Annotated in this window: 51 protein-coding genes and 1 tRNA gene; 37 read left to right on the forward strand and 15 right to left on the reverse strand. The window is 68.5% G+C overall.

The features are described from left to right. Nucleotides 1–66: 66 nt before the first annotated feature. Entirely contained in the window at nt 67–1,272 is a 1,206-nt protein-coding gene (locus Q7J39_RS08645) for a saccharopine dehydrogenase family protein (protein WP_304822945.1), read from the reverse strand. Nucleotides 1,273–1,447: 175 nt separating this feature from the next. Here Q7J39_RS08645 and Q7J39_RS08650 point away from each other — a divergent pair, with 175 nt between their 5' ends. The 5 genes from Q7J39_RS08650 (at nt 1,448) to Q7J39_RS08670 (ending at nt 7,855) form a co-directional block, all read left to right on the forward strand. Then, nucleotides 1,448–2,113, forward strand: a complete 666-nt coding sequence (locus tag Q7J39_RS08650; RefSeq protein WP_304822947.1) for a dihydrofolate reductase family protein — start codon at nt 1,448–1,450, stop codon at nt 2,111–2,113. 172 nt (nt 2,114–2,285) lie between these two features. Beyond that, nucleotides 2,286–4,742, forward strand: coding sequence for a hypothetical protein (locus Q7J39_RS08655; protein WP_304822949.1), 2,457 nt, complete (start codon nt 2,286–2,288; stop codon nt 4,740–4,742). Nucleotides 4,743–4,847: 105 nt separating this feature from the next. Continuing rightward, on the forward strand, nt 4,848–5,678 hold the full coding sequence (locus tag Q7J39_RS08660) for an enoyl-CoA hydratase/isomerase family protein (RefSeq protein WP_304822952.1): 831 nt from the start codon (nt 4,848–4,850) through the stop codon (nt 5,676–5,678). 179 nt (nt 5,679–5,857) lie between these two features. Further along, nucleotides 5,858–7,456, forward strand: a complete 1,599-nt coding sequence (locus Q7J39_RS08665; protein WP_304822954.1) for a flavin monoamine oxidase family protein — start codon at nt 5,858–5,860, stop codon at nt 7,454–7,456. A 15-nt stretch (nt 7,457–7,471) separates the two neighbouring features. Then, a complete protein-coding gene (locus Q7J39_RS08670) occupies nt 7,472–7,855 on the forward strand; it encodes a cytochrome c (RefSeq protein WP_304822959.1) in 384 nt (127 codons plus the stop codon). A 22-nt stretch (nt 7,856–7,877) separates the two neighbouring features. Here the strand turns inward: Q7J39_RS08670 and Q7J39_RS08675 are convergent. Next, a tRNA-Cys gene (locus Q7J39_RS08675) sits at nt 7,878–7,951 on the reverse strand. Nucleotides 7,952–8,103: 152 nt separating this feature from the next. Between Q7J39_RS08675 and Q7J39_RS08680 the strand changes: the two genes are divergently transcribed. The 6 genes from Q7J39_RS08680 to Q7J39_RS08705 all read left to right on the forward strand — a co-directional run bounded on the left by Q7J39_RS08680 (nt 8,104) and on the right by Q7J39_RS08705 (nt 16,698). After that, nucleotides 8,104–8,673 carry a protein-L-isoaspartate O-methyltransferase gene (locus tag Q7J39_RS08680; RefSeq protein WP_370690023.1) on the forward strand — a complete coding sequence of 190 codons (570 nt, stop codon included), beginning with the start codon at nt 8,104–8,106 and terminating at the stop codon, nt 8,671–8,673. A gap of 120 nt (nt 8,674–8,793) precedes the next feature. Continuing rightward, on the forward strand, nt 8,794–10,305 hold the full coding sequence (locus tag Q7J39_RS08685; RefSeq protein WP_304822962.1) for a TolC family outer membrane protein: 1,512 nt from the start codon (nt 8,794–8,796) through the stop codon (nt 10,303–10,305). 143 nt (nt 10,306–10,448) lie between these two features. Beyond that, nucleotides 10,449–10,991 (forward strand): DUF2497 domain-containing protein, encoded by a 543-nt coding sequence (locus Q7J39_RS08690; RefSeq protein WP_304822965.1) that lies wholly within the window; start codon nt 10,449–10,451, stop codon nt 10,989–10,991. Nucleotides 10,992–11,124: 133 nt separating this feature from the next. Then, nucleotides 11,125–13,788, forward strand: a complete 2,664-nt coding sequence (locus Q7J39_RS08695; protein ID WP_304822968.1) for a valine--tRNA ligase — start codon at nt 11,125–11,127, stop codon at nt 13,786–13,788. 108 nt (nt 13,789–13,896) lie between these two features. Further along, nucleotides 13,897–15,657 (forward strand): class I adenylate-forming enzyme family protein, encoded by a 1,761-nt coding sequence (locus tag Q7J39_RS08700; protein WP_304822972.1) that lies wholly within the window; start codon nt 13,897–13,899, stop codon nt 15,655–15,657. 303 nt (nt 15,658–15,960) lie between these two features. Next, nucleotides 15,961–16,698 carry a TlyA family RNA methyltransferase gene (locus Q7J39_RS08705; RefSeq protein WP_304822976.1) on the forward strand — a complete coding sequence of 246 codons (738 nt, stop codon included), beginning with the start codon at nt 15,961–15,963 and terminating at the stop codon, nt 16,696–16,698. A 32-nt stretch (nt 16,699–16,730) separates the two neighbouring features. On the opposite strand, the gene Q7J39_RS08710 is transcribed toward Q7J39_RS08705, so the two are convergent. Both Q7J39_RS08710 and Q7J39_RS08715 read right to left on the reverse strand, forming a co-directional pair. Further along, nucleotides 16,731–17,369, reverse strand: coding sequence for a glycine zipper 2TM domain-containing protein (locus Q7J39_RS08710; protein WP_304822979.1), 639 nt, complete (start codon nt 17,367–17,369; stop codon nt 16,731–16,733). A gap of 45 nt (nt 17,370–17,414) precedes the next feature. Then, complete coding sequence (locus tag Q7J39_RS08715; RefSeq protein WP_304822982.1) at nt 17,415–17,843, reverse strand: glycine zipper 2TM domain-containing protein; 429 nt, start codon at nt 17,841–17,843, stop codon at nt 17,415–17,417. 169 nt (nt 17,844–18,012) lie between these two features. Here Q7J39_RS08715 and Q7J39_RS08720 point away from each other — a divergent pair, with 169 nt between their 5' ends. Beyond that, nucleotides 18,013–19,293, forward strand: a complete 1,281-nt coding sequence (locus Q7J39_RS08720) for a class I SAM-dependent RNA methyltransferase (RefSeq protein WP_304822985.1) — start codon at nt 18,013–18,015, stop codon at nt 19,291–19,293. Here the strand turns inward: Q7J39_RS08720 and Q7J39_RS08725 are convergent. Together Q7J39_RS08725 and Q7J39_RS08730 are read right to left on the reverse strand one after the other, a co-directional pair. Beyond that, a complete protein-coding gene (locus Q7J39_RS08725; protein WP_304822988.1) occupies nt 19,290–21,137 on the reverse strand; it encodes an ATP-binding protein in 1,848 nt (615 codons plus the stop codon). The two genes, Q7J39_RS08720 and Q7J39_RS08725, sit on opposite strands and share 4 nt — an antisense overlap. A 115-nt stretch (nt 21,138–21,252) precedes the next feature. Further along, nucleotides 21,253–22,347 (reverse strand): PA0069 family radical SAM protein, encoded by a 1,095-nt coding sequence (locus Q7J39_RS08730; RefSeq protein WP_304822990.1) that lies wholly within the window; start codon nt 22,345–22,347, stop codon nt 21,253–21,255. A gap of 143 nt (nt 22,348–22,490) precedes the next feature. On the opposite strand from Q7J39_RS08730, the gene Q7J39_RS08735 reads away from it, so the two are divergent. Beyond that, a complete protein-coding gene (locus tag Q7J39_RS08735; RefSeq protein ID WP_304822993.1) occupies nt 22,491–22,940 on the forward strand; it encodes a hypothetical protein in 450 nt (149 codons plus the stop codon). 80 nt (nt 22,941–23,020) lie between these two features. Further along, nucleotides 23,021–23,350, forward strand: coding sequence for a hypothetical protein (locus Q7J39_RS08740; RefSeq protein WP_304823129.1), 330 nt, complete (start codon nt 23,021–23,023; stop codon nt 23,348–23,350). A 49-nt stretch (nt 23,351–23,399) separates the two neighbouring features. On the opposite strand, the gene Q7J39_RS08745 is transcribed toward Q7J39_RS08740, so the two are convergent. The 3 genes from Q7J39_RS08745 to Q7J39_RS08755 form a co-directional block, all read right to left on the reverse strand. Then, nucleotides 23,400–24,002, reverse strand: a complete 603-nt coding sequence (locus Q7J39_RS08745; RefSeq protein WP_304822996.1) for a hypothetical protein — start codon at nt 24,000–24,002, stop codon at nt 23,400–23,402. A gap of 81 nt (nt 24,003–24,083) precedes the next feature. Then, on the reverse strand, nt 24,084–25,772 hold the full coding sequence (locus tag Q7J39_RS08750; protein ID WP_304822999.1) for a lytic transglycosylase domain-containing protein: 1,689 nt from the start codon (nt 25,770–25,772) through the stop codon (nt 24,084–24,086). A 118-nt stretch (nt 25,773–25,890) separates the two neighbouring features. Next, complete coding sequence (locus Q7J39_RS08755) at nt 25,891–26,706, reverse strand: uracil-DNA glycosylase family protein (protein ID WP_304823002.1); 816 nt, start codon at nt 26,704–26,706, stop codon at nt 25,891–25,893. Between the two features lie 143 nt (nt 26,707–26,849). Between Q7J39_RS08755 and Q7J39_RS08760 the strand changes: the two genes are divergently transcribed. The 4 genes from Q7J39_RS08760 (at nt 26,850) to Q7J39_RS08775 (ending at nt 31,669) form a co-directional block, all read left to right on the forward strand. Next, nucleotides 26,850–28,523 carry an electron transfer flavoprotein-ubiquinone oxidoreductase gene (locus tag Q7J39_RS08760; protein WP_304823005.1) on the forward strand — a complete coding sequence of 558 codons (1,674 nt, stop codon included), beginning with the start codon at nt 26,850–26,852 and terminating at the stop codon, nt 28,521–28,523. Between the two features lie 66 nt (nt 28,524–28,589). Further along, nucleotides 28,590–30,281: a tetratricopeptide repeat protein gene (locus Q7J39_RS08765; RefSeq protein WP_304823008.1), complete on the forward strand. Its 1,692-nt coding sequence runs from the start codon at nt 28,590–28,592 to the stop codon at nt 30,279–30,281. 4 nt (nt 30,282–30,285) lie between these two features. Further along, nucleotides 30,286–31,167 carry a 4-(cytidine 5'-diphospho)-2-C-methyl-D-erythritol kinase gene (locus tag Q7J39_RS08770; RefSeq protein WP_304823011.1) on the forward strand — a complete coding sequence of 294 codons (882 nt, stop codon included), beginning with the start codon at nt 30,286–30,288 and terminating at the stop codon, nt 31,165–31,167. Nucleotides 31,168–31,171: 4 nt separating this feature from the next. Beyond that, complete coding sequence (locus Q7J39_RS08775) at nt 31,172–31,669, forward strand: GNAT family N-acetyltransferase (RefSeq protein WP_304823015.1); 498 nt, start codon at nt 31,172–31,174, stop codon at nt 31,667–31,669. Between the two features lie 60 nt (nt 31,670–31,729). Here Q7J39_RS08775 and Q7J39_RS08780 read toward each other — a convergent pair whose 3' ends face one another. Then, nucleotides 31,730–33,172, reverse strand: a complete 1,443-nt coding sequence (locus tag Q7J39_RS08780) for an ammonium transporter (RefSeq protein ID WP_304823018.1) — start codon at nt 33,170–33,172, stop codon at nt 31,730–31,732. Between the two features lie 37 nt (nt 33,173–33,209). Then, complete coding sequence (locus Q7J39_RS08785) at nt 33,210–33,548, reverse strand: P-II family nitrogen regulator (protein WP_215339866.1); 339 nt, start codon at nt 33,546–33,548, stop codon at nt 33,210–33,212. A 393-nt stretch (nt 33,549–33,941) separates the two neighbouring features. Between Q7J39_RS08785 and Q7J39_RS08790 the strand changes: the two genes are divergently transcribed. The 9 genes from Q7J39_RS08790 to Q7J39_RS08830 all read left to right on the forward strand — a co-directional run bounded on the left by Q7J39_RS08790 (nt 33,942) and on the right by Q7J39_RS08830 (nt 43,508). Then, nucleotides 33,942–34,598 (forward strand): fasciclin domain-containing protein, encoded by a 657-nt coding sequence (locus Q7J39_RS08790; protein WP_304823021.1) that lies wholly within the window; start codon nt 33,942–33,944, stop codon nt 34,596–34,598. Between the two features lie 64 nt (nt 34,599–34,662). Then, nucleotides 34,663–35,016 (forward strand): hypothetical protein, encoded by a 354-nt coding sequence (locus Q7J39_RS08795; protein WP_304823024.1) that lies wholly within the window; start codon nt 34,663–34,665, stop codon nt 35,014–35,016. A gap of 82 nt (nt 35,017–35,098) precedes the next feature. After that, on the forward strand, nt 35,099–36,028 hold the full coding sequence (locus Q7J39_RS08800; protein ID WP_304823027.1) for a glycine--tRNA ligase subunit alpha: 930 nt from the start codon (nt 35,099–35,101) through the stop codon (nt 36,026–36,028). A 4-nt stretch (nt 36,029–36,032) separates the two neighbouring features. Further along, nucleotides 36,033–38,309, forward strand: coding sequence for a glycine--tRNA ligase subunit beta (gene glyS / locus Q7J39_RS08805; protein ID WP_304823030.1), 2,277 nt, complete (start codon nt 36,033–36,035; stop codon nt 38,307–38,309). Between the two features lie 12 nt (nt 38,310–38,321). Next, nucleotides 38,322–41,018, forward strand: coding sequence for a pyruvate, phosphate dikinase (ppdK, locus tag Q7J39_RS08810; RefSeq protein ID WP_304823032.1), 2,697 nt, complete (start codon nt 38,322–38,324; stop codon nt 41,016–41,018). Next, entirely contained in the window at nt 41,015–41,254 is a 240-nt protein-coding gene (locus Q7J39_RS08815; RefSeq protein WP_304823034.1) for a hypothetical protein, read from the forward strand. Before ppdK ends, Q7J39_RS08815 begins: the two co-directional genes overlap by 4 nt. 9 nt (nt 41,255–41,263) lie before the next feature. Further along, complete coding sequence (locus Q7J39_RS08820; protein WP_304823037.1) at nt 41,264–41,488, forward strand: hypothetical protein; 225 nt, start codon at nt 41,264–41,266, stop codon at nt 41,486–41,488. Then, a complete protein-coding gene (locus Q7J39_RS08825; protein WP_304823038.1) occupies nt 41,485–41,919 on the forward strand; it encodes an ester cyclase in 435 nt (144 codons plus the stop codon). The genes Q7J39_RS08820 and Q7J39_RS08825 overlap by 4 nt, the downstream gene beginning before the upstream one ends. Before the next feature lie 173 nt (nt 41,920–42,092). After that, nucleotides 42,093–43,508, forward strand: a complete 1,416-nt coding sequence (locus Q7J39_RS08830) for a serine hydrolase (RefSeq protein WP_304823041.1) — start codon at nt 42,093–42,095, stop codon at nt 43,506–43,508. A gap of 727 nt (nt 43,509–44,235) precedes the next feature. Here Q7J39_RS08830 and Q7J39_RS08835 read toward each other — a convergent pair. Both Q7J39_RS08835 and Q7J39_RS08840 read right to left on the reverse strand, forming a co-directional pair. Next, the gene (locus Q7J39_RS08835; protein WP_304823044.1) at nt 44,236–44,883 is read right to left on the reverse strand and encodes a YceI family protein; all 648 of its coding nucleotides are present in this window, start codon (nt 44,881–44,883) and stop codon (nt 44,236–44,238) included. 358 nt (nt 44,884–45,241) lie between these two features. Continuing rightward, nucleotides 45,242–46,000, reverse strand: a complete 759-nt coding sequence (locus Q7J39_RS08840; protein WP_304823047.1) for a PIG-L deacetylase family protein — start codon at nt 45,998–46,000, stop codon at nt 45,242–45,244. Nucleotides 46,001–46,107: 107 nt separating this feature from the next. Here Q7J39_RS08840 and Q7J39_RS08845 point away from each other — a divergent pair, with 107 nt between their 5' ends. Next, nucleotides 46,108–47,301, forward strand: coding sequence for a M48 family metallopeptidase (locus Q7J39_RS08845; protein ID WP_304823050.1), 1,194 nt, complete (start codon nt 46,108–46,110; stop codon nt 47,299–47,301). 65 nt (nt 47,302–47,366) lie between these two features. Next, nucleotides 47,367–48,464: a 2OG-Fe(II) oxygenase gene (locus tag Q7J39_RS08850; RefSeq protein ID WP_304823052.1), complete on the forward strand. Its 1,098-nt coding sequence runs from the start codon at nt 47,367–47,369 to the stop codon at nt 48,462–48,464. Here Q7J39_RS08850 and Q7J39_RS08855 read toward each other — a convergent pair. Continuing rightward, a complete protein-coding gene (locus Q7J39_RS08855; protein WP_304823055.1) occupies nt 48,451–49,572 on the reverse strand; it encodes a beta-ketoacyl-ACP synthase III in 1,122 nt (373 codons plus the stop codon). The genes Q7J39_RS08850 and Q7J39_RS08855 overlap by 14 nt on opposite strands. A gap of 333 nt (nt 49,573–49,905) precedes the next feature. Here Q7J39_RS08855 and Q7J39_RS08860 point away from each other — a divergent pair, with 333 nt between their 5' ends. The 8 genes from Q7J39_RS08860 to Q7J39_RS08895 all read left to right on the forward strand — a co-directional run bounded on the left by Q7J39_RS08860 (nt 49,906) and on the right by Q7J39_RS08895 (nt 54,344). After that, nucleotides 49,906–50,445, forward strand: a complete 540-nt coding sequence (locus Q7J39_RS08860) for a porin family protein (RefSeq protein WP_304823058.1) — start codon at nt 49,906–49,908, stop codon at nt 50,443–50,445. Between the two features lie 227 nt (nt 50,446–50,672). Then, entirely contained in the window at nt 50,673–51,209 is a 537-nt protein-coding gene (locus tag Q7J39_RS08865) for a porin family protein (protein WP_304823061.1), read from the forward strand. Between the two features lie 87 nt (nt 51,210–51,296). Next, complete coding sequence (locus tag Q7J39_RS08870) at nt 51,297–51,713, forward strand: hypothetical protein (protein ID WP_304823064.1); 417 nt, start codon at nt 51,297–51,299, stop codon at nt 51,711–51,713. A gap of 178 nt (nt 51,714–51,891) precedes the next feature. Next, a complete protein-coding gene (locus Q7J39_RS08875; protein ID WP_215339882.1) occupies nt 51,892–52,188 on the forward strand; it encodes an HU family DNA-binding protein in 297 nt (98 codons plus the stop codon). Between the two features lie 203 nt (nt 52,189–52,391). After that, on the forward strand, nt 52,392–52,565 hold the full coding sequence (locus Q7J39_RS08880) for a hypothetical protein (RefSeq protein ID WP_304823068.1): 174 nt from the start codon (nt 52,392–52,394) through the stop codon (nt 52,563–52,565). A 42-nt stretch (nt 52,566–52,607) separates the two neighbouring features. Further along, entirely contained in the window at nt 52,608–52,964 is a 357-nt protein-coding gene (locus Q7J39_RS08885; protein ID WP_304823071.1) for a response regulator, read from the forward strand. Between the two features lie 67 nt (nt 52,965–53,031). Next, nucleotides 53,032–53,418, forward strand: a complete 387-nt coding sequence (locus Q7J39_RS08890) for a hypothetical protein (RefSeq protein WP_304823074.1) — start codon at nt 53,032–53,034, stop codon at nt 53,416–53,418. 5 nt (nt 53,419–53,423) lie between these two features. Beyond that, nucleotides 53,424–54,344 carry a sterol desaturase family protein gene (locus Q7J39_RS08895; RefSeq protein ID WP_304823131.1) on the forward strand — a complete coding sequence of 307 codons (921 nt, stop codon included), beginning with the start codon at nt 53,424–53,426 and terminating at the stop codon, nt 54,342–54,344. Between the two features lie 181 nt (nt 54,345–54,525). Here Q7J39_RS08895 and Q7J39_RS08900 read toward each other — a convergent pair whose 3' ends face one another. Next, a complete protein-coding gene (locus Q7J39_RS08900; protein WP_304823078.1) occupies nt 54,526–55,392 on the reverse strand; it encodes a hypothetical protein in 867 nt (288 codons plus the stop codon). Between the last annotated feature and the right edge of the window lie 395 nt (nt 55,393–55,787).

Here is a 55,787-nt window from a genome sequence, read left to right on the forward strand (position 1 = left end):
AGGGGACGCGGGCCAGGTCGAACCGGGCGAAGGCGCCGGGATCGCCGGCCTGGGTTTCCATCGAGGTCAGAAGGCCAGGGGCGCGGCCAGGTCCTTGACCTGCCAGGGCAGGCCATGCCGGTTCAGCATGTCCATGAACGGATCGGGGTCCAGCTGCTCCATGTTGAATACGCCTTGGCCCTTCCATTGGCCGGTCAGCATGAGGGCCGCGCCGATCATGGCCGGCACCCCGGTGGTGTAGCTCACCGCCTGGCTGCCGGTCTCGGCATAGGCCTCCTCGTGGTCGCAGATGTTGAGGACGTAGACTGTCTTAGCTGCGCCGGCCTTCGCGCCCGTGGCGATGACCCCGATATTGGTCTTGCCACGCGTCACGGGACCGAGGGACGACGGCTCGGGCAGCAGCGCCTTGAGGAACTGCAGCGGGATGATCTCGCGGCCCTCGAACATCACCGGATCGATGCGGGTCATGCCGATATTGGTGAGCACTTCCAGGTGCTTGAGATAGGAATCTCCGAAGGTCATCCAGAAGCGGATGCGCTTGATCTCCGGATAGAACCGGGCCAGCGACTCCAGCTCCTCGTGGTACATCAGGTACATACTTCGGGAGCCGACCTGATCGAAGTCGAAGACCTGCTTTTGCGCCAGGGCCGGCCCCTCGATCCACTGCCCGTTCTCCCAGTGCCGCGAGGGGGCGGTCACTTCCCGGATGTTGATTTCGGGATTGAAGTTGGTGGCGAAGGGATGGCCGTGGTCGCCGCCGTTGCAGTCGAGGATGTCGAGGGTCTCGATCCCGTCCAGCAGGTGCTTCTTCACATAGGTGGTGAAGACCGAGGTCACGCCGGGATCAAAGCCGCAGCCGAGCAGGGCCATGAGGCCGGCGGCCTTGAACCGCTCCTGATAGGCCCACTGCCAGCTGTATTCGAACTTGGCCTCATCGCGGGGCTCGTAGTTGGCGGTGTCGAGGTAGTTCACCCCGGCCGCTAGACAGGCCTCCATGATCGCCAGGTCCTGGTAGGGCAGGGCGAGATTGACCACGAGGCCGGGGTTCACCGCCTTGATCAGCGCGGTGGTGGCCGCGATGTCGTCGGCGTCCAGCTCGGCGGTGTCGATGGTGACACCGGTGCGCTGTTTCACCGAGGCCGCGATGGCGTCGCACTTGCTGCGCCGGCGGCTGGCCAGCGTGATGTGCGAGAAGATGTCCTGGCTCATGGCCATCTTGTGGACGGCGACAGACCCTACGCCGCCAGCGCCGATAACAAGCACCCTACTCATCTGTGCCCCTTCTGACGCGGAACAAGTTTCTACAACATGGCCACCCACAGGCGGCGTTGCGGGGGGATTATCACGAGGATGCCCTGTCCGCTAACCCACACAGGACAACGCGCGGGATGTCGGATCGGCCCATACCCGTCCGTCCTTGGGGTGGAAAGCCTAACGGAGACGCCAGATGAGAAAAGTTATCGCCGCCGCCTTCATCAGCCTGGACGGGGTCATGCCGGCCCCCGGCGGGCCCTCCGAGGACCCGACCGGGGGCTTCACCCACGGGGGATGGACGGTGACCTACTGGGACGAGGCCATAGGCCAGTTCATGGACGAGATGTTCGCCACCCCCTTTGACCTGCTGCTGGGCCGCAAAACCTATGAGATCTTCGCCGCCCACTGGCCCCATGCGGAAGAGGACGATCCCGTCCGCGTGGCCTTCGACGCCTGCACCAAGTACGTCGCGACCCGATCGGACCAGGACTTCACCTGGGTGAACACGACGCCCCTGCGCGGCGACGCCCCGGCGCAGATCGCCCGACTGAAGGAGGGAGAAGGCCCCGTCCTGCTGACCCAGGGGTCCAGCGAGCTGTTGCAGACCCTGCTGGCCCACGACCTGATCGACGAGTTCCGGCTGCTGATCTTCCCGGTGGTGCTGGGGTCCGGCAAGAAGCTGTTCGGAGAGGGCGCGCATCCGGGCGGGCTGAAGCTGACCTCGACCTCGGTCGCGACCACCGGCGTGGTGATGAGCATCTACGAGCGCGCGGGCCCGATCGAGGTGGGTTCGTTCCAGCAGGCGCAGCCGTCGGCGGCGGAGGTGGCGCGGCAGGCGCGAATGAAGCGCGAAGGTTAGGGAGCCCGAGCCGGGGTTGAGCGTATTACCTGCGCCGTTTCCGCTACGACATCGTCCAGTCACATGACGGGATGAGGAAGCGACGGACGTCCGGTCATCGCGCGTTCAGGTGAATAGGTCCCCTAGAGAGGGACCAAGCCTCTCCCCCCGCCTCTGTAACAGGTCAAACATCTTGAGCTCCTCCCATGCCTCCGGCCTCCTGCTTCACCTGCTGGCCGGCACGGCCGCGGTCGCCCTGACCGCCGGCGGGGCCCATGCCCAGACCCCCGCGCCGACCGCCGCCGCGCAGGTCGATTCCGATGGGGGCGAGGATACCGAGGTCGAGGAGCTGGTGGTGGTGGCCGGGGTGCGCACCCTGCGCGGCTCGGTGGCCGGCGACATCGCCCCGGAGGTCACCCTCTCGGCCCGGGAGATCCGGGCCTATGGCGCGGCCAGCGTCTCGGAGCTGCTGGAGGCCCTGGCGCCCCAGACCGGCAGCGGCCAGGGCAATGGCGGACGGCCGGTGGTGCTGATCAACGGGGCGCGCGCCTCGGGCTTCGCCGAAATCCGCGACCTGCCCACCGAGGCCATCGCCCGGGTGGAGATCCTGCCCGAGGAGGTGTCGCTGAAGTACGGGTACCCCGCCGAGCAGAAGGTGGTGAACATGGTCCTGCGCCAGCGGTTCCGCGCCACCCTGGCGGAGGGTTCGCTCCAGGTCCCGACCCAGGGGGACGCGGGGGCGACGGTGGCGGGGCATGCCGCGGTGCTGCGCATCCAGCGCGGCCAGCGCCTGACCCTGGACGCCAAGGCCACCCAGGCGGACTCGATCCTGGAGAGCGACCGTGACGTGATCGGCGCCAGCCCGTTCCGCACCCTGCAGCCGGACTCCACCAATGTGGTTTTCAACGCCGTCTACGCCCGCCCCCTGGGCAATGGCGTGTCGGGCACGATCAACGGGACCTACGAATCCACCGACACGGACTCCAAGCTCGGCCTCTCGCCTTTCGCCACCGAGGCCCTGACCCGGCGCTCGACAACCGACAACGCCAGCCTCGCCGGGGCCATGAGCGGCGCCTATGCCGGCTGGCAGTGGTCCTATACCGGCGCCCTCTCGCGCAATGTGGCCAAGTCGTTCACGGACCGGGCACTGGGCCCCATCGCCTATACCGACCGCACCAAGTCGGTGACCACCTCGGCCAACTCCGACATCGTGCTCAACCGCGCCTTCTTCGAGCTGCCGGCCGGGCAGATCGGGGCGACCCTGACGGGCCGGGTCTCGACGACCAACCTGGAGAGCGAGGCCCTGCGCGCCGGGGCCACCACGGCCACCGACCTGACCCGCAATATCGGCCAGCTGCAGGCCAGCTTCGACGTGCCCCTGCTGCGCGCCGGGGAAGGGGTGGGGGAAACCTTCGGCAAGCTGTCGGGCAACATCAACCTCGGCTACCAGCACCTGTCGGACTATGGCGACCTTGAAACGGTGGGCGCGGGCCTGAACTGGACTCCGGTCAAGCCGTTGCGCCTGCTGGCGTCGGTCAACCGCACCGATCAGGCGCCCACCATCAACCAGCTGGGGGACCCCGTGGTGGCGACCCCCGGCGTGCGGGTCTTCGACCTGAGCCGCGGCGAGACCGTGGACGTCACCCGGGTCACCGGCGGGTCGCCCAACCTGACCGGCGGCCAGCGGGAGGTGCTCAAGCTGGGCGCGACCTACAAGCCCTTCGACGAGACCAACCTGACCTTCCAGGCCAACTACGTCTCCAGCCGCACGGAAGACGTGGTGGCCGCCTTCCCGTCGGCCTCGACCCAGGTGGAGGCGGCCTTCCCGGGCCGCTTCGTCCGCGACGCCAGCGGCGCGCTGGTGCAGATCGACGCCCGGCCCGTGAACTTCGCCCGCCAGGCGCGGGACGAGCTGCGCTACGGCTTCACCTATTCGCGCAATGTCGGCCCGCAGCCGACGCCTGAACAGATCGCCGCCATGCGCCAACGTCGCGCCGAGGCCCGGCCGCCAGCGGCCGAGGGCGCGACCGGACCAGGCGCTCCGGCGACCCGTCCTGAGCGCGCCGAGGGCCCTGGCGGCGGTTACGGCGGTGGCGGCTATCGCGGGGGCGGCGGCGGTCGCGGCGGCGGCGGTGGAGGATTCGGCGGCTTCGGCGGCGGTGGCCCGCGCGGCGGGGTCTTCCAGTTCGGCGTCTATCACACCGTGGCGTTCCGCGATGACATCCTGATCCGGCCCGGCCTGCCGGAGCTGGACCTGCTGGACGGCGCGGCCATCGGCGCAGGCGGCGGCTCGCCCCGCCACCAGGTGGACGTGCAGGCCAACTACACCAAGGGCGGCCTGGGGGCGTCCCTGAACGCCAACTGGCAGGCGGCGACCCGCGTCGAGGGCGGCCCCACCGCCGACGACCTGGAGTTCTCCGATCAGACCACGGTGAACCTGCGGCTGTTCGCCGACCTCGGCGCCCAGCCCATCGCCCGGGACTATCGGTGGCTGCGCGGCGCGCGCGCGACCCTGTCGATCGACAACCTGTTCGACAGCCGTCAGCAGGTTCGCGACGGAACCGGGGTCACGCCGGTCAGCTACCAGCCCGACCTGCTGGATCCGGTGGGCCGCTCGGTGAAGCTGACCTTCCGCAAGCTGTTCTTCTGATGACCTATGGCGGGCGAGGTTTCGCCCGCCATAGCGCTTGCATCCGGCCCGCAACGGTCCTTAGCTGGACCCAACGATAAAACTGACAATTGGGAAGGATGGCGGATGAGTGAAACTCTCGCCCAGGCGCGCGCCGATCAGTCGGACGAAGTGCTCTATGACGTCGCCGGCGGCGTCGCCACCATCACCCTGAACCGCCCCGAGCGGTTGAACACCATTTCCGGCCCCATGCTGTCGCTGCTGTCCAAGCTGCTGCTGCAGGCCGACGCCGACCCGGAGGTCCGCTGCGTCATCCTGACGGGGACGGGCAGGGCGTTCTGCGCCGGGCTTGACCTGGTCAGCGCCACCAGCGGTTCGGGGATCGGATCGGAGTCTCAGGTCAGCACCATCTCCGTGGACCTGGACCTGAAGACCGCCCCGCCGACGGTGATCTTCAACATGAACAAGCCCACCATCTGCGCCCTGAACGGCTCGGCGGCGGGCTACGGCCTGGACACCGCGCTGGGCTGCGACATCCGCATGATGGCCCAGGGCGCCAAGCTGGCCGCGGCCTTCGTCAAGCGCGGCATCGTGCCCGAATCGGGCGGCACCTGGTTCCTGCCGCGCCTGATCGGCTGGTCCAAGGCCGCCGAGCTGATCTTCACCGGCCGCACCCTCACCGCCGCCGAGAGCCTGGAGATGGGCCTGGCGACCCATGTGGTTCCGGACGCCGACCTGATGACCGAAGCGCGCAAACTGGCCGACGAGATCGCCGCCAACGCGCCCCTGGCGGTGCAATCGGCCAAGCGGTTGATGCGGATGGGCCTGAACGAGACGTTCAACGACCACGTCCATCACGTCTACCTGCAGTTCCTGCAACTGATCCGGACAGGGGACTTCCGCGAGGGGATGACCTCGTTCCTCGAAAAGCGGCCGGCGGACTTCCACGGCCGCTGAATGGGGCGATCCGCCGCGCAATTATTCGGCCGGCGCCCGAAACCCGTGTCCACCGCCCAGGCATTAGGCACGGTCGGACCCTTTTTCTCGGCTCATATGGGTATTGGCGGAATGGCGATTGTCTCCCCGGCTCCCTGCCGCTCCCTTGCCCGCCGACAAGTTTCGCGTGGGAATGAGTGATGAATCCGAACCTGATGAACAGTGGGGCCGGCGTCTCGCGCCGCAGCTTCCTCGAGAGCCTCGGCGGCATGGGCGGGTCGGCCCTGCTGATGGCCGGCATGAGCGCCTTGGGCTTCGGAATCGCCTCGGCCAACGCCGCCCCGCCCGAGCTCGGGGCGGGCGGCAAGGGCAAGAAGGTCATCGTCCTGGGCGCCGGCGTCGCCGGCATGACCAGCGCCTATGAGCTGTCCAAGGCCGGCTATGACGTCACGATCATCGAGGCCCGCGACTTCGCCGGTGGCCGCTGCCAGACCGCGCGCAAGGGCTTCAAGCTGACCGAGCTGGGGGGCGAGGCCCAGGAGTGCGATTTCGACGACGGGCTCTACATCAACCACGGCCCCTGGCGGATCCCGTACCACCACCATTCGACCCTGCATTACACCAAGCTTTTCAACGTGCCCCTGGAGGTCTTCGTCAACGACAACGACGCCTCCTACGTGGCCTTCGCCAAGGGGACCGGGCCGCTGGCCGGCAAGGCCATCCGCAAGGGTCAGATCGCCGCCGACACGCGGGGCTCGGCCGCCGAGATCCTGGCCAAGCAGGTCAAGCAAGGCGCGCTGGACCAGCAGATGACCGCCGAGGACCGGGAGAAGTTCCTCGCCTACCTGACCCACGAGGGCTACCTGAACGCCGACCTCGCCTACAAGGGCACGGACGGTCGCGGCTTCGATATCGACCCGGGCGCCGGCGTCGATCCCGGCCCGGGCAAGGCCTCCATGCCCTATCCCCTGGCCGACCTGCTGCATTCCAACGCCTGGCGCGTGCTCAGCTCGGTGACCGGCTATGAGCAGCAGCGCACCATGTTCCAGCCGGTGGGCGGCATGGACCAGATCGCCAAGGGCTTCGAACGCCATGTGGGCAAGCTGATCCGCTATTCCACCCTCGTGAAGAAATACCGCCAGAACGACAAGGGCGTGGAGGTCACCGTCGCGGGACCCGGCGGCAAGACCGAGACCCTGAAGGCCGACTACTGCATCTGCACCATCCCGCTGTCAGTGCTGCGCCAGATGGACATGGGCGTGTCGCCGAAATTCAAGGACGCGATCGGCGCGGTCTCCTACGCCCTGGTGGGCAAGATCGGCCTGCAGATGAAGACCCGGTTCTGGGAAGAGAAGCACTCGATCTACGGCGGTCACGTCTACACCGACACCCCGGAGATCAACACGATCACCCTGCCGTCCACGGGCTTCCAGAGCCAGAAGGGCGTCTTGCTGGGCTACTACAACTTCGGCGCCTCGGCGGCCAAGATCAGCGCGCTGAGCCCCAGGGCCCGGCAGGACTTCGCCGCTCAGGGCGGGAAGCTGGCCTTCCCGGAATACGCCGACAACGTGGAGACCTCGTTCAGCGCCGCCTGGCACCGGATCGAGCACAATCTCGGCGGCTGGGCCGAATGGAGTGACGACTCCCGCAAGGACGCCTATCCGATCCTGTGTGAGCCCGACGGCCGCCTCTACCTGGCCGGCGAGCATCTGTCCCATCTGACCGGCTGGCAGGCCGGGGGGATCGAGAGCGCCTGGCAACAGATCGCCAAGCTGCACAAACGCGCCCAAGCGGCCTGACCGGAGCACCTACTGATGCGTCTTACGATCCCCATGCTGGCGGTCGCCCTGGGCCTGTGCGCCACCCCGGCGCTCGCCGCCGACGGCAAGGAACTCTATCTCGACAACTGCGCGGCCTGCCACCAGCCGACGGGCAAGGGCATTCCCGGCGCCTTCCCGGCCCTGGCCGGCAGCAAGCTGGCCCAGGGCGACCCCAAGGAGCCCATCACCCGGGTGCTGAAGGGGCGGGGCGGCATGCCGGCCTTTTCCAGCGAACTGAACGATCTGGAGATCGCCAAGGTGCTGACCTATGCCCGCGTCACCTGGGGCAACAAGGGCAAGCCGGTGCAGCCGGCTCAGGTCACCGCCCTGCGAACCGGCGCCAAGGGGCCGACGACCAAGCCGGCCCTGGCGCACTAGATGTTCAAGGCTTGGGAAAGTTTGGAGGCCTGACCCGGAATCGAACCGGGGTGCACGGATTTGCAGTCCGCTGCGTAACCACTCCGCCATCAGGCCGCCGCCGACGTTTTGAACACGCCGGGCGTTTGGAAGGGCGGATGGCTAACAGAACCACCCGCCTCGGGCAACGTCTGTTGCAGGGTCGCATTGCGTTCGGGTTAAGGGCGGACCTATAAGCGCGGAAATTGACGTTTCCGGTTTGGGGAATCATGGCCGATCTCGCCGAAGCCCGTTCCAACATGGTGGAGAGCCAGGTGCGTCCCAGCGACGTCACCGACATCCGCATTCACGACGCCATGCGAGTCATTCCCCGGGAGGACTTCGTCCCGGCCGGCAAGGGCTACCTGGCCTATTCCGACATGCCGGTGGAGTACGCGCCCGGCCGCTCGCTGCTGAAGCCCCGCGACGTGGCCAAGCTGCTGCAGATGGCCAAGCCGGTGGCCGGCGAGAAGGCCCTGGCCATCGCCGCGCCCTACGCCGCCGCCATCCTGGAGTTCCTGGAGGTGGTCGTCGAGCGCTTGGAGGCGGGCGACCTGAAGACCGTTCCGGGCGCCAACTATGACCTGATCGTTGTCGAGGGCGCCGTGACCCGTGCCCCCGAGGCCTGGCTGAAGGCCCTGGCGCCCGGCGGACGCCTGGCGGTGGTGGAGCGTGACGGCCCGGTGGGCAAGGCCGCGCTCTATATCCGCGCCGACGATGAGATCGGCCGCCGCACCGTATTCGACGCGACGCCGCCCCTGCTGGCGGGCTTCGAGGCGGAGCATGGCTTCGCCTTCTGAAGGTCCTGAAACACCCGCGAAACCTTGGTGTGAAAAAAGCTTAAGGTCGCGCCCTCTGGCGTCATCTCAATTCGGCGGCCATATAGGCCCCGATATCTTACGTCGATCTCGGGGATTAGCATGTTCAATAGCCGTCGCGGAGGTTTACTCGCCGCGGTCTGCAGCGCGGGCCTCATCTGCGGTCTGACCGCAGGTCCTGCCGCCGCCGAAACCCTGGCCGACGCGATCGCGCTTGCCTACGACTCCAACCCGACCCTGCAGGCCCAGCGGGCCAGCCAGCGCGCCCTGGACGAGAACTATGTCCAGGCCCGGTCCGGCTATCGGCCCTCCCTGACCGCCACGGCGGGGGCGACCTACCAGGAAATCCGCACCCCGGCGGCCTCAAGGGGCCTGACCATCGACACCAATGGCGACGGCGTCGCCGACGCCCGGGGCGCAGGCATCCAGGAAGCCAATTCCGGCAGCGCCGCGCTGTCGCTGAACCAGCCCCTCTACACCGGCGGCCGCGTGGCCGCCGCGGTGTCCGCCGCCGAGGCTGACATCCTGACCGGACGCGAGAACCTGCGCCGGGTCGAAGCCCAGGTGATGGGCTCGGTGATCACCGCCTATGTGGGCGCCCGCCGCGACCAGGAAGCCGTGCGGATCCGTGAGGAGAACGTCCGGGTGCTGGAGCGCCAGCTCGAAGAATCCAAGGCCCGCTTCGACGTGGGCGAGATCACCCGCACCGACGTGGCCCAGTCGGAGTCGCGCCTGGCCTCGGCCCAGTCCCTGTTCCAGTCAGCCCAGGCCCAACTGGCCATCAGCCGCGCCAACTATGTCGCCGTCGTCGGGCAGAGCCCGGGGGACCTGGCGCCGGAGCCGTCGCTTGCGGCTCTGTTGCCCGCCACGGTGGATCAGGCCTTCGACACCGCCCAGGTGGACAACGCCCAGATCCGCGCCGCCCAGTACACCGAGCAGGCCAGCAAGGCCCGCGTGTCCGGCGCGCGCGCCGAGCGGATGCCGAGCATCGGCCTGACGGCCCGCCTCGGCTATACGGGCGGAGCCGAGCCCTTCGACAGCGACCTCTATTCCCGGAACGTCACCGCCGGCGCCACCTTCACCCTGCCGCTGTTCAGCGGCGGCCTGACCAATTCCCGCGTGCGCCAGACCATCGAGCGCAACAATGTCGACCGCATCGGGGTCGAGACCGCGCGCCGGACGGTGCTGCAGAACCTGACCCAGGCCTGGAGCCAGCTCACCGCGTCCCGCGCCAATATCGGCTCCTCCGACACCCAGGTGCGCGCCGCGCGCATCGCCGCCGAAGGCACGCGCCAGGAGCAGCAGGTGGGGCTGCGCACCACCATCGACGTGCTGAACGCCGAGCAGGAACTGCGCGCCGCCGAGCTGGCTCAGGTCAGCGCCCGGCACGACGAATACATCGCCGCCGCCAGCGTGCTGGCCCAGATGGGCCACCTGGAGGCCAGTTACCTGACCCCCAACGTGCCGCACTACGATCCCAAGTCGAACTTCGGAAAGTTGCGGATCACCTGGGGCTGGGTGCCGTGGGAGGAGCCGATCGCCATCGTCGATTCGGTGTTCACGCCCAAGCCGGTGGAAAAGCCGGCTCCGGCCCCCGCCTCCGCTTCGAAATAGGCGACGACCGCTTCGATCCAGGCGCGGCGTTTCGCCTGACGGGCGAATCCGCCCTTGCGCAGCTTAGCGGAAATTGCAGGATCGCGCTGTCACGCCTAGGCTGGTGTTGACGGATTCTCTCTTCGCTCCAGCGACGGCTCAAAATGTCTGACCAGACCTCTCAAGAACCGACAATGGAGGAGATCCTCGCCTCCATCCGCCGCATCATCTCCGAAGATGACGCGCCGGGCGGCGAGGCCGCTCCCGCCGAAGAGCCGGCGGAAGAAGAGATTGTCGCCGAAGACATCCCCATCCCGCCCGAGGAGGAAGACGATGGCGTCCTGGAGCTGACCGAGAAGGTCGAGACCCACGGCGACCTTGATGTCTACGCCACCACCAGCTCCGAGCCGGAGCCCGAGCCTGCCTACACGCCGCCGCCCGCGGCGACCGCGTGGGCGGATGACGCCCCTGACGTCGGCCCGGGCGCGGGTCTGGTGGGTGACCCCGCCGCCGCCGCCGCCGCCGCCGCCTTCGGCGCCCTGTCCTCGCAGATCCTGATGCCGCGCGACGGCCGCACCCTGGAAGACGTGGTGCGCGAACTGCTGCGTCCGCTGCTCAAGCAGTGGCTCGACGACAACCTGCCGCGCATCGTCCAGGACACCGTCCAGTCGGAAGTCGAGCGCATCGCGCGCGGCGGCCGGGCATAGAGCCAACCCTTTCCGCTCATCGCCGCGAAAGCGGGGGCCCAGGCTTTTTAGGCCGGGCGGCCGTGCTCTTCGATAAAACACCTGGGTCCCCGCTTTCGCGGGGATGAGCGGGCGTATATGCACCGCAACCAGCATGCTTGAAAAATCCTTCGACCCGAAAACCGCCGAACCCCGCCTCTATGCGACGTGGGAGAGCTCCGGCGCGTTCGCCCCGATCGCTGACCCGGCCGCCGAGCCGTTCTCCATCGTGATCCCGCCGCCCAACGTGACGGGGTCGCTGCACATCGGGCACGCGCTCAACAACACCCTGCAGGATGTGCTGATCCGCTTTGAGCGCATGCGCGGCAAGGCGGCCCTGTGGCTGCCCGGCACCGACCACGCCGGCATCGCCACCCAGATGGTGGTGGAGCGGCAGTTGGCCGCCGCCGGCAATCAGAGCCGCCGGGACATGGGCCGCGAGGACTTCATCGCCAAGGTCTGGGAGTGGAAGGCCGAAAGCGGCGGGACCATCACCAACCAGCTGCGCCGCCTGGGCGCCTCCTGTGACTGGAGCCGCGAGCGGTTCACCCTGGATGAGGGGCTGAGCGCCGCCGTCCGCAAGGTGTTCGTGACCCTGCACAAGCAGAAGCTGATCTACCGCGACAAGCGGCTGGTGAACTGGGACCCGCAGTTCCAGAGCGCGATCTCCGACATCGAGGTCGAGCAGCGCGAGGTCGACGGCGCCTACTACCACTTCGCCTATCCGCTGGAAGACGGCACGGGCGAGATCGTCGTGGCCACCACGCGGCCTGAGACTATGCTGGGGGACACCGCCGTGGCGGTGAACGGCAAGGACGAGCGCTACAAGCACCTGATCGGCCGCGCCGTGCGCCTGCCCATCGTGGGCCGTCCGATCCCGATCATCGCCGACGACTATGCCGACCCGGAAAAGGGCTCCGGCGCGGTGAAGATCACGCCCGCCCACGACTTCAACGACTATCAGGTCGGCAAGCGCAACAACCTGCCGCTGATCAACATCTTCGACCCCCAGGCGCGGATCAACGAGAATGCGCCGAAGGAATATCAGGGCCTGGACCGCTTCGCCGCCCGCAAGAAGGTGGTGGCCGAGTTCGAGGCCCTGGGCCTGCTGCGGGAGATCGAGAAGACCCGGCACGCCGTCCCACACGGAGATCGTTCAGGCGTCGTCATCGAGCCCTACCTGACCGATCAGTGGTACGTCGACGCCAAGACCCTGGCCGGTCCCGCCATCGCGGCGGTGGAGGAGGGCAGGACCCTTCTCGAGCCGAAGACCTGGGAAAAGACCTACTTCGAGTGGATGCGCAACATCGAGCCGTGGTGCATCTCGCGCCAGCTCTGGTGGGGCCATCGCATCCCGGCCTGGTATGGGCCGGACGGCAAGATCTTCGTCGAGGAGACGGAGGAAGAGGCCAAGGCCGCCGCCCGCGAAGTCTATGGCCACGACGAGCCCCTGCGCCAGGACGAGGACGTTCTGGACACCTGGTTCTCCTCGGGGCTTTGGCCGTTCTCCACCCTGGGCTGGCCGGAGGAGACCGCCGACCTGGCGCGCTTCTATCCCACCAACACCCTGGTGACCGGCTTCGACATCATCTTCTACTGGGTCGCCCGGATGATGATGATGGGCATCCATTTCACCGGCCAGGTCCCCTTCAAGCGGGTGTTCTTCAACGCCCTGGTGCGCGACGCCTCCGGCGCCAAGATGTCCAAGTCCAAGGGCAATGTCATGGACCCGCTGGACCTGGTGGACCAGTACGGCGCCGACCCCCTGCGCTTTACGCTCACCGCCATGTCGGGGCAGGGCCGGGACATCAAGCTCTCGACTCAACGCATTGAGGGCTATCGGAATTTCGGCACCAAGCTGTGGAACGCCGCCAACTTCTGCCAGTTCAACGGCTGCGTGCGGGCCGAGGGCTTCGACCCCGCGGCGGTCAGCAACCCGCTCAACCGCTGGATCGTCGGCGAGACCCAGAAGACCGCCCAGGTGGTCACCGACTCGATCGCCGCCTGCGGCTTCGACGGGGCGGCCAACGCCCTCTACCGGTTCATCTGGAACACCTATTGCGACTGGTACGTGGAGCTCTCCAAGCCCCTGCTGAAGGGCGAGGACGCCGCCGCCAAGGCCGAAACCCAGGCCACCGCCGCCTGGGCCCTGGACGTGATCCTAAAGCTGCTGCACCCGATCATGCCGTTCCTGACCGAGGAGCTGTGGACCCAGACCGCCGACCTGGGCGCGCCGCGCGCCGAGGGCATGCTGATCACCGCATCCTGGCCGGAATTGCCGGCCAGCCTGCTGGACCCGAAGTCCGAGGTCGAGATCGGCCTGATCGTCGCCGCCATCACCGAGGGACGCTCCGTGCGGGCTGAGCTGAACGTGCCGGGCTCGGCGCGTCCGCCGTTGCTGGTGCTGGAGGCCACGGCCGCCCAGCGCGCGATCCTGGAGGCCAACGGGCCCATCGTGGCCCAGTTGCTGCGGGCTTCGGAGGTGCAGATCGCGTCGTCCGCGCCGCAGGGGGCCATCCCCTTCGTGGTCCAGGGGGTCACCTTCGCCCTGCCGGTGGCCGAGTTCATCGACCTGGCGGTCGAAAAGGCGCGCCTGGCCAAGGAGATCGCCACCCACGCCAGCGACATCGCCCACGTGATGAAGAAGCTCGGCAATCCGGCCTTCGTCGCCAACGCCAAGGAGGAAGTGGTGGAGGAAAACCGCGAACGTCTCGCGGAATCCGAGGCCGCCAAGATCAAGCTGGAAGGCGCTCTGGCGAGGCTGGAAGCGGTCGTCTGACCGCAACCGGCGTTCTCCCAACGGGTGTTTGCCTCGCGCCCTAGGTTATGCTTGTTCACCCAGGATGACGCGGCAGGTTCAAGCCGCGCGCCTCGTGGAGAAACGCATATGACCCAGGACGCCCTGCCTGCCGGCTGGCCCGCCATGTCCATCGCCCAGACCAACGCCCTTCTGTCCGCGCCCGGGGTGGGCACGGAGGTCGAGGAGGTGGTCATCCGCGGGATCAAGACCAGGACCTGGAAGAACCTGCCGCCGACCCTGCGCTCGGTGGTCGATGCCGGCCGCGCCCACGGCGAGAAGGTGTTCCTGGTCTACGAGGACGAGCGGGTCACCTATGAGGCCTTCTATCGCGCGGTCGCCAGGTTCGCCGTCGAACTCCAGGCCCAGGGCCTGAAGAAGGGCGACCGGGTCGCCATCATCATGCGCAACCTGCCGGAATGGCCGGTGGCCTTCTATGCCGCCGCCTCCCTGGGGGCCATCGTCACCCCGCTGAACGCCTGGTGGACCGGGCCCGAGCTGGAATATGGCCTGACCGATTCCGGTTCGAAGTTCGCCATCCTGGACACCGGCAGCTACGGCCGCCTGGCTGAGCACCTGCCCAACTGCCCTGACCTGCAGCGCATCTATGTCAGCCGCGAGATCGACGAGATCGCCCACCCCCAGGTGACCAAGCTGGAGACCGTGATCGGCGCCGCCAACGACTGGATCAAGCTGCCCGACCAGCCGATCCCGCCGGCCGATATCGACACCGACGACGACGCCACCATCTTCTACACCTCCGGCACCACCGGTAAGCCCAAGGGGGCGCTGGCCACCCATCGGGCGGTAAATTCCAACATCATGGCCGGGGCGGCCTCCGGGGCGCGGGCCTTCCTGCGTCGCGGCGAGGCGCCGCCGGCGCCCGATCCCGACGCGCCCCAGCGCTCCTCGCTGATCTCGGTGCCGTTCTTCCACGCCACCGGCTGCTTCGCCGTGCTGAACCCCTCGCTGATTGGCGGCGCCAAGCTGGTGATGATGCACAAGTGGGACGTGATCCGCGCCTTCGAGCTGATCGAGCGGGAGAAGATCCAGTCGGCCGGCGGGGTGCCCACCATCGCCTGGCAGCTGATCGAGCATCCCCTGCGCGAAAAGTACGACCTGTCCTCCCTGGAGAGCGTGGCCTATGGCGGCGCGCCCTCGGCGCCCGAACTGGTGCGCAAGATCAAGGAAACCTTCCCCAAGTCGGCGGCCGGCAACGGCTGGGGCATGACCGAGACCTGCGCCACCGTCACCACCCACGGCGCCGAGGACTATGCCAACCGCCCCGACAGCTGCGGCCCCGCCGTGCCGGTGAGCGAGCTGCAGATCCGCGATCCCGCCGACGGCGTGACGGTGCTGCCGCCCAACACCGTGGGCGAGCTCTGGGCCAATGGTCCGCAGATCGTGAAGGGCTACTGGAACAAGCCGGAGGCCACCGCCCAGACCTTCGTCGACGGCTGGGTGCGCACCGGCGACCTGGCGCGCGTGGATGAGGAGGGCTTCTGCTTCATCATCGACCGGGCCAAGGACATGCTGATCCGCGGCGGCGAGAACATCTACTGCATCGAGGTCGAGAACGTCCTCTATGACCATCCCGCCGTGATGGACGCCGCCGTGGTCGGCATCGTCCACCGCACGCTGGGCGAGGAGCCCGGCGCCGTGGTCACCCTGAAGCCGGGCGCCAGCGCCACCGAGGCCGAACTCCGCGCCCACGTGGCCGAGCACCTGGCCGCCTTCAAGGTGCCGGTGAAGGTGAAGTTCTGGCACGAGACCCTGCCGCGCAACGCCAACGGCAAGATTCTCAAGAACGAACTGAAGAAGCTGTTCGAAGAGGATGCGGCAGGCGCCTGATGCTTGTCGCCCCGGCATTGGATTCCTTCTCCCCTTGCGGGAGAAGGTGGCCCTGCCGAGCAGGTTCGGATGAGGGGTCGATAGACCTATCCAGCAAATTCACACCGTCATCCCGGCCGCAGCGCAGCGGAGAACCGGGACCCAGGGGCGGTGCGCTGAGCCCCTGGGTGGCTGCTTCGCGCCGCCACTTCGTGGTCGCGGATCGGCCTGCGGCCGTCCGGGATGACGAAAGTTTTTGTTCTGAGGGGTCTGTGCGCCCCCTCATCCGACCGCTCTCGACCCCGCAAGGAGAGAAGGGGTCCTATGAAGGTCCGCGCTGATCTGCTGCTGGTGGCCCGCGGCCTCGCCGAGAGCCGCGCCAAGGCCCAGGCGGCCATCGCAGCGGGCGGGGTCACGGCGGATGGCCGCGTGGTGGCCAAGGCCTCTGAGGTGCTGGACGAGGCTTGCGACCTGCAGGCGCAGGCGGCCCACCCCTATGTGGGGCGCGGCGCGCTCAAGCTGGTCCATGCGCTGGAGCTTTGGCCGGTGGCGGTCGAGAGCCGGGTTGTGCTGGACGTCGGCGCCTCCACCGGCGGCTTCACGCAGGTCTGCCTGGAGCGCGGCGCGGCGCGGGTCTACGCGGTCGATGTCGGCCGTGGGCAACTTCACCCCAAGCTCGCCGCCGATCCCCGTGTCGTGACCCTGGAGGGCGTGGACGCGCGCACGCTCACCGCTGACCTGATCTCCCAGCCACCGCAACTCGTGGTCTGCGACGCCAGCTTCATCGGCCTGGCCAAGGTTCTGCCCGCGGCCCTGGCCTTGGCTGCGCCAGAGGCCGACCTCGTCGCGCTCGTAAAGCCGCAGTTCGAGGTGGGCCCGGACCATGTGGGGAAGGGCGGTCTGGTCCGCGACGGCGAGGCCCGCGCCCGGGCGCTCACCGATGTCGCCAGCTTCCTGACCGCTTCGGGCTGGGCGGTGGTGGATACCGCCGACAGCCCGATCCGGGGCGGCGACGGCAATTCCGAATATCTGCTGCACGCACGAAAAAGCCGCCCGGCGTAACCGGGCGGCGTCTTCGATCTGAACCTCAGGTCCTAGTCGACGACCTGATAACGGCCCCGGCTGTCCTGGCAGACGCGCACGAAGCGCTTCTGGACCTGGCCGTCGGGCAGGTAGATCGGGCTTTCGGCCAGGGTGCAGCCATCGGCGCCGACGCCGCCCTGGGTCGAGACACTGTAGCTGTTCCCGCGGCGGTCATAGGCCTGGTCGTTGTAGGCGCTCGACCGGTCGTAGTCGTAGGTGCGGCCGGCGTAGCCGTTGTCGTAGGCGCTGCCGTAGTAGCCGTTGGACCCGCCGTAATAGCCGTTCGAGCCATACTGGCTGCCGCTGCCATAATAGCCGCTCTGGCGGCTAGGTGCGCAGGCCGCCGAGTCCTTGCCGATCTTCGAACCGGCCACCGCGCCCACGAGGCCGCCCAGCACCGCGCCCTCGGTCCGCGCATTGCGGGCCGCGACGTTGGAGCCGATGGCGGCGCCGGCCAGGGCGCCGATCAGGCCCCCCGTCGTGCTGCGGTTCGAGGAGGAGCGGCGGCAGGGGTCGTAATAGCCGCTGTCATAGCTCTGGCCGTAATAGCCGGACTGGGCCGAGGCGAAGCTCGGCATCGCGGCGGCGGCGCTGAGCGCCATGATACCGGCGGCGCCGGCCAGGGCGGACTTGGCGAACATCTTGGTCATGGGAACTCTCCCCCTCGGGAATTTGGGTGAAAAAATCAGGCGCTCTTACGAGCGACCGCTAGGCCGCCACACGCCATCCTTGCCGCGGCAGATCTCGAAACTGTGGTCGCGACCGCCGTAGTACTCGCTGACCCACTGGCAGTTCTTGCGGCTGTAGTTGGATTGGGCGACGCGGCTGGGATAGCCCTTGCAGTTGATGCGATTGCGGCCGACCTGGTTGCCGGCGGCCGCGCCGACCACGCCGCCGAGCACTGCGCCCTCGGTCTTGGCGCCCTTGCCCGCGACCTGCGAGCCGAGCACCGCGCCCAGGACGCCGCCGACGATGGCACCCTTGTGGCCGGACTCGCGGCGGGCCTCGCGGCAGATGTCGCCCGAGCCGTAGGAGCGGGTGGATTGGGCCGCGGCGAACTGCGGAATCGCCAGGCTGGTCGCGAGAACGGCGGCGGCGGCGGTGATGGCGAACGTACGCTTCATGGTCTTTTCCTTCGCAGGCTCCGGCGGCGCCAAGGCCCCGCTTTCGGAGATGAGGTTTGACGGATCGAACCTGAACGGGTCTTGAACAGAGCCAGAAAGCTTTTTTCCCGACTCCCAGGTGCGAACGGTGAAGCTATCACCCGCCCTTAGACCGTAAATGATCCCTGTCATGCGAAGTTCCAACCGCCGTCCCGAGCCCCCCAAGCCGTCGGGTCCGCCTGTCGAGGTGGTCATCGAATCCATCGGCGGCGAGGGCGACGGCGTCGCCGCCGGCCCCATCTATGTGCCCTTCACCCTGCCGGGCGAGACGGTGCGCGCGACCGGGGGCGGCGAGCGTCGGGACCTGGACGCGGTGTTGACAGCCAGCGCCGAGCGCGTCGAGCCGCCCTGTCCGCACTTCGGCGTCTGCGGGGGCTGCGCCCTGCAGCACTGGGATCATACCGCCTACCTGGCCTGGAAGGTGGAGCGGCTGCGCAAGACGCTTGGTCTGCAGCACATCGAGACCGAAATTCTCGCGCCCTTCGCCGCGCCGCCAGCTTCCCGCCGCCGCCTGGCGCTGCACGCCCGGCCCGGAAAGCGCGGCGAGGCCCGCCTGGGCTACAAGACGCGCAAGTCCTGGGACGTCATCGACATCAGCGTCTGCCCGATCGCCGATCCGAAGTTGCAGGCCGCCCTGCCGGCCCTGCGCCGCCTGGCCGCGCCGCTGTTGAAGCATCCCAAGTCCGCGCCGACCCTGCACGTGACCCTGACCGCCGAGGGCCTCGACATCGAGATCACCGGGGTCGAGCGCAAGAGCGGCGGCCTCAGCGCCGACGCCCGCATGCAGCTGGGCGAGATCGCCTCGGAGGTCGGCTTCGCCCGGGTGACCATGGACGGCGAGGTGCAGTATGGCGCGCGCCAGCCCATGGTCAGCGTGGGGCCGGCGGTTGTCGCCCTGCCGGCTGGGGCCTTCCTCCAGGCGGTGCCGTCCGCTGAGGCCGCCATGGCCGCCTTTGCGGTGGAGCAGGCCGCCGGCGCCGAACGGATCGCCGATCTCTATTGCGGCGTGGGGACCTTCACTTTCCGCCTGGCCCAGATCGCGCCGGTCTACGCCGCCGACGGCCATGCGCCCGCCATCCGGGCCCTGACCTCGGCCATCGCCACGGCGCCCGGCCTCAAGGGGATCACCGCCGAGACCCGCGACCTGGCGCGGCGTCCGGTCCTGGCCGTTGAGCTCAGGAAGACCGACACCGTGCTGTTCGACCCCCCGCGGGCCGGGGCCTTGGAACAGACCGCCGAGGTCGCGGGCTCCAAGGTGTCAAAGGTGATCGGGGTGTCCTGCAATCCAGCCACCTTCGCCCGCGACGCGCGGGTGTTGATCGACGCCGGTTTCAGCCTCGACCGGGTGTTTCCGGTCGATCAGTTCCTGTGGTCGCCGCACGTGGAGCTGGTGGGCGTCTTTTCCCGCTAGACGGCCAGGGCGCTCGCCCGGTCGCCCGGGGCGTCGGCCATGGCCCGGGAGATGGCCGACATCAGGGCGGGGATCTGGATCGGCTTGGCGGTGTGCTCGGTGAAGCCGAGTTCGAGATAGTGCGCCCGCCCGCCCGACGTGACGTCCGCGGTGAGCGCGATGATGGGGATCGCCTGATTCGGGCCGGGGCCGGCGCGCACGCGGTGCAGGGCCTCCGTGCCGGTCATACCGGGCATCTGGATGTCCATCAGGGCTAGGTCGAAGGGCCGGGTGGCAAGCAGGTCCAGGGCGTCTTGGCCGTTGGCCGCCTTTTCCACCCGGTGCCCGAAGGCGCAGAGAATCTGCTGCAACACCAGTAGGTTGACCGGGTTGTCGTCGACGATCAGAACGTCGAGCTCGGCTGCCTGCGGGTCCTCCGCCCCGTCCTCGGCCGCAGTCGTGGTCGGCGCCTGGGCGAGGTCGAAGATCGTCTCGACATGGAAGGTCGAGCCCCGGCCGAGTTGGCTCTCGACCCAGACCCGGCCGCCCATCAGCTCGGTGAGTTGGCTGGCGATGGCCAGGCCCAGGCCCGTGCCGCCGAACCGACGCTCCTCAGATTCGTCCACCTGGGAGAACCGCTCGAAGAGGAAGGGCAGGTGTTCCTCCGGGATGCCGGGGCCCGTGTCGATGACCGAGATGTGGAGACGGGCCGCGGTCTCGCTGACGGGATGGGCGGCCGCCCTGACGGTCACGGCGCCCTCATCGGTGAACTTCAAGGCGTTGCCGATCAGATTGAACAGCACCTGCCGCACCCGGATAGCGTCCATCCAGACATGGCTGGGCAGGTCCCCCTCGGCCTGCAGCCGCAGGTCCACGCCCTTCTCATCGGCCCGCGCACGCCAGAAGGCCACCGCCCGGTCCAGGAACAGGGGGAGGTTCTCGGGGGCCGGGGTGATGTCCAGCCGCCCGGCGTTGACCTTCGACATGTCGAGGATGTCGTTGAGGATCGACAGTAGGTGTTCGCCGCTCTCAATGAGGGTCTCCAGCCGGCCGGCCTGGACGGGATCGGTCTCCTCGCGCCGCAGCAGTTGGGCCATGCCCAGCACGCCGTTCATGGGGGTTCGGATCTCGTGGCTCATGGTGGCCAGGAAGTTCGACTTGGCGCGATTGGCCTGGCGGGCCACCTCGCGGGCCTCGTCGGCCGCCCGGGTCTCGGCCATGGCGTGGTCGCGGGCGGCCTCCAGTTCCGGGATCATCGCGAGGTTCGAAGCGTACGCCTCCTGCCAGCTGGTCACCGCCCGGGTGGTGCCGTCCGAGATCATGAACAGCAGCACGATCAGGCAGGCCATGGAGATCATCAGGCCGGCGAAGGCCGCGGGGGGGAAGGTCGCCAGCAGCACCGCGGTCAGGGCCAGGACCGCGGGACCGGCGAAGGACCAGAAGATGCTGCGCGACAACGACCCGCTGGCGCAAGCGACCGCCACTATGGAGGCGAGCGTGATGGCGAGATAGGCCAACTCCTTCGATCCGCCCCAGATGGCCAGGATGGTGGGGGCGGCGAGGTAGGTGGAGACGCGCGCCGCGCATAACGGGGCGAGCTGGCGGAAGCCGCGCGCGACCTCGGTCCGCGCGCTCCGGGCCAGCAAGCGTGCGATGGCGCGCTGATAGAGGGTGTCGACGACGCAACTGGCCAGGAAGGCGAGGCCGGCGACGACGGGATGGCCCAGGACCAGGACCGCCGCCAGGGCGATGGCGTTGAAGACGAAGTGGCTCTTGATCGGCATGGCCAGGCCCGCCAGCGTCAGCTGGTAGGCGTTCGCATTGGCCGAGGAATTCGTCGTTGCCGTGTTGGTCTGGCCGTCCATGACCGGTCACATGCCCCTCTTCGTCTGGGCCATCTAAGAACAATTCGATTAACTGACTGAAAATTCGGCGGCTTTTTTCTCGGGGCCGCAGTCGCTCAAGGCCTCGCCGCCTGACCTAGCCGCCTGCGAACAGGTCCCGCTGGTCCCCGGCCCGGACCGGAACCCGGAACTTTTCCAGGTCCAGGCCGTCGAAGGAGGCGTCCAGGCCATAGCGCCTGCGGGCGGCCTGGAAGCGCACGGCCATCAGGTCGGCCAGCGGCCCCTGGCCCTTCATCCGCGTGCCCCAGTCGGCGTCGTAGTCCTTGCCGCCCCGCATCTGGCGCACCAGGGACATCACCCGGCCGGCGCGGTCCGGATGATCGGTGGCCAGCCATTCGCGGAACAGGTCCTTGATCTCCAGGGGCAGGCGCAGGGCGACATAGCCCGCTCCCTTCGCGCCCGCTTGGCCCGCGCGCTCCAGCACCGCCTCCATCTCGTGGTCGTTGAGGCCAGGGATGGCCGGGGCGAACATGACGATCACCGGCACGCCGGCCTCGGCCAGGCCCTTGATGGCGGCGATGCGTTTCTCCGGCGTGGCCGCGCGGGGCTCCATGCTGCGGGCCAGCTTGCGGTCCAGGGTGGTGACCGAGATCGCCACCCGCACCAGGTTGGCGTCGGCCAACGGCGCCAGCAGATCGAGATCCCGCAGGATCAGGGCCGACTTGGTGATGATCGAGAAGGGGTGCTGGAAACGGGCCATCACCTCGATGATCGAGCGCGTGATGCGCAGGGTTCGCTCTTGCGGCTGGTAGGGATCGGTGTTGCCGCCGATGTGGATGGCGATCGGCTGATAGCGTGGCTTGGAAAGCTCGGCCTCCAGCAGGCTGGCCGCCTCTGGCTTGAAGAACAGCTTGCTCTCGAAATCCAGCCCCGGCGAGAGGCCCATATAGGCGTGGGCCGGCCGCGCGTAGCAGTAGATGCAGCCGTGCTCGCAGCCCCGATAGGGATTGATCGACCGGCTGAAGCCGACGTCGGGACTGGTGTTCTTGGAGATGATCACCCGGGCTTTTTCGGCGGTCAGGGTGGTTTTCAGTTTCACCGCTTCGAGGTCGTCCGGGGTCCAACCGTCGTCGAAGGCCTCGCGGGCCTGGGCTTCGTAGCGGCCCGAGGCGTTGGTCCGCGCGCCGCGGCCCCGAGGGGCTGGGTGGACTTGCTGGGTGAAGCTGGCCATGCCGCATTCAAGCGTAGGAACTGGAACAAAACAAGAACTATTCGGCGTGAGCCGGACGCGCCCAATTGCCCGCCGGGGTGGCTGAGCGGGGAGGGCGCCTTGACCGCCGCGCCCGACGCAACGTTTGTGAGGCCATGCTCAGCGTGATCATCCCTACCTTCAATTCCTCCGCCCAGTTGCAGGACCTGCTGCCGGTGCTGGTGCCGGCGGCGGTGGACGGGCTGGTGCGCGAGGTGATGGCGGCCGACGAGGGGTCCACCGATCCCACCCTGATGATCTGCGACGACGCCGGAGTGGAGGTGGTCACCGACGGCATCGCCTCGGCCATGAAGCGGGCCAGACAGGACTGGATCCTGCTGCTGCCGCCCGACATTCGCCTGACCCACGACTGGGCCGACCGGGTGGCGCGCGGCGTCAAGCAGGGGCGCTCGGCCGGCCTGAAGGGCGAGGCCCAGGGCGGCTCGCTGATGGACCGCCTCAAGCCAGGGCCCTGGGGCCTGTTGATCCGCAAGAGCGAGTTGGGCAACCTGCCCCCCGACGCCGACTTCGCGCGTCTGCGCCGCCAATTCGGGCGGCTGCCAAGTCTGAAATAAACGCCCAAGGAGCCCGTGATGAGCCTGCCGATCCTGCCCCGGGCCGAGGCCGGCGCACCGTGACGGACGCCCGGGGCCTAATGTTGGTGAGGGCGGTCCACACCGCCATCTACCTGGTCATGTCGATCTCGGCCTTGGTGCTGGTCTATGGCGCCTTCACCGGCGCCCACGGCCCCTGGCTGTGGTGGGCGGCGGGGCTGATCGGCGTGGAAAGCGTCATCTTCGCGGCCGGGGGCTTCAAGTGTCCGCTGACGGCGCTGGCGGTGAAGTACGGGGCCGGCGAGGGGCCGCTCTTCGACACCTTCCTGCCCGAGAAACTTACGCGTCACACCTTCCGCTTCTTCGGACCCCTGGTGCTGATGGGGTTCCTGATGCTCGCCGGCCGCGGGCTCTGGTTCGGCTGGAACTAGCCCGCCCGCCATCCGCGACGCCCGGGACGGGCCGTCGGAGGGCCGAGGCTCAGCGGGCGGCCCACAGGGTGTCGGCGGCCGCCTGCAGGTCCCCCGCCACCCCGCGACGGGCCAGGGACAGGCCCTCAAGCTCCAGCCTGTCGCCCCGGAGGGTGCGGGAATGCAGGCTGTAGCCGACCCAGTAGACCGCGCGGTCGGTCTTGGTCTGGCCGTCCTCGAAGAACACCGTCAGCACACCAACCGGCGCGCGACCGCTCCTGGTCTTGGCGGCGGCCTTGCGCAGGCCCTCGTCGATCCAGCCGGCCTCGAGCCGCGGATTGCCGGTCGTCTCGACCTTGTCGCCGCGGATGGCCTGGGGAAACCAGATCGTCTGGGTCTGGATCACCTGTTCGGGACGCAGGGAAGTCAGGCGAATCCGCTCGCCCGAACTCTCCACCGAACCGGTCATCAGGAAGGTCTGCTTCAGCGCGTCGGCGCGCTGTTCCACTTGGCGCTCGCGGGCGGCCAGGGCCTTCTCGCGGGCCTCCTGGGTGCGCTCGCGATGGGAATCCCAATAGCCGAGCACGGCCACCACAACGGCCACCACGCCAACGATCTCGGCCAGGCTCAGCCAACGCAGGGGCAGGCGTTTCTTGCGGGGGGCGTCGCTCAAGGGGGTCTCCGCATGCGTCGTGGCCTGTCGCGTCAGGCCGGTCGCACACAGCTAGTCGCAGATTGAGGGCGAAGCGAGGCCTTAGCCGCGCTTGCCGCGCCGGGCCTTCTTGTCGTCCTTGGACGCAGCCTTGGCGTCCTCATCCTCGGCCACCACGACCCTGGCCGCGGGCAGGTGCGCGTCCCAGCGGGCGTCGATGTATCTCTGGCCGGTGGCCAGGGCGTCGAGGGTGCGTGACTCCTGGCCGAACTTCTTCTGGTAGGTCCAGTAGGCGGCCATGACGCGTTCGACGTAGTTGCGGGTCTCGACCGCGGGCATGCACTCGATGACCATCAGGCTCTCGTCATCGTCCCCCAGCATGGTGGCGGTCTTCTGCAGGGTGCCGGGGCCGCCATTATAGGCCGCCACCGTGCGCAGGATGTCGTAGCCGACCCCTTCGCCCATCAGCCAGCCGAGATAGTCCTGGCCGACCTTCAGATTGAAGCCAGGATCGAACAGCGGGCTCATGTCGTCGCGCAGACGCTTGTCGCCGGTGGCGTGGGCCGCGGCGTCGGGCATCAGCTGCATCAGGCCCACCGCGCCGGCCGGCGAAACGACGCCCGGGTTGAAGCGGCTTTCCTGGCGCACGATGGCGTAGACCAGGGCCTTGCTGACCTTGAAGCCCTCGCGGGGGTTCAGGTTCGGGGTGGGATAGTCCGGCTCGCCGCGGCGCCGGGCGGGACCGGCGGCGGCCATGTCCTGGGCTAGGCCTTCGTTGATGACGGCGGACAGCTTCATCCAGCGCTCACGCTCGGCGGGGGTGCGGGCGAGCGCCAGGCCGGCGCGCAGTTCCTGGCCGGCCTCCGGCACGCGGCCGATCTGGGCCAGCGCAGCCGCGCGATGAGCGCGGACGTCGTCGCGCATCATCTTGGTCACGTCGGCGGTGGGGCCGCCGTAGGAAGCCTTGATCACGCTCCGCGCGCGGGGCTGGTAGGGCTGGGCCATCGAGAGCGGGATGGCGGGGCCAAGATTGCCAAGCGCCACCTGGCGCTCGGCGATCATGCCGTAGAAGGTCTGTGGCGAACCGGCCGCCTGACGCAGATAGGTGGCCGCCCGGTCGCTGTTGCCGCCGGCCTCAGCGGCGCGAGCGGCCCAGTATGCCGCGCCGGCCCGGACCCAGATGTCTTCCTCGGTGTCCTGCGCCACCTGTGACAGATGGGTCTCGGCCTGGTCGTAGTGGCGCAGGCGGTAGGCGGCCATGCCGGCGATCCAGCGCTCGCCCACCGCCTTGGCCAGGTCCAACGCCCGCCGGGAGTCGCCGGAATAGAAGGCCTCGCGGGCCAGACGGGCGTTGTCTAGATCGAAGGGACCGCCGGAGCCCGGCGCCACCAGCGCGACCTTGTTCCAGTCGGTCCCGATCAGGCCGGGCACGGTCGGCGGCGCCATGTCCGGCGTCTTGCGCTTGCTGGCCAGGGTGTAGATGCGCTCGGCGACCGGCAGGTCAGCATAGCGCGACAGCCAGCCCGACAGCTCGTCGAAGTTCGACTTGTGCGCCGTCGGGTGCATCAGGCCCCGATAGGTGATGTAGCCCGAGAGCGAGGGGTCGCTGATCTCGATGGTCTGCATCGTGGCGTCGATGAAGTCGCCGCGATCCACGGATTCGAAGGCCCGGGCATAGCTCTGAGCGTCGGCGGGCGTCAGGACCTGCGGGCTGCCGGCCAGCGCCTTTCCTGCGATCGTGGCGCAGATCAGGGCCAGGGCCGCGATCCGCACGCGCTTGGTCTGCGTCATGCCCACCTTCACACCGCCGCGTCGTCGCTGGTCTGGCGTGACCCTACTTCTCAATGACCGGAGACGTTTAGAACCCTTATTGATGAAGAGAAAGTGCGTTCGCGCCGCAGGAGTCCGGTTAAGGACGTTCCGGACGATTGAGGCGTTCGGTGAGCGTCAGCAGGTCACTCCACGCCTTCTTCTTGGCCCCGGGCTGCCGCAGGAGGAAGGCCGGGTGCAGGGTGGGCATGGCCGGCAGCTCGATGGCGCCGTCCGCCGACTTCCATTCGAACCATCGCCCCCGCAGGGACAGGATGCCTTCCTCGCGCTTCAGCATGGCCTTTGACGCGGGGCCGCCCACCAGCAGCAGCATGCGGGGCTTCAGCAGCTCGATCGCCCGCTCCAGGAAGGGCGCGCAGACCATCTGCTCGCCCGGGGACGGATTGCGGTTGCCGGGCGGACGCCAGAACACCGAGTTGGTGATGAAGACCTGATCGGTCAGGCCCGCGGCGGCGAGCATCCTGTCCAGAAGCTGGCCCGCCCGGCCGACGAAGGGCTGTCCCTGGATATCCTCTTCCTGGCCCGGGCCTTCACCAATCACCATCAGCGGGGCGGTGACCGAGCCGCGATAGAAGACCGACTGGCGCGCGGCGCCCTCGAACTTCAGCGGGCAGCCGTCAAAGGCCTCGATGGCGGCCTTCAGGGCCTCCAGGTCAGGGGCGCCGGCGGCCAGGCGCTTGGCCTCGGCGACGGCGGCGGACACATCGGGACCCGCGGCAGGGGCCGCCCTGGCCGCGATCGGGGCCGCCACCGGCTTCTCCGGCAGGCGGATCGGCGCGATCTTGCCCGCCTCGATGCGATCGAACGGCTCGTCCAGCAGCATGGCGTCGACACCCGCCTCGGCCCAGAAGGCGAGCAGGCTTTCGGCGGCGATGTCACGCGAGGCGGGGTTCATGCGTCCTTGTAATCGTTGTTGCGACGGAGTTCACCCTTGACCGGCGACCGGCAAGCTTCCGATAAGTCGGCGAACGGATCAACGCTGCGCGGCGTAAGGGGAGGGGAACCCCTGACGCGCGGCCCAGAGGAGTTGAGGGGATCATGAGCGACGTCATCGAACGCGAGGCCATGGAGTACGACGTGGTGATCGTCGGCGCCGGCCCCTCGGGCCTCTCGGCCGCGATCCGCCTGAAGCAACTGGCCGAGGCCGCAGGGACCGAAATCACCGTCGCCGTGCTGGAAAAGGGCTCCGAGGTCGGCGCCCACATCCTGTCGGGCGCGGTCATCGATCCCAGCGGCATCAACGAACTTCTGCCGAATTGGAAGGAGCTTGGGGTTCCTCTGGAGACCCAGGTCACCCGCGACAAGTTCGTGATGCTGGGTCCGCAGGGCGAGCTGGATATCAGCTTCCTGCCCTTCCCCAAGTGGATGCTGAACCACGGCAACTACATCGCCTCCCTGGGCAACGTCTGCCGCTGGATGGGCCAGCACGCCGAGAGCCTGGGCGTCGAGATCTATCCCGGCATGGCCGCCTCCGAGGTGGTCTATAACGAGGACGGCTCGGTGAAGGGCGTCGTCGCCGGGGTGTTCGGCATCGGCAAGGATGGCCAGCCCGGCCCCGACTATCAGCCCGGCATCGAACTTCACGCCAAGTACACCTTCATCGGCGAGGGCGTCCGCGGTTCGCTGGCCAAGCAGCTGCAGGCCAAGTTCGGCCTGACCGAGGGCCGCGAGCCGCAGAAGTTCGGCATCGGCATCAAGGAACTCTGGCAGGTGCCGGACGAACAGTTCGAGCCCGGCCTGACCCAGCACACCTTCGGCTGGCCGCTGGACAACGCCACCGGCGGCGGGTCCTTCATGTACCACTTCGGGGACAACTACGTGGCCATCGGCTTCGTGCTGCACCTCAACTACAAGAATCCCTGGCTCTCGCCCTTCGACGAGTTCCAGCGCTTCAAGACCCACCCGACGATCCGCGGCTATCTCGAAGGCGGCAAGCGCATCTCGTACGGCGCGCGGGCCATCACCGAGGGCGGTTCGCAATCCCTGCCGCAGCTCTACTTCCCGGGCGGCGTCCTGCTGGGCTGCTCGGCCGGCATGGTCAATGTCCCGCGCATCAAGGGCAGCCACAACGCGGTGAAGAGCGGCATGCTGGCCGCCGAGGCCGCCTTCGCCGCCATCGCGCAGGGCCGTTCGAGCGACGCCCTGGAGAGCTACGAAGCGGCCTACAAGAAATCCTCGATCCACAAGGAGCTGTGGAACGTCCGCAACTTCAAGCCGCTGTGGTCGAGGTTCGGCACCATTCCGGGCCTGGTCCTGGGCGGCGCCGACGCCATGATCGCCACGCTCCTGGGTGGCTGGTCCCCGTGGGGCACGCTCAAGCACGGCAAGTCCGACGCGGCCTCCACCGGCCTGGCCACGGACTACAAGCCGATCGTCTATCCCAAGCCGGATAACGAGTTCAGCTTCGACAAGCTCTCCAGCGTCTTCCTGTCGGCCACCAACCACGACGAGAACCAGCCGGCCCACCTGAAGCTGAAGGACCCGAGCGTCCCGATCGAGGTGAACCTGCCCCGGTTCGGCGAGCCCGCGCGCCTCTACTGTCCGGCGGGCGTCTACGAGGTGCTGTACGACGAGCAGGGCCAGAACCCGAAGTTCCAGATCAACTTCCAGAACTGCGTCCACTGCAAAACCTGCGACATCAAGGACCCGTCGCAGAACATCAACTGGACCACGCCGCAGGGCGGAGACGGGCCGAACTACCCGAATATGTAGGGCAAATCGGCGCGCGCGGGCCGGCCAAGCTTGCGGCGCGGGCGGAAAGCGTTGAGGTTCGACCCCATGCGTAAACTGGTCGTCTGCGTCGCCCCGCTCGTCCTCCTGGCCGCCTGCGCCACTGCGCCAGGGGACGATCTCGCCAGTCTCGATGACCTGGGCGGCTCGTCCTACGGCCTGTTCCTGGCCGGCCAGGGCGCGCTGAACGATGGTCGAGGCGCCCAGGCGGTCGCCTATTTTGAACAGGCCCAGGCCGGCGGCGCGGAAGATGACCTGATCGCCGAGCGGGCCTTCACCGCCGCGGTCCTGGCCGGCGACATCACCAAGGCCGCCGCGCTCGCGCCCTCCGGTGACGGCGCCTCGGAAGCCGCCAAGCGGATGGGCCGCGTGGTCCAGGCCGTCGAGGCGATGTCCAGCAACCAGGGCAAGGCCGCCAGGTTGCTGCTGAAGCCCGAGCTCATTGGCTTCCCGCACAAGGGCGCCGCGGCGCTGCTGGGCCCCTGGGCCTCGGCCATGGCCGGCGACGCCGAGGGCGCGGTGGTTCGTCCTGAACTGCGCAACGACAAGGTCGTGGAGTATTTCGGCCTGCTGGGTCAGGCCTTCCTCTATGAGCGCGCCAAGCGCTACGACGAGGCCGAGACCGACTTCAAGGCGCTCACCGGCGGCGACAGTCCCGGGGACATGGTGCTGCTGGCCTATGGCGGCTTCCTGGAGCGGCGCGGCAAGCGGCTGGACGCCGTGGCCGTCTATGACAAGGGCCTTGCCGAAGAGCCTTCCAACTCCATCCTGCTGGCGGCCAAGGCCCGCGCCGCGGCCGGCAAGTCGGCCCCGCCCGCGCCGACCCTGCGCCAGGGCGCGGCCCAGGCCCTGATGGCGCCCGCCGCCACCATGCTGTCGGCCAAGCAGGATCAGATCGGCCTGGCCTACCTGCGCCTGGCCCTGCGGTTGGACCCCAACCGCAACGAGGCCTGGCTGATGGTGGGCAATCTGATGGAGGCCGCCGGCGACATCGACTCCGCTCGGGCGTCCTACGCCAGGCCCAAGCCCGGTTCGCCCGAATATGCCGCGGCCCGCTCCAAGCTGGCCTGGAGCTTCCAGAACGCCAAGGATAGCGAGACGGCCCTGAAGATGGCGCGCGAGGCCGCCGCCTCCGGCGATCTCGACGCCAAGGTGACCCTGGCCGACATGCTGCGGGTCAACGAACAGTTCGCCGAGTCGTCCCAGATCCTCACCGAGGTGATCGCCGCCCGGCCCGGCGACTGGCGGCTGCTCTATGCCCGCGGCGTGGCCAACGACCGCGCCGGCCGCTGGGCCGATGGCGAGGCCGACTTGCGCGCGGCCCTGAAGATCCGCCCCGACGACAGCGAGATGCTGAACTATCTCGGCTATTCCTGGATCGACCGCGGCGAGCACCTGCCGGAGGCCCTGGCCATGGTGCAACGGGCCGTGGCCTCCAATCCCAAGTCCGGGGCCATGATCGATAGCCTCGGCTGGGCCTATTTCCGGCTCGGGGACTACAAGAAGGCCGTCGAGAAGCTTGAGGAAGCCATCGAGCTTGAGGCCGGCGATCCGGACATCAACAATCACCTGGGGGACGCCTACTGGCGCATCGGCCGCCGCGACGAGGCGGAGTTCCAGTGGAAGCGGGTTCTCACCCTCGACCCCGACGCCAAGATGAAGGCCGAGGTGACCACCAAGCTGGCCTCGGGCCTGGGTCCGACGGGACCGGCCGCGAGCCCCCGCGTCGCCGGACAGTAGCGCGATGGCCGGCGACACCCTGGCGCCCGCCAAGATCAACCTCTTCCTGCACGTCGGCGCGCCGGGCGCCGACGGCTATCACCCGCTCTGCAGCCTGATGGTCTTCGCCGACGCCGGCGACCGGGTGACCCTGCACGACGGCGACGCCCTGGCCGTGAAGGTGCGCGGTCCCTTCGCCCATCAACTGGCGGCCGAGGGCGACAACCTGGTCCTGCGCGCCGCCCGCGCCCTGCTGGCCAAGGCCCGGGGCCCGCAGGCGCTCAGCGCCTTCACCCTGGAAAAACGCCTGCCGGTGGCGGCGGGTCTCGGCGGCGGGTCCAGCGACGCCGGCGCGGCCCTGCGGCTGATGCGCGAGGCCATGAACCCCCGGCTGGAGGACGCCGAACTAGAGGCCGTCGCCGCCGGCCTCGGCTCCGATGGCGCGGCCTGCCTCTGGGGCCGCCCGGTGGTGGCGCAGGGGCGGGGAGAGCGGCTGTCGCCGGCCCCGGGCCTGCCGATCCTGGAGGCGGTGCTGGTCAATCCGGGCGTCTCGGTCTCGACGCCCGCCGTCTACGCCGCCCTCGACGCCGCCCTGACCTTCGGAGATATCGCGCCGCCGCCCATGCCCGACGCCTTCGAGAGCGTCGAGGAACTGGCCGGTTGGCTGGCCACCACCCGCAACGACCTGGAGGCGCCCGCCGTCGCCCTGGCCCCGGCCATCGGCGATGTCCTGGCCACCCTGGCCGACGAGCCTGAGGCCCTGATCGCCCGCATGTCCGGCTCCGGCGCCACCTGCTTCGCGCTGTGCCAGAGCGAGGTGGAGGCCGAGACCCTGGCGGAACGGATCATGGCCATGAAGCCCGACTGGTGGGTCCAGCGCTGCCGCCTTGGCGGTCCCTGGGGCTGAGGTCATGCAGACCGAACGGCTGCGCCTGCGGCCCCTGGCGCCGGACGATCTCGAACATCTGGTCGCTCTGCACGGCGATCCCGAGGTGATGGCCTTCATCACCGGGGCAGGGGAGACCCGCGAGGTTGTCGAGACCCACAGCCTGCCCGACCTGCTCGCGCGCCGCACCTGGCTGCTGTTCGAGGGCGAGACCTTTCTCGGCTGGGCGTCGCTGCGGGTTGAGGGCGATGAGGCGGAGCTGGGCTATCGGCTGGTCCGCGCGGCCTGGGGCCGGGGCTATGCCAGCGAGGCGGCCCGCGCCCTGGTTGACCTGGGCTTTCGCCAACTGGGGCTCAGCCGCATCTGGGCTGAGACCATGGCGGTGAACACGGGGTCGCGGCGGGTGATGGAGAAGGCGGGGCTGGGTTACATCCGCACCTTCCACCTGGCGTGGGACGATCCCCTGCCGGGCGCGGAGCAGGGCGAGGTGGAGTACGCCATCGCCCGGACGGACTGGGGTTAGCCCAAACGAAAACGGGGGCCCCGAAGGACCCCCGTTCCCAACGCTTTGGTTTGACGTGGACTATTCGTGCAGGGCTTCGCCGTGCAGCGAGAGGTCCAGACCCTCGACTTCGCCCTCTTCCGAGACGCGCAGGCCGGTGGTGAACTTGACCACGAACAGGATGATCAGGGTGACCACGCCCGACCAGGCGATGGTCGCGCCGATGCCCAGCATCTGCTTGGCCACGGTGGCGCCTTCACCGAGGCTGTTGATGGCCGGGTCGGCCAGGGCGCCGGTGAGCAGGGCGCCGACGATGCCGGCGATCCCGTGCACGCCGAAGGCGTCGAGGCTGTCGTCATACTTCAGCAGGCGCTTGAGCCAGACCGCGCCCACATAGGCCGCGCCGCCACCGATGATGCCGATGATCAGAGCGCCTTGCGGGTTCACGAAACCGGCGGCCGGGGTGATGGCGACGAGACCCGCCACCGCACCGGAGGCCAGGCCCAGCATGCCGGGCTTCTTGCGCTCTACCCACTCCACGATCATCCAGGACAGGGCCGCGGCGGCCGCGGCGATCTGGGTGTTCAGCATGGCGGCGGAGGCGATGCCGTCGGCGGCCCATTCCGAACCGGCGTTGAAGCCGAACCAGCCCACCCACAGCAGGCTGGCGCCGATCATGGTGTAGACCAGGTTGGAAGGCGCCATGTTTTCCGCGCCGTAGCCCTTGCGCTTGCCGAGAACCAGGGCGCACATCAGGCCGGCGACGCCCGCATTGATGTGAACGACGGTGCCGCCGGCGAAGTCGAGGACGCCCGCGCCCGAGAGCCAGCCGCCGCCCCAGACCCAGTGACAGATGGGCGCGTAGACGAAGACCGCCCACAGGGTCGTGAAGAGCAGGAGGGCCGAGAACTTCATGCGTTCGGCGAAGGCGCCGGCGATGAGGGCGGGCGTGATGATGGCGAAGGTCATCTGATAGACGATCCACAGCATCTCCGGCAGGCCCTTGGCGGCCGAGAAGGCCGTTTCGGTGGTGACGCCGCTGAGGAACAGGACGTCGAAGGAGCCGACGTACTTGTTCAGGGTCTCATCCGGGTTCACGCCGAAGGCCATGCCGTAGGTGATGGCCATCCAGACGATCGTCACCACGCAGGTGACGGCGAAGGATTGCGCCACCGTGGCGATGACGTTCTTGCGGCGGACCATGCCGCCGTAGAACAGCGCCAGGCCGGGAATGGTCATCATCAGAACCAGGGCCGTGGAGGTCAGGATCCAGGCCGTGCCGGAACCGTCGAGTTCGAGCTTGACCTGGTGGGCCATCAGCGCCGGCGCCGCGGCTTCCGCGGTGGCCGGAGCCGCCTCTTCCGTTGCGGCGGGAGCCGCCTCTTCCGGCGCGGGCGCGGGCGCGGCGGCCTCGGCGGCGGGCGGTGCGACGTCCTGTGCGAAGGCCGGGAACGCCAAGGGCGCCCCGACCAGGGTGGCGGCGGCCATCAGGCCCGCCAGCCGCTTAAATCCGAATGTTTTCATGTGCTATCCCCTTGTCCCGATGAGTTCGCGCTGCGCTCTAAAGCGCCGCAGTGCCGGACTCGCCGGTCCGAATGCGAACCGCGTCCTCGACATTGAGGACGAAGATCTTCCCGTCGCCGATCTTGCCGGTGGCGGCGGCGGCCTTGACGGCCTCCACGGCCTTGGCGGCGGCGCTGTCGTCGACAACCGCCTCCAGCTTCACCTTGGGAACGAAGTTCACCTGGTACTCAGCGCCCCGGTAGATCTCCGTCTGCCCCTTCTGCCGGCCGTAGCCCTTAACTTCCGAGACCGTCAGCCCCTCGACGCCGGCGGCGACGAGCGCTTCGCGCACATCGTCCAGCTTGAAGGGTTTGACGATCGCCATGATCAGTTTCATCGCTCGCTCCTGCGCAGCCCCAAAGATCGGCACGCCCGTGGTGAATTCCCGACCCGTCGCGAGTTCAGCCCCCTCGACGGCAAGGCGACGCTACCGAGACACGCCGTCCAGGGCGGACGCCCGGTAACTTCTGATCAAGGAAAAGACCTTGGGCGCCCGATTTGCGGGCATATCGCCCAAGGGATGTTCAAATGTTACGCAGAATGCGCCTCCACAATGCGCAGACGTCTGGTGAAGCTGGGGCCTTGGCGTCAGCCCGGCGGCCATTCACGAACCCGTGATCTTCGCAACCAGTCGCGGCGGCGTGCGCTGTTGAGCGCGACAGGCCGAGCTTCTCTCCGGGCTCGGATTTTGGGGGGCGCCCATTTACCCCGTCACGAGGACAAGATGCATTTGAACCGTATTCTGACCACGACCGCCGCCGTTGCGCTGATCGCCGGCGCGGCCCATGCTCAGACCGCCGCCAAGCCTGCCGCTGACCCCGTCGCGGCCGAATCCAAGGCCAAGGCGACCGCCAAGGTCGTGGCCGCCGGCGACATCGTCGCCACCGCCAAGGCCTCGGGCCAGTTCAAAACCTTCCTGAAGGCGGCCGAGGCGACCAACCTCACCACCCTGCTCAAGGACAACAAGAACCTGACGGTGTTCGCCCCGACGGACGCGGCCTTCGCGGCCCTGCCGGCCGGCGAGCTCGACAAGCTGATGCTGCCGGAAAACAAGGCCCAGCTTCAGAAGGTCCTGATCTATCACGTGATCAACGCCAAGGTGCCGTCGAGCGAGTTCAAGGGCGCCACCCGCAAGGCCGCCACCGTCGCCGGTCCGTCCGTCGAACTGGCCGGCGGGGCCACGCTGAAGGTCAATGACGCCGACATCGTCCAGGCCGACGTGATGTCCACCAACGGCATCATCCACGTGGTGGACAAGGTGCTGCTGCCGCCGGGCGCCATGGCGGCGGCCAATACCGCCGTGCCCGCCTCGGCCACCGCGCCTGCGGCGTCCGTCAAGGAGCCAACCACCCTTCCGGCCACTCAGGTGCTGCCGAAAACCAACTAGTCGGGGCTGCCTCGGCGGCCGCAGGCCGCCGGGATTCCTTCAGGAACCACCAGGAGCAACCACCATGACCCTCAAGACCCTTCTCGCCGCCGCCGCCGCCACCGCGCTGATGGCCGGAGCCGCCCAGGCCCAGACCATGACCCAGCCGGCGGACGCCACCGTGCCTCCCATGACCACACCGGCCGGCGATCCCATGCCGACGACGGACAGCACGACCACCACCGAAACCTCGGTCGACGGGACGTCCTCCACCAGCGTCACGACGCCGATGGCCAGCACCGGCGCCACCGCCGACACTTCGGCCACCATGACCACGACGACGGTCACCAACGGGCCGGTGGCCGACACCCCTGAGAACCGCGCGCTCTATAAGCCGCTGTCCAATGCGGGCAACCGCACCGCCCCCAAGGGCAACTAAAGACAGCCCCTACATGGGTTGAAGCAAAGGTCGGCGGGCCCTATGGTCCGCCGACTTTTTTTGCGCCTGCGAAACAGCACACATGCCCGCCGACAAGCCGCTTTCATTTCAGGGCCTTATCCTGAAATTGCACGACTATTGGAGCCGTCAGGGCTGCGTGATTCTGCAGCCGCATGACATTGAGGTCGGCGCAGGCACCCTGCACCCGGCCACGGTCCTGCGCGCGCTGGGTCCCAAGTCCTGGCGGGCCGCCTATGTGCAGCCCTCGCGGCGGCCTGGCGATGGCCGCTATGGCGAGAACCCCAACCGCCTGCAGCACTACTATCAGTACCAGGTGATCCTGAAGCCGAACCCCGACAACCTGCAGGAGCTGTATCTTGGCAGCCTGGAGGCCATCGGCCTCAACACTCGCCTGCACGACATCCGCTTCGTCGAGGACGACTGGGAAAACCCCACGGTCGGGGCCTGGGGCCTGGGCTGGGAGGTCTGGTGCGACGGCATGGAAGTCAGCCAGTACACCTATATGCAGCAGGTCGGCGGCCTGGACGTGTTCCCGGTGGCCGGCGAGCTGACCTACGGCCTGGAACGCCTGGCCATGTACATCCAGGGCGTCGACCACTTCACCGATCTCGCCTTCAACGATCCCGACGGCCCCGAGCCCAAGACCTATGGCGAGGTGTTCCTGGAGAACGAGCGCCAACACTCGGAGGCCAACTTCCACGGCTATGACGTGGAGACCCTGAAGCGCCAGTTCGAGGACATGGAGATCCAGGTCCCGCGCCTGCTGGCCATGACCGGACCGCAGGGCCAGGCCATCGTCCTGCCGGCCTATGACCACGTGCTGAAGGCCAGCCACCTGTTCAACCTGATGGACGCCCGCGGCGCCATCGCCGTGGCCGAACGCCAGAGCTACATCGGCCGCATCCGCGACCTGACCAAGATGTGCGCCCTGGCCTGGGTGAAGAACGAGGGCGGCGATGGCCTCCCCAACGCCGAGCAGGTTGCGAAGTAGGACCATGCCCCAGCTTCTGATCGAACTATTCTCCGAAGAGATTCCGGCGCGCATGCAGGCCCAGGCCGCGCGGGATTTTGAACGCCTGGCCCGCGAGCATCTGGCGGGCGAGGCTCTGATCCCGGAGGCCGTGAAAGCTTTCGGCGGTCCGCGCCGCCTGACCCTGGTGGCCGAGGGGCTGCCGGCTACCCAGGGCGACCGGCACGAAGACCGCAAAGGCCCGCGCGTCGGCTCTCCCGACCAAGCGATGGACGGCTTCCTGCGCTCCACCGGCCTGACCCGCGAGCAACTGGTGGAGAAGGACGGCGTCTGGTTCGCCCACATCCACCGCCAGGGGCGCCCGACGCCGGAGATCATCGCCGAGATGGTCGAGAAGATCGTTCGCGACTTCCCCTGGCCCAAGTCCATGACCTGGGGCCGTGGGACCCTGCGCTGGGTGCGACCGCTGAAGCGCATCGTCTGCGTCTTCGACGGCGAGGTTGTCCCGTTCAGCGTCGATGGCATCGAGGCGGGCAATGTCACCGAGGGCCACCGGTTCATGGGCTCGGGCCAGCCGTTCAAGGTCCGCGATTTCGACGAGTATGCTCAGAAGCTGGCCAAGCACTTCGTGATCCTGGATCCCGAGGAGCGGAAGGACCGCATCCTGGAAGGCGCCAAGACCCTCTGCTTCGCGCGCAATCTCGATCTGGTGGACGACGAGGGCCTGCTGGACGAGGTGGCGGGCCTGGCCGAATGGCCGACCCCGGTGCTGGGCGACATGGACCCGGCGTTCCTGGACCTGCCGCCGGAGGTGATCCGCACCTCCATGCGCACCCACCAGAAGTATTTCGCGGTCCGCGACCCGGCCACCGGCAAGCTGGCGCCCCACTTCCTGACCGTGGCCAATATCGAGGCCGCCGACGGGGGCGCGGTGATCGCCGCCGGCAACGCCAAGGTGCTCTCGGCCCGCCTCTCCGACGCCCGCTTCTTCTGGGACGAAGACCGCAAGATCACCCTGGAAAGCCGCCTGGAGAAGCTGAAGGGCGTGACCTTCCACGCCAAGCTGGGCAGCCTCTACGAGCGCGTCGAGCGGCTGGAAATCCTCTCCAAGGCCATCGCGCCCCGGGTCGGCGCCGACGTGTCCAAGGCCGTGCTGGCCGCGCGCCTGGCCAAGGCCGATCTCGGCACGGGCATGGTGGGCGAGTTCCCCGAGCTGCAGGGCCTGATGGGCGGCTACTACGCCCGTGAGGAAAAGATCAGCGGCGTGGTGGCCGACGCGATCCGCGACCACTACCGCCCGGTCGGCGCCAATGACGAGGCGCCTGACACGCCCGTCACCATGGCCGTGGCCCTGGCCGAAAAGCTCGACACCCTGACCGCCTTCTTCGCCATCAACGAGAAGCCTACGGGATCGCGCGACCCCTACGCTCTGCGCCGCGCGGCGCTCGGCGTGATCCGCATCCTGTTGGGGTCCGAAGCCCGCGCCCCGGTGCGCGAGCTGGTGGCCGACTGGTACAGGTCCCTGCGCTGCTTCGTCGATCCCGGCCGGGCGCTCTATGTCTCGACCAAGCGGACCACCGGCTATCTCGGTCCGCTGTCGCGCAGCCCCTCGGAGGTGTTCGAGACCTATGTCGAGGAGTTCGAGGCCGCGCTGCTGGAAGGTAAGCCCTATGTCGTGGCGACCGAGGAGGATTTCGACATCCGCTTCGACCGCTCGGCCGCGGCCGGCGACGCCCCCGAGGGCGAGGTGCTCTACGAATTCCGCCCCTATTCCGTGGTGGCCGACGAGGTCATGGCCTTCTTCGCCGACCGCCTGAAGGTGGTGTTGCGCGACCAGGGCAAGCGCCACGACCTGGTGGACGCGGTCTTCGCCCTAGGCGACGACGACCTGGTGCGGATCGTCGCCCGGGTCGAGGCCCTGGACGGCTTCCTGACGACCGAGGACGGCAAGAACCTGCTGGCCGGCGAGAAGCGCGCCCGGCAACTCCTCCAGGCGGAGGAAAAGAAGGGGCCCTTGCCCGCCGGGCCGGCGGTCGCCATGGCCGGCGCCACCGCGGAAGAAGCAGGCCTCATCACGGCAATTTCCCTTGCGGAACCCGCGGTCGCGCGTGCATTGCACAACGAAGATTTCGCGGGCGCCATGCGTGCCCTGTCGGGACTGCGCGCGCCCGTGGACGCCTTCTTCGAGAAGGTGCTGGTGAACTCTGAGGTCGCGGCGGAACGCGAGAACCGCCTACGGCTTTTGGCGCAGGTCCGGGATGCGATGGGTCGCGTCGCGGACTTCTCTTTGGTGACGGGTTAGGAGACCTCAAGGATGCCGACCGATACGCTGACGAAGTCGCGCTGGGTCTATTCCTTCGGCGGAGGCGGCGCCGACGGCGACGCGTCCATGAAGAACCTGCTGGGCGGGAAGGGGGCCAATCTCGCCGAGATGTCCTCCCTGGGCCTGCCCGTGCCCCCCGGCTTCACGATCACCACCGAGGCCTGCGTCCACTACTATTCCAACGACAAGACCTATCCCGAGGGCCTGAAGGAACAGGTCATCGCCGGCCTGGCCAAGGTCGAGGCCATCACCGGCAAGGTGTTCGGCGACGCCGCCAACCCGCTGCTGGTCTCGGTGCGCTCCGGCGCGCGGGCCTCCATGCCGGGCATGATGGACACGGTCCTCAACCTCGGCCTCAACGACCAGACGGTGGAAGGCCTGGCCAAGCTGGCCGGTGACCGCCGCTTCGCCTTCGATAGCTATCGCCGCTTCATCCAGATGTACTCGGCCGTGGTCCTCGACCTGGACCACCACATGTTCGAGGACATCCTCGACGAGCAGAAGGAGCGTCTCGACGTCACCGTCGACACCGCGCTGTCCGCCGAGGACTGGGAAAAGGTCGTCACCGCCTACAAGGCCGCCGTCGAGCGCGAACTGGGTCATCCCTTCCCGCAGGACCCGCAGGCCCAGCTCTGGGGCGCCATCAGCGCGGTGTTCGCCAGCTGGATGAACGACCGGGCCAAGTTCTATCGCCGCATGCACGACATCCCCGAAAGCTGGGGGACCGCCGTCAACGTCCAGTCGATGGTGTTCGGCAATATGGGCGACAGCAGCGCCACCGGCGTGGCCTTCACCCGCAATCCCTCGACCGGCGAGGCCCGCCTTTACGGCGAGTTCCTGATCAACGCCCAGGGCGAGGACGTGGTGGCCGGCATCCGCACGCCCCAGGCCCTGACCCGGGCCGCCCGCGAGGAGATGGGCGAGAAGTCGCCGTCCATGGAAGAGGCGCTGCCGGAGGTCTTCAAGGAATTCAAGTCCGTCGTCGAGAAGCTGGAAACCCACTATCGCGACATGCAGGACATCGAGTTCACCGTGGAGAAGGGGCGCCTCTACATGCTCCAGACCCGCAACGGCAAGCGCACCGCCAAGGCGGCGCTGAAGGTCGCGGTGGATCTCGCCAATGAGGGCCTGATCACCAAGGAAGAGGCGGTGATGCGCATCGAGCCTGGTTCGCTCGACCAGCTGCTGCACCCCACCATCGACCCGGCGAGCCCGCGCGACATCATCACCTCTGGCCTGCCCGCCTCGCCCGGCGCGGCCACCGGCAAGGTGGTGTTCGACGCCGACGAGGCCGAGAAGATGGCCGCCGCCGGCCAGGACGTGATCCTGGTCCGCGAGGAGACCTCCCCGGAGGATATCCACGGCATGCACGCGGCCAAGGCGATCCTGACCGCCCGCGGCGGCATGACCAGCCACGCCGCGGTGGTGGCGCGCGGCATGGGACGTCCCTGCGTCTCCGGCGCCAGCGAACTCTATATCGACGACGCGGCCCAGACCTTCCGGGCCCGCAACCGCACCTTCAAGGCCGGTGACATCATCACCATCGACGGCTCCAAGGGCGAGGTGCTGGCCGGCGCCGTGCAGATGATCGAACCGGAACTGACGGGGGACTTCGCCGCCCTGATGGTCTGGGCCGACGCCATCCGCCGCCTGAAGGTCCGGGCCAACGCCGAGACCGCCACCGACGCCGCCGCCGCCCGCCAGTTCGGCGCCGAGGGCATCGGCCTGGTGCGCTCGGAGCACATGTTCTTCGACGCCGTGCGCATCGCTGCGGTGCGCGAGATGATCCTGGCCGACGACCGGGCCGGACGCGAACAGGCGCTGGCCAAGATGCTGGTCATGCAGCGCGAGGATTTCGTGCAGCTGTTCTCCATCATGGAGGGCCTGCCGGTCACCTTCCGCCTGCTGGACCCGCCCCTGCACGAGTTCCTGCCCCACACGGCGGAAGACGTGGAAGCGGTCTCCAAGGCCACCGGCCTGGACGCCGCCAAGCTGCTGGCCCGCGCCAAGGAGCTGCACGAGGTGAACCCCATGCTGGGCCACCGTGGCTGCCGCCTGGGCGTGGCCTATCCCGAGATCTACGAGATGCAGGTCCGCGCCATCCTGGAGGCCGCCATCGAGGTGGTCGCCTCGGGCAAGGCCGCGCCGATCCCGGAGATCATGCATCCCCTGGTCGCCAAGGGCCTGGAGATGAAGTTCCTCCGCGAGCTCACCGACCGCATCGCCAAGCTGGTGATGGAAGAGAAGGGTGTGACCATCGACTACCGGGTGGGCACCATGATCGAACTGCCGCGCGCGGCGATCCGGGCCGACGACCTCGCCGAGTACGCCGAGTTCTTCTCCTTCGGCACCAACGACCTGACCCAGACCACCTTCGGCATCAGCCGTGACGACAGCGGCCGGTTCCTGGGCGCCTATATCGACAAGGGCATCTTCGAAAAGGACCCCTTCGTCAGCCTCGACCAGGAAGGCGTCGGCGACCTGATCAACATCGCCGTCGAGCGCGGCCGCAAGACCCGTCCCGACATCAAGCTCGGCATCTGCGGCGAGCACGGCGGCGACCCGGCCTCCATCGAATTCTGCGAGAAGGCCGGCCTCGACTATGTGAGCTGCTCGCCCTTCCGGGTGCCGATCGCCCGCCTGGCCGCGGCCCAGGCCGCCATCGGCGAGCGGGAGAAGGACCGGTGACCGAAGAGACCAAGACCCCCGTCGCCACGATCGCGCCCAAGGCCCTGCCGGCCGGCGCGGTGGGGGCCGGCGCCCTGGGCGCCCTGGCCGTGGGTTTCCTGGCGCTCGGCGCGCTTTCCATCGGTCGCCTGGCGGTAAGCCGGCTGGCCGTTGGCCGCGGCCGGGTCAAGCATCTCGAGATCGAGAACCTGACGGTCCGCCACCTGACGATCCTCGACGACAAGTCGCCCAAGTAGGAGCTGCCCATGCCGCCCCGTATCCACGGCGTCCTCTATCCGCCCCCCTCCGAGGGCCTGCCCCTGCTGGTGGCGATCTTCCGGGATAACGCCCTGGTGGGATGCAACATCGCCGCCGATCAAGCCGAGGGCGAGGCCAAGATCGCCACGGCCGTGGCCGAGGTGCGGCGCCTGGAGGTGGCCTCCAAGATGCCCGCCAGCATCACCGTCAAGCGCCCGGTCCAAGGACGTTGAGCGCCGACCTGCGCGCCGCGCGGGAGAAGACCGTCCGCGACCACATGCGGCTGGAGACCGAGCTCGACTTCGAGGCGGTGCTGCGGACCTTCGTGACACCCCGCTACGAACTCTACGGCCAGGGCGCCGTCATGGAGGGCGACGCCGCGGTGATGGAGTATTTCCGCCGCTCCCGCACCCCGTTCCCCGACCAGTCCAACGAGGTCATCGCCCTGCACCAGGACGCCGACACGGTGTTCGTGGAGTTCTGGCTGATGGGCACCCATCTGGGGCCGCTGCGCATCCGCGACACGACCTATCCGGCGACCGGAAAGCCCTTCCGCATCCGCATGGCGGCGGCCTTCGAGTTCGCCAAGGACAGCGACAAGATCGTCGCCGAGCGGCCCTACTTCGATCCCACCGCCATCTGGGCTCAGCTCGGCGTCGGCTGAGCGGCCTGCGCCTTTCGCCCATAGTGGCGCTGACGATCTTGCGGCCGTGGCGGCCAGCCGCGGCCCCGGCGGCGGATCGCCAAGGGCCTGACCGCGAGGCCGGGCGGGGCCGACAAGTCTTGACCCTGGACCCTCCCGCCGGTTTGCTCCCGGCCATGACCACGCGGCGACCTGTGACGACCGGCCTCGCGGCCCTGGGCCTGGCGGCGGCGGCCCGCGGGGCGTCGGCGCAGCCGGGACGCGTCAGCGGGACCTGGACCGGTGTGCTGGTGGCGGGGCAGGCGCGGCTGCGCCTGCGGCTCGTGCTGGCCCCCGATGGCGCGGCGACCCTGTTCAGCCTCGACCAGGGCTCGGGCGCGATCGCCGGCAAGGCGGTCTCGGCCCCGGCCGACAGGATCGAGGTGGAGATTCCGGCCGTCGGCGGCCGCTTCACCGGCAAGCTTGTGGCGGCCGACCGGATCGAGGGCCAGTGGCGGCAAGGGGGCTCGGACCTGCCCCTGGCGCTGCTGCGCGGTGAGGCCGGGTTGCCGAAGGATGAGCGGCCGCCGCTGCCGGCCCCGGCCCCCCTCACGCCCGCGCTGCTGGAGCAGCTTCGCCAGGCCTCGGGGTCGCCGGCTCTGGCCGCCGCCGCCCAGCGCCGGGGCGGACAGACCCTGGCCTGGGCGACCGGTCTGCGCCGGGTGGGCGGCGCCGACAAGGTCGGGCTGCAGGACCGCTGGCACCTCGGCTCGATCACCAAATCGATGACCGCGACCCTGATCGGCCGGCTGGTCGAGGCCGGCGAGCTGAGCTGGGACGACACGGTCGGCGCCCTGCTGGGCGAGGCGGCGCCGGAGATGCGGCCGGACTACCGCGCGGTCACCCTGCGACACCTCGCCAGCCATCGCTCGGGCCTGCCGGGCAATATTCCCATGGAACAGCTCCTGCGGTTCTCGCGCGAGATTGCCGACCCCCGCGAGGAACGCCTCGCCTATGCCCGCCTTGCCCTGGCCATGCCGCCGCGCGGCCCCTCCGGCGCGACCTACGAATACGCCAACAACGGCTATGTGGTGCTGGGCGCGATTGTCGAGCGGCGGCTCGGCAAGACCTGGGAGGCTGTGATCGGCGAGCGGCTGTTTGCGCCGTTGAAGCTATCCTCGGCCGGCTTCGGCGCGCCTGACCGTGCCAGCGCCACCCAACCCTCGGGCCACGCGGCGGGACCCGACGGGGCCTTGCGCGCCTTTCCCGCCTCCGGGCCGGCCTCGGACAATCCGGCCGCCCTGGGCCCGGCGGGCCGCGTGCACATGAGCCTGCCGGACCTGGTGGCCTATCTGGCGGCGCACCGGGACCAGGCGCCGCTGCTGACCCCCGAAACCTGGAAGACCCTGCACACCCCGCCCTTCGGCGGCGACTACGCCATGGGGTGGATGGTGCAGCCGAACGGCCTGCTCTGGCACAACGGATCCAACACCCTGTGGTACGCCATGGCCGCCTTCCACCCCGACCAAGGCGTCGCCGCGGCGGCCGCGGCCAACGACGGACGCGTGGCGATCGCCTCGCCGGCCGTCGAACGGGCCGTTCAGGACGCCTTCCTGTCGGCGCGGGCCTAGGCCGGCGGGCGGGTGCGGAGAGCGGACATCCTCATCGTCGACTTAAGGTGGAAAGGTGACTTAGGTCGTGCGAGCTTGAACGCGCTTGGGAGGAGCGGGGCGAAATGAGATCACTTCTCGCGGCCTACAATCGCGATCTCAAAGCGAAGGCGCAGGCTGCATCACCCGCAAAGCGACTAAACGTGGTCTATGCGGCCATGTCCCCTTGGTGCCTCCTAGCGCTCATCGCTTCCTTGGTGGTTACCCTTCTTCATTTGCCCCGCGGCGCTCAGGAATGGGTGATCTTGCCCGCGCTATGTATTGCGGCTGTTGGGGCCTCGTACGCCGGATCGCGTATTGCCAAGTATGGCTGGGAACATGATCGCACGCCGCCTGCTGCGGCCTGGATCGAAACAGAGGCCGGAAAGGCGCTGATCCAAGCGCTTAGGCGCGTTACGCTCAATGGCCTTTCCGAGGTGACGGGCGCCACCCGGCTCCGAGCCCACCTTAAGCTCACGTATGCAGACGTGGCTCAGCTGTACAGCATCCTCCAGGGGGACCGCTGGCTCGACCGGGAGGCGCCGGTGAATCCGCAGTCAGACCCAAGTGTGGATGAGCTGGTCTCCCGTATGTCGCATGCGGGAAGCGCCCAAAGGCCCGCCTCGGTCGCTAGCCGCCCTTAACCCCCAGCCCAACATCCAGACCCTCGCCCAGTGGGGGCTCCCGCTCTCTCGACGGGCGCCCGCCCCTACGGCTGCTGCTCGAACTCGGCGTCGATCACCAGCTCGATGGGGTCGGCGAACACCGGCGGCATGCCGAAGTCGCCGGGCTTGATCCTGGTGGTGGCGGTCATGCCGATGCGCGGTTTGCCGAAGCCCTTGCCGGCGCCCACCAGCACGACGTCGAAGGTCACCGGCCGGGTCTTGCCCATCAGGGTGAGGTCGCCGTCGACCTGGCCGTGGGCGGCGTCGGTCTTGCGGAAGGCGGTGGAGACGAAGGTCGCCGCCGGATTGGCCTTGGCGCCCAGGTACTTGTCGGAAATGGCCTGGCCGAAGCCCGCCACATTGGTGCTGACGAAGCCGGTCTCCACCTTGGCGGTCACCGACGACTTGGCCGGCGAGGCCGGGTCCCAGGTCAGGGTCCCGGCGACCTTGTCGAAGCGGAAGATGCTGATCGAATAGCCCATGTGCGGCACCCGGGCGATCACCGAGGCGTGCTGCTCGTCCAGCTTGTAGGTCCCGGCGGTCGCCAGGCTGGCGTCCGGTTCGCCGCAGAAGATGCCGGCGGGAACGCCGGGCGGGCAGGCGCCGCCGGCGGCCTGGGCCTGGCCTGCGAAGGCCTGTGACAGGGCCAGGCTCGCGCCCGCGGCCAGCAACGTCTTCATCAGCTTGGTCATACCCAATCACCCTTGTTTCCGGTGGTCCTGCCTCAAGGACGAACCACCGGCCGCGCGCCCGACATGGACCTGATCTTTTTGTCAGGCGCCGGTGACTGCGGGAAGGCGTTGGGATGAGATGGTCTGTCTCCATCTGCACTCTAGCTCACCGAGCCCTTCTCCCCTTGCGGGAGAAGGTGGCCGGTCGGAGACCGGTCGGATGAGGGGTCGCGCTCCCCTCTCCACGGATCATCCAATTGCCCTAGCCCGCTAAGTCTATCGACCCCTCATCCGACCCTGCTCCGCAGGGCCACCTTCTCCCACAAGGGGAGAAGGGCCATGGTTTTGGCGGGAGAGCACGTCGTTCACACCGAGGGGTTCACAGGTTCAGCGTCACCAAACTCTCCCCCAACAACTCCTGCAGTAGGGGCGTGCGGGGGTAGGGGTGGTGGCGATACTGGCGGAAGCCCTCGGCCAGGGGAACGCCGAAGTCGCGGCCCCGGCGCCGCGTCCAGGCCTCCATCGAGGCCTGGTGGTCGCTGATGTCGTGCTGCTTGGAGACCCAGCTGTCCTGGCTCTTGTGGGCGGCCAGCATGGCCTGCTTGGTGGCGAAATAGTCAGCCACGTCGACGCCGAAATCGGGGACGACCCGGACGCCCTCGCGGTCGCGGCCGCCTATGGGGTCCATGAAATAGAGGTGCGGGATGCCCGTCATGACCGCGGCGTCGCCGGTCCTGTAGTTGGGGACCGAGGCGGCGAAACAGGCGTCGCGGACCAGCACGCTGACGGCCTCATGGTCGGGGTGGTAGTCCGCCGGCGAGGCGGTCAGCACGATGTCGGGCGCGGCCCAGCGGATCATCTCGGTGACCCGCCTGCGGCAGGGATCGTCGTTGAAGACGCTGAGGTCGGGAATGTCGGCGCAGCGGTAGTCGGCCCCGATCAGGTCGGCGGCGGCGGCGGCCTCGGCCCGGCGGATCCTGGCGGTCTGCACAGGATCGGTCTCGCTGGACCCGCAGTCGCCGGCCGTCACCGTGACGACCTTCAGGGCGTGCCCCTTGGCTGCCAGCAGGGCCATCGTGCCGGCGCCCAGGGTCTCGATGTCGTCGGGATGGGCGTGGATGGCGAGGATCGTGGTCATCGCCCCTTATCGCCCGGCGTCCGCTCGGCGGGAAGGTGAGACAAATTTCACCTGACAAGCCCCGGCTTATCTGGCTTTTTCCACCCCATATTCGGGAGGCTAGGGGCATGGCCCAATTCGATCCGGCCGCGGCGACGCAGGCCTATCTCGCAACACTGCCGCCGGAGGCCCACGCCAAGGCCACGGCCTATACCCAGGGCGGCCACTGGGTGCTGCTCTGGGCGGCCCTCGTCTCCATCCTGGTCGCCTGGCTGGTCTTGAAGTCCGGCGTGCTGGTCAAGGTCCGCGACGCCGTCACGGCCAGGAAGAGCCGGCCCTGGCTGGCCGTGGCCGCGGTGGTGGTGGTCGACGCGGTGATCGAGGGCCTGCTGATCCTGCCCTGGTCAGCCTATGAGGACTGGTGGCGGCAGAAGTCCTATGGCCTGACTGACCAGGCCTTCGGCGGCTGGCTGGGGGAGACCCTGACCATGCTGGTTATCTCCCTGGTCATGACGGTGGCCCTGGCGTCGGGGGTCTATGCCGTGATGCGCCGGGCGCCGCGGACCTGGTGGGCGTGGAGCGGCGGCCTGGTGGCCGTGGCCTTCATGGTGATCATGGTCCTCTCCCCAGTTTTCATCGAGCCGCTGTTCAACACCTACACCCCCGCGCCGGCCGGTCCGGTGCGCGACACGGTGGTGACCATGGCCAACGCCAACGGCGTCCCCTCCGACAAGATCTATGTCTACAACGGCTCCAAGCAGTCCAACCGCTACACCGCCAACGTCTCGGGCCTGTTCGGCACCGCCCGGGTGGCGATGAGCGACACCATGTTCAAGCAGGGCGCCGACCTCGCCGAGGTGAAGGGCGTCGTGGGCCACGAGATGGGCCACTACGTCCACATGCACTCCATCTGGCTGGCCTCGGCCTTCGGGGGCCTGGCCCTGGTGCTGTTCTTCCTCGTGGACCGCCTGTTCGCGCCGGTCGCGCGGCTGCTGCGGGCCAAGGATGTGGGCGGGATTTCCGACCCCGCCGGCCTGCCGGTGATCTGGATCATCATGGCGGTCCTGGGCCTGCTGGCGACGCCCGTCACCTCGTCCCTGATAAGGATCGCCGAGACCGACGCCGACCGGTTCTCGCTGGAACGGTTCAACGAGCCGGACGGTTTGGCCAAGGCCCTGGTCAAGACCATTGAGTATCGCGCCGCCACCCCGTCGAAGCTGGAGGAGGTGCTGTTCTACGATCATCCCTCGGTCGGCGGCCGTGTCCGCATGGCGATGGACTGGAAGGCCGCCCATCCCCCCAAGAGTGAGCCGATCTACTGACCCAACGCATCCTGACCTACGACGAAGCCAGCCGCGCCGCCCTTGCCGGTGACGCCGAGGCCCAGATGGCGCTCGCCGAGGCCCTCGACAACCAGGGCCAGGACAAGGCCGCCCTCGACTGGATGGTCCGCGCCGCCCACGGGGGCTGGATGCCGGCCGTCTCGCGCCTGGGTCTCTGGCAACTGGTGGGGCACATCACCCCCCAGGCGCCGGCGCTTGGCGTCGGACGCATCATCCAGGCCGCGCAGGCTGGCGACCCCTTCGGCCTGCACCTGGCGGCCATCGTCGATTCCGGCGCCATCGGCACGCCGCGCAACATCGGCCGCGCCATCTTCTGGCTGGCCCGCGCCGCCCAGCTGGGGGACGGGCGCGCCGCCTGTCAGCTCGGCCTGCTGTGTGGTGACAAGAAGCTGGCCCATGCCGCCCTGTCGGCCGCGGCGGCCACCGGTTTCGAACCGGCCCTGGCGGCGCTCGGCGACCGCGCCCCTGTCGATGCGCCCGCCGATTGGGACGCCGTGGCCGCCGCCGCCGATCTCTCGGCCTTCGCCGCGCCGGTCCAGCGCATCGTGGAAAGCGAAAGCCCGCGCATCCTGTCGATACCCGACCTGCTGCCGACCTGGATCTGCGACTATGCCATGGCCCTGGCCGAGCCCGCCCTGGGCCGCGGCCTGGTGCTGGTGGACGACGGGACCGAGCAGGTCCAGGGCGAACGGTCCAACCGCGTCATGCACTTTGGCCTGGTGGACAGTGACGTGATCCTTGAGCTGGTGAACCTGCGCGTCGCCCAGGCGGCCGGCATGCCGCCGGAGAACGCCGAGGGCCTGGGCGTCCTCCACTATGCGCCAGGCGAACGCTACCGCCCGCACATGGACTACATCCCCGACACCCCGGCCAACGCGCAGCAGCTCGCGGTCATGGGCCAGAGGGTTCGCACCCTGCTGGTCTATCTCAACGACGGCTACGAGGGCGGGGCGACCCTGTTCCCGCGGCTGGAGGCGGCCTTCCGGCCGGCGCCCGGCGGCGCCCTGGTCTTCGACAGCGTCACCGAGGACGGCGCGATGGATCCCCGCACCCTGCACGAGGGATCGCCCACCACCGCGGGCGAGAAGTGGATCATCTCCAAGTGGTTCCGCACCAAGGCCCTGCGGCCTACCGCTTCCTGACGAACACCGTGCCGGCGGAATAGCCTGCCCCGAAGGAGCAGATCAGGCCGGTGTCGCCGGCCTGGAAATCCTCGTTGGCGCTGTGGAAGGCGATGATCGAACCGGCCGACGAGGTGTTGGCGTAGGTGTCGAGGATGATCACGTTCTCGCCGGGCTCCGGATCGCGGCCCAGCACCTTCTTGCCGATCATCAGGTTCATGTTGATGTTGGCCTGATGCAGCCAGAGGCGCTTTAGCCCGGTCGGATCGACCCCCAGGGCGCCGGCATGATCGACGATCATCTCGGCCACCATCGGCACCACCTCGCGGAACACCTTGCGGCCCTCCTGGACGAACAGCTTGTCGGCCGCCCCGATCCCCTCGGGCGCCGCGCGGTTCAGGAAGCCGAAATTGTTGCGGATATTGTTGGAGAACTGGGTCTTCAGCCGCGTGCCCAGGATCTCCCAGCCCTGGCCGGGCTTGGCCAGGTCGGCCCGCTCGACGATCACCGCGGTGGCCACGTCGCCGAAGATGAAGTGGCTGTCGCGATCGCGGAAGTTCAGGTGGCCCGAGGTGATCTCCGGATTGACCACCAGCACCGCGCGGGCCGAGCCCGTGGCGATGTAGTCGGCCGCGGTCTTGATCCCGAAGGTGGCCGAGGAGCAGGCCACATTCATGTCGAAGCCGAAGCCCTCGATGCCCAGCGCCTGCTGGATCTCGATGGCCATGGCCGGATAGGCGCGCTGCATGTTCGAGGCCGCGCAGATCACCGCGTCGATCTGACTGGCGTCCTTGCCCCAGCGGGCGATGGCGTCGCGCGCCGCGGCCACGCCGATCTCTGCCATCACCGAGATCTCGTCGTTGGAGCGTTCGGGGATCCGAGGCGTCATCACGGCCGGGTCGATGACCCCGGCCTTGTCCACCACGAACCGCGACTTGATCCCCGAGGCCTTCTCGATGAATTCCACGGAGGAGGGGGTCAGCGCCTCAAGCTCGCCGGCCTCGATGGCCTTGGCGTGCTCGGTGTTGAAGTTGGCGACATAGGTGTTGAAGGCCTCCACCAGCTCGGCGTTCGAGACGCTCTGGGGTGGGGTGTAGAGGCCGGTGGCCGCGATCACGGCTGATTCCAAGGGTCGCCTCCCGATAAAGGGCCCACTCACTGGGGCGTCAGGCGACACTGATAGCAGGGGAAGACGCTCAGGCCGATAGGGCGGCGCGTTCGGCGAACCCTTGCCAAGGCTAAGCTTCTGAATTGCCGCGCGATCTTCACCCTAGAGTTGACCTAACCGGGTTCCATGGGGGGGCGATTCCGCCGGTTTCAAGCCTGTGGCGTCCAGGCCACAGATCATCGCCAAGCGTTATGAGTTCTCAGGTTTGTTCAGAAACCGGGCTTGTTTCGGCGGCGGTGCATGCCATTTGCGCAGCCCTGGGCAATGAAACCCAGAGTTGGAGTATCAAAAAAAATGAAGTCTCTCATCGCACTCGCGGCCACCACTGCCGTCATCCTGGCCGCCCCGGCCATCGCCTCGGCCCAGTCGCTCTCCCCCACCACCGTCTACGGCTCGCTCGGCTACGCCAACGCCAGCATCGACGACCTGAACCTGGGCTCCATCCAGGGCCGCCTCGGCGCCCGCTTCGGCCAGTACGTGGCCATCGAAGGCGAAGTCGCCGGCGGCGTGAAGGAAGACAGCATCGCCGTCACCCCCGCCCTCTCGGTCGACTTCAAGGTGAAGTCGCAACTGGCGGTCTACGCGGTCGGCTTCCTGCCCGTGAACCCGCAGTTCGACCTGCTGGCCCGCGTCGGCTACGGCCACTCGGAAATCGAAGCCTCGGGCGCCGGCGCCACCGCCTCGGCCGATGGCGACAGCTGGAACTACGGCGTCGGCGGCCAGTACTTCTTCGACGAGAAGAATGGCGTGCGCGTCGACTACACGCGTCATGACTTCAAGGACTCCAGCGACGACGCCGACGTCTGGGCGGTCGCCTACACCCGCAAGTTCTAAGACCTTGCAGCGTCATGGCCGGGCGCTCGCCCGGCCATGACGTGACCGCGCATTCGAACGCCGGTCTCCAACTTCAGCGCCACCCGCGCCGACCTGTGCCCGATGGGGCACACCTCAGCTCCCGCCACATTGTTTCCGTCAATTGTCGAGGAACCGACCTAGGACCGCCGTGTTTGAAGGCGACTTGGGACCTGCTGGGGAGCTGAACCAAAGAGTTGGAGTAACCTATGAAGTCTCTCATCGCCCTGGCGGCAACGACCGCCCTGACCCTCGCCGTCCCCGCCATCGCCTCGGCGCAGTCGCTCTCCCCCACCACCGTCTACGGCTCGCTCGGCTATGCGAACGCCAATATCGACGACGTGAACCTGGGCGCCATCCAGGGCCGCCTCGGCGCCCGCTTCGGCCAGTATCTCGGCGTCGAGGGTGAGCTGGCCGCCGGCGTCAAGGAAGACGACGTCAACGTCGCCGGGACCAACGTCAACGTGAAGCTGCAGCACCAGGCCGCCATCTACGGCGTTGGCTATCTGCCGGTCTCGCCCCAGGCCGACCTCTTCGCCCGCGTCGGCTACGGAACCTCCAAGATCAAGGCGTCCGCCGCCGGGGCCTCGGCCGCCGATGACGGCGAGAGCTGGAACTACGGCGTCGGCGGTCAGTACTTCCTGGACGACGTGAACGGCGTGCGGGTCGACTACACCCGTCACGACTTCAAGGATTCCAGCGAGAACGCCGACGTCTGGGCCATCGCCTACACGCGGAAGTTCTAACCCCCGGAACCGGGGCCGGGCCGACATCGTTGATGTCGCGCCCGGCCCCCTTTCACGGGCCCGATCCCCCATTCGAAGAGAAGAACCATGGCCGACCCGATGACCTCCAACGGAACCGCGGCGAACGGCCTTGCCGACGCCACCGCCGCCCTCGACCCCATGGCCGCCTCGGCCAGGAACGCCAAGGCCAGCGCCGCCAACTCGATCCATGAGGCCGCCGACGCCGCCGGCAAGGCGCCCGCCGCGCTGAACGACGCCGCCCACAGTCTGCTGAACGCCGCCCGCACCCTGCTGGAAGGCAAGACCGAGGTCGTCGTGGCCAAGGGCCAGGAAGTCTATGGCAAGGTGAAGGAACGGGCCGTCGAGCGGTTCGGCGACACCGACGTCCTGGTCCGTGAGAAGCCCTATGTCGCCCTGGGCATCGCGGCGGTCGCCGGCTTCCTGCTGGGCCACATGATCAGCTCCGGCCGCAGCCAGGTGGTGTACCTGCGCGACGCCCGCTGAGCCTGGCGAGGGGTCTAGACGCCTCTCAGCCGCGGCGTATGCGCGCTATTTTGCCTAAAAACGGGGTCTCTCGGCCCCGTTTCCCTTGCGTCAAGGTCGCCATGGCCCGCGAATCTGCGCAAACCCTTGCCTCCCTTGCGTGGAAACGCGAGGCGCAACAAAGACAACCGGAGGTCACATGACCCAATCTGAATTCATCGAACAGGTCGCCACTGCCGCCGGGACCACCCAGGCTGAAGTCGGCCGCGTGCTGGAAGCCATGGTCGCCACCGTTTCGGGCGCCCTGACCAACGGCGGCGACGTCCGTCTGTCGGGCCTCGGCGTGTTCGACGTCGGCGCCCGCGCCGCGCGTGAAGGCCGCAACCCCTCCACCGGCGAAGCGATCAAGATCCCGGCCTCCAAGGCCGTGCGCTTCCGCGCCGCCAAGGGCCTCAAGGACGCCGTCAACGGCGTCGCGCCCGCCAAGAAGAAGTAAGTCCCGCGCGGGTCCCGCCCGCGCCCCGGACTTTTGAGACAGGGCCGTCCCCATGGGGCGGCCCTGTTTTCGTTTCGCCTTTCCCCCGTCATGTCGGGGAGGCTGATAGCTGAACGCCAGCCAACGGGCCGCTCCGCGACCGTTCAGCCGGGCGGGCGCTTCATGGCGGTCATCGCGGCGAAGGCCGTACCAGAGGTGACGCCATGCAACACGAGGCCCCCGATCCCGCCGAAGCCGGCCTGCCGAGCGCCGACATCATCACCTACGCCCAGTTCCTCAGCGCCAAGGCGCGCCGCGACCTGGAGCGGGTCGCGTCGGGCCAGACCCCGCCCCATGGCTACCCCTGGGCCTACAGCTTCGAACCGCCCGCGACCTGAGGCCGGGGCGGAACTTCCTGGGACCCGGCAGGTTGCGTCTCCATGGCTCCCCTAGTTCTCTTGGTTGAAGACGAAATCCTCGTCCGCCTCACCGCGGCCGTCGGCTTGGAGGAGGCGGGGTTCGCCGTCCTCGAGGCCGACGACGCCGCCCAGGCCCTGGACCTTCTCAGCCGTCACGACGACATCTTCGCCGTCTTCACCGACGTGAACATGCCCGGCTCCCTGGACGGTATCGACCTGGCCCAGCTGGTTCACGACCGCTGGCCGCAGGTCCGCATTCTTGTCACCACCGGCGGCGCCGATCTCAGCGGCGGCCTGCCGGACGGCAGCGAGTTCCTCGCCAAACCCTATCATGCCGAGCAGATCGTCAGCTGCCTGCGGCGCGCGCTCGCCGCCTGATCGCCACTTCCACGCCCCTTGACGCTGGTCCGTCCACGGCGGACTTTCCGGGCAGGGAGAAAACGCTTTGGACAAGGGATTTGCGATCCAGTTCGCTGGATCATTCGCGGCCGTGGCCCTGCTGGTGGCGCTGGCCGCCTGGGCCAAGATCGCCAAGCCGATGTCGCCGCTCAGCGAGGCCCGCGCCCGGGCCCTGTTCGCCGACGAGTTCCCGGGCAAGGCCCTGGACGGCCTGTGGGTCACCAATGACGGGCGAGGGGCCCTGGCCCGCTCGGGCGCCTCGGCCCTGGTCCTGTGCGAGGTCGGCGACGGCTACGCGGCCCGCCATATTCCCTGGGCCCAGGCGGTGGCCGCCAGCTTCCGCGATGGTGTCCTGAAACTCGACCTGGCCGATGTGTCGGCGCCCCGCGCGCGCCTGGCCTTCGACAGCTGGCCGCCGGCGGGCGCCGCCTGATGGACCTGCTGCACGCCCCCTTCGACCCGGTCGCCCTGGCGGTGCCGTTCTTCGTCCTGACCATCATCCTGGAGATCGCGCTCACCCGCTTCAAGGCGGTGAAGGCCCACTACGAGACCAAGGACACCATGGCCTCCCTGGCCATGGGCCTGGGCAGCAGCGTGGCAGGCCTGCTGACCGGCGGCGCGGCCTTCGCCGCCACGGTATGGGTCTGGCAGCATCGGGTCTTCGACATCCCCATGACGGCGCTCTGGGCCTGGGTGGCGATCTTCTTCCTGGAGGACCTCACCTACTATTGGTTCCACCGGCTCAGCCACGAACGGCGGTTCTGGTGGGCAGCGCACGTCAACCACCACTCCTCGCAGCACTACAACCTCTCCACCGCCCTGCGGCAGACCTGGACCGGGGGGTTGGCCGGGACCTGGGCCCTGTGGCTGCCCCTGGCCTTCCTGGGCTTCCCGCCGGCCATGCTGGCCATCCAGAAGGGGGTCAGCCTCGTCTACCAGTTCTGGATCCATACAGAGGCTATTCGGCGGATGCCCCGCTGGTTCGAGGCGGTGTTCAACACCCCCTCCCATCACCGCGTCCACCACGCCCGCAATCCGCGCTACCTCGACAGCAACTACGCGGGCATCCTGATCATCTGGGACCGGCTGTTCGGCACTTTCCAGCCTGAGCTGGACGAGGAGAGGCCGCGCTACGGTATCGTCAAGAACCTGAACAACTTCAACATCCTGCGCGTCGCGTTTCATGAATGGGCCGGGATCGCCAAGGACCTGGCGGGGTCGCGCTCTCTGCGAGAGGTCGCCGGCTACCTGTTCGGCCCCCCCGGCTGGAGCCCCGACGGCTCCCGCGACACCTCGGCGACCCTGAAAGTCCAATGGGAGGCCGAGCAGGCGGCGAAGAAGACCGACATCGCGGCCTAGACTTAACTGTCCTTCTCCCCTTGCGGGAGAAGGTGGCCCTGCGGAGCAGGGTCGGATGAGGGGTCGATAGACCTATCGGGTAGGGCGTTGCAGTTCGCGCGGTGAGGGCAGCGCGACCCCTCATCCGACCGGTCTCCGACCGGCCACCTTCTCCCGCAAGGGGAGAAGCACCAACATGTGCTCATACCCCTAGTCGCGCCACCTGGCGGATCAGCCGGGTCACGCCGATCGACAGGGCGTCGGGCAGGTTCGAGGCGCTGTCCCCCGACATCCAGATCGGCGCGTAGCCGTGGGGCGTGCGCTCGGCGAAACCCCCGGTCACCAGGCCGTGCAGCCGCCGCCGCATGGTCTCTTCGGCCAGGCCGGTGAGCTCGGCGACGTCGCGGGTCGGCGCCGCGGCCATGGGGCGTGGTCGCCCATCCCGCCCGGGGCTGGCGCAGGCCAGGGCGAGGCCCACCTGGATGTAGCCGTCCACCAGGTCACCGGTGGTGCGGCGCGCGAACTCGGTGATCACATAGAGGATGAAGGTGGTGCTCAGCCGCCCGACCGTCCGGTGCGGGGCGTCGGGCCGCTCCAGCAGGGTCAGGGCGGCGAGCCGTTCCCCGTCGCGCGCCGCATCCTCTAGCCAGGCGTCGCGCAGGAAGGCGGTCAGCAGGTCGGTGTTGCGGGTCAGGGCGGTGTCATAGGCATTGCCGCGTGGATCGCCCGGTGGCGCCAGGATACCGGCCGGGGTCTGCAGGATCTGCTCGGCCTTGATCAGCCGCTGCAGCCGTCGCCACATCGTCTGCCGGGGCATGTCGAGGGAGGCCGCCAGCGCGCTGATGGCGATCGGCCTTCGGCTTTCCAAGGGGACCTGCGGGGTGTCCAGGTCGGCCCAGGGGCTGGGGGTGTCGGGGGTTGAGTCCACATGGGCGATATTGGCCGCGATGACCGCCTGGAAGATGAAGCCGTCGATCACGTCGCCGCCGAAAAGCGCCATGTGACTGGTCACCAGCCGCTGGGCGGTCATCACATAGCGCACGGCCGCGATCTGGGTTTTCAGGTTCATGCCAACCGCCGGGGACTTAGATCCGCTGCGAACCGGCGCGACCTTCCCTAGCGTCGGGCTAATGCGTCGCGAATGCAAGAGAGCCGATCGCGAAGCCCGTGCAGAATCCTCCGCAGAACAGCATCCCGGCGATCAGCGCCAGGCTGGGAACTGGGCGTGAGACGAAGGCGGTCGCCCGGCCTTGGAGAAGATTGATCGTCATGGGTTGGCCTTGCCTACCGTAGCGTCACTACCGAGGCTCGCCACCACAGGGCAATTGGGCCCTGTCTCAATTTGGGGGCGACCAGGATTCGCCTGGGGAGAAATCCCGCCCGTCTCGACCGGCGCAAGGCGCGGAATTCAGGAAATCGAGCTGGTCATTTGTCGTTAATGAATTCGAATTGTGTACGAAGACA

The sequence above is a fragment of the Phenylobacterium sp. genome, assembly GCF_030651185.1.
Lineage (GTDB): Bacteria > Pseudomonadota > Alphaproteobacteria > Caulobacterales > Caulobacteraceae > Phenylobacterium.

Excerpts from the sequence above, each read along its gene's own strand:
- Q7J39_RS08645 (WP_304822945.1), bottom strand. The coding sequence starts at position 1,272 with ATGAGTAGGGTGCTTGTTATCGGCGCTGGCGGCGTAGGGTCTGTCGCC.
- Q7J39_RS08650 (WP_304822947.1), top strand. The coding sequence starts at position 1,448 with ATGAGAAAAGTTATCGCCGCCGCCTTCATCAGCCTGGACGGGGTCATG.
- Q7J39_RS08660 (WP_304822952.1), top strand. The coding sequence starts at position 4,848 with ATGAGTGAAACTCTCGCCCAGGCGCGCGCCGATCAGTCGGACGAAGTG.
- Q7J39_RS08665 (WP_304822954.1), top strand. The coding sequence starts at position 5,858 with ATGAATCCGAACCTGATGAACAGTGGGGCCGGCGTCTCGCGCCGCAGC.
- Q7J39_RS08670 (WP_304822959.1), top strand. The coding sequence starts at position 7,472 with ATGCGTCTTACGATCCCCATGCTGGCGGTCGCCCTGGGCCTGTGCGCC.
- Q7J39_RS08680 (WP_370690023.1), top strand. The coding sequence starts at position 8,104 with ATGGCCGATCTCGCCGAAGCCCGTTCCAACATGGTGGAGAGCCAGGTG.
- Q7J39_RS08685 (WP_304822962.1), top strand. The coding sequence starts at position 8,794 with ATGTTCAATAGCCGTCGCGGAGGTTTACTCGCCGCGGTCTGCAGCGCG.
- Q7J39_RS08690 (WP_304822965.1), top strand. The coding sequence starts at position 10,449 with ATGTCTGACCAGACCTCTCAAGAACCGACAATGGAGGAGATCCTCGCC.
- Q7J39_RS08695 (WP_304822968.1), top strand. The coding sequence starts at position 11,125 with ATGCTTGAAAAATCCTTCGACCCGAAAACCGCCGAACCCCGCCTCTAT.
- Q7J39_RS08700 (WP_304822972.1), top strand. The coding sequence starts at position 13,897 with ATGACCCAGGACGCCCTGCCTGCCGGCTGGCCCGCCATGTCCATCGCC.
- Q7J39_RS08705 (WP_304822976.1), top strand. The coding sequence starts at position 15,961 with ATGAAGGTCCGCGCTGATCTGCTGCTGGTGGCCCGCGGCCTCGCCGAG.
- Q7J39_RS08710 (WP_304822979.1), bottom strand. The coding sequence starts at position 17,369 with ATGACCAAGATGTTCGCCAAGTCCGCCCTGGCCGGCGCCGCCGGTATC.
- Q7J39_RS08715 (WP_304822982.1), bottom strand. The coding sequence starts at position 17,843 with ATGAAGCGTACGTTCGCCATCACCGCCGCCGCCGCCGTTCTCGCGACC.
- Q7J39_RS08720 (WP_304822985.1), top strand. The coding sequence starts at position 18,013 with ATGCGAAGTTCCAACCGCCGTCCCGAGCCCCCCAAGCCGTCGGGTCCG.
- Q7J39_RS08725 (WP_304822988.1), bottom strand. The coding sequence starts at position 21,137 with ATGGACGGCCAGACCAACACGGCAACGACGAATTCCTCGGCCAATGCG.
- Q7J39_RS08730 (WP_304822990.1), bottom strand. The coding sequence starts at position 22,347 with ATGGCCAGCTTCACCCAGCAAGTCCACCCAGCCCCTCGGGGCCGCGGC.
- Q7J39_RS08740 (WP_304823129.1), top strand. The coding sequence starts at position 23,021 with ATGTTGGTGAGGGCGGTCCACACCGCCATCTACCTGGTCATGTCGATC.
- Q7J39_RS08750 (WP_304822999.1), bottom strand. The coding sequence starts at position 25,772 with ATGACGCAGACCAAGCGCGTGCGGATCGCGGCCCTGGCCCTGATCTGC.
- Q7J39_RS08755 (WP_304823002.1), bottom strand. The coding sequence starts at position 26,706 with ATGAACCCCGCCTCGCGTGACATCGCCGCCGAAAGCCTGCTCGCCTTC.
- Q7J39_RS08760 (WP_304823005.1), top strand. The coding sequence starts at position 26,850 with ATGAGCGACGTCATCGAACGCGAGGCCATGGAGTACGACGTGGTGATC.
- Q7J39_RS08765 (WP_304823008.1), top strand. The coding sequence starts at position 28,590 with ATGCGTAAACTGGTCGTCTGCGTCGCCCCGCTCGTCCTCCTGGCCGCC.
- Q7J39_RS08770 (WP_304823011.1), top strand. The coding sequence starts at position 30,286 with ATGGCCGGCGACACCCTGGCGCCCGCCAAGATCAACCTCTTCCTGCAC.
- Q7J39_RS08775 (WP_304823015.1), top strand. The coding sequence starts at position 31,172 with ATGCAGACCGAACGGCTGCGCCTGCGGCCCCTGGCGCCGGACGATCTC.
- Q7J39_RS08780 (WP_304823018.1), bottom strand. The coding sequence starts at position 33,172 with ATGAAAACATTCGGATTTAAGCGGCTGGCGGGCCTGATGGCCGCCGCC.
- Q7J39_RS08785 (WP_215339866.1), bottom strand. The coding sequence starts at position 33,548 with ATGAAACTGATCATGGCGATCGTCAAACCCTTCAAGCTGGACGATGTG.
- Q7J39_RS08795 (WP_304823024.1), top strand. The coding sequence starts at position 34,663 with ATGACCCTCAAGACCCTTCTCGCCGCCGCCGCCGCCACCGCGCTGATG.
- Q7J39_RS08800 (WP_304823027.1), top strand. The coding sequence starts at position 35,099 with ATGCCCGCCGACAAGCCGCTTTCATTTCAGGGCCTTATCCTGAAATTG.
- glyS (WP_304823030.1), top strand. The coding sequence starts at position 36,033 with ATGCCCCAGCTTCTGATCGAACTATTCTCCGAAGAGATTCCGGCGCGC.
- ppdK (WP_304823032.1), top strand. The coding sequence starts at position 38,322 with ATGCCGACCGATACGCTGACGAAGTCGCGCTGGGTCTATTCCTTCGGC.
- Q7J39_RS08820 (WP_304823037.1), top strand. The coding sequence starts at position 41,264 with ATGCCGCCCCGTATCCACGGCGTCCTCTATCCGCCCCCCTCCGAGGGC.
- Q7J39_RS08835 (WP_304823044.1), bottom strand. The coding sequence starts at position 44,883 with ATGACCAAGCTGATGAAGACGTTGCTGGCCGCGGGCGCGAGCCTGGCC.
- Q7J39_RS08840 (WP_304823047.1), bottom strand. The coding sequence starts at position 46,000 with ATGACCACGATCCTCGCCATCCACGCCCATCCCGACGACATCGAGACC.
- Q7J39_RS08845 (WP_304823050.1), top strand. The coding sequence starts at position 46,108 with ATGGCCCAATTCGATCCGGCCGCGGCGACGCAGGCCTATCTCGCAACA.
- Q7J39_RS08850 (WP_304823052.1), top strand. The coding sequence starts at position 47,367 with ATGGCGCTCGCCGAGGCCCTCGACAACCAGGGCCAGGACAAGGCCGCC.
- Q7J39_RS08860 (WP_304823058.1), top strand. The coding sequence starts at position 49,906 with ATGAAGTCTCTCATCGCACTCGCGGCCACCACTGCCGTCATCCTGGCC.
- Q7J39_RS08865 (WP_304823061.1), top strand. The coding sequence starts at position 50,673 with ATGAAGTCTCTCATCGCCCTGGCGGCAACGACCGCCCTGACCCTCGCC.
- Q7J39_RS08870 (WP_304823064.1), top strand. The coding sequence starts at position 51,297 with ATGGCCGACCCGATGACCTCCAACGGAACCGCGGCGAACGGCCTTGCC.
- Q7J39_RS08875 (WP_215339882.1), top strand. The coding sequence starts at position 51,892 with ATGACCCAATCTGAATTCATCGAACAGGTCGCCACTGCCGCCGGGACC.
- Q7J39_RS08880 (WP_304823068.1), top strand. The coding sequence starts at position 52,392 with ATGCAACACGAGGCCCCCGATCCCGCCGAAGCCGGCCTGCCGAGCGCC.
- Q7J39_RS08885 (WP_304823071.1), top strand. The coding sequence starts at position 52,608 with ATGGCTCCCCTAGTTCTCTTGGTTGAAGACGAAATCCTCGTCCGCCTC.
- Q7J39_RS08900 (WP_304823078.1), bottom strand. The coding sequence starts at position 55,392 with ATGAACCTGAAAACCCAGATCGCGGCCGTGCGCTATGTGATGACCGCC.